Below are 48,335 nucleotides of genomic sequence, written 5' to 3'. Positions count from 1 at the left end.
CTGGCGAAATGCGGCGACATGGTGTCCGGTTGGGGTGGTGGAGTTCGTTAAGGAGCACCTGACCTTCACCGGCGAGGACTCGCCGATGGCCACCCTGCTGCTGTCGGTCATGGGCGCGTTCGCCGAGTTCGAGCGTGCCCTGATCCTCGAACGGCAGCGTGAGGGCATGGCCGCGGCCAAGGCCCGCGGTGCCTACACCGGCCGCAAACCCGCGGTCACCGCCGAGCAGGCCCGCGAGCTGCGGGAGCGGGCCGCCACCGGGGAGAAGAAATCCTTGCTGGCCACCGAGTTCGGCATCAGCCGCGAAACCGTGTACAGCTACCTGCGCACCCCGAGCTGCGGGGCGGGCGGCGCGGAGGGCGGTGCGCCGGGGCCAGCCTGCTGGTGCCCGGGTTCACCGCGGCGAGGTTTCGTGCTGAGCTGGAGCGCGACGATGATCGCGGCGAGGACTGCGAGACCGGTCGCGATGAGGAACGACAGGCGGTAGCCATCCACCAGGGAGCCGCCGTGGCCGTCGGTGGCCGCCGCGGCCGCGGTGGCGAGGATCGCGAGGCCGACCGCGGCGCCGGTCTGCTGGCTGGTGGTGAACAGCGCCCCGGCCAGTCCCTGGTCGCTGGCCCGGACCCCGCTGGTGATCGCGATCGACGCGGTCGGCAGCGCCAGCCCGACCCCGGCCGCGGTCAGCACCAGCCCCGGCAGCACCGCCGCCGGGTAGCTGGCCCCGGCGGTGATCTGAGCGAGCCACAGCTGCCCGGCGCCGATGCCGGCCAGTCCGGCCAGCAGGACGGCCTTGGTGCTGAACCGGGCCAGCAGCCGGCGGGTACCGAGGGTGGAGACAAGCACCACGGTCACGGTCGACGGGCCCAGCGCCAGGCCGGTCGCCACTGGGCTGAACCCCAGCACCTTCTGCATGTACAGCGACGCGAAGTACACGTAGCCGGCCAGAATGGCACCGATCAGCAGCATCGCCGCGATCGCGGCCCGCCGGGCCGGCTCCGCCAGGATCGACAGAGGCAACATCGGGGCCGCCGACCGCTTTTCGGCGAACACGAAGCCCGTGCTCAGCAGCACCGCCAGGACGAGAGCGATGATGGTCACGGGCGCGGTGAAGCCGTGCTGCTGCCCGCTGCTGAGCCCGAAGATCAGCGCCGCGACGCCGGCGGTCACCAGCAGCGCCCCGCGCACATCGACGCTGCCGCCATCGGACCGTTTCCCGGCCGGTAGCCGCGGGACCAGCGCGAGCATGATGGCGATGATCGGCGGGTTGATCAGGAACACCGCCCGCCAGCCGAAGTACTGGGTGAGCAGCCCGCCGGCCACCACCGCGGCGGTTGCGCCCGCGGCGGTGGTGGCCTGCCAGATCGCCAGTGCCCGGTTGCGCGCGGCCCCTTCTGCGTTGGTCGTCGTTAGCAGCGACAGCGCGGCCGGGGAGACCATCGCCCCGGCCGCGCCTTGCACGATCCGGGCGATGATCAGCATGATCGGCCACTGCGCGAGCCCGCAGGCCAGCGACGCGATCCCGAACAAGGCCAGGCCGGCGGCCAGCACCGTCCGCCGGCCGAGCAGGTCCGCCAGGCGACCGCCCGCCAGCAGCAGCGACCCGAACGCCAGCGCGTACCCGGTGACGATCCATTGCAACTCCGCCGCGGGCATGCCTAGCTCCCGCTGGATCGACGGCAGTGCCACGTTCACGATGCTGAAGTCCAGCTGCAGCACGAACTGGGCGGCGCAGATCAGCGAAATGACGAACACGGCTCGCCGCGAGCCGCCCGCAGCGGGCAGTGGCGCGGCGCGATTCGTCGAGTGGTCTGCCATGGGCGGATCTCCTGTCCTGACTGTGTTCCTTACTGGCTCGTCGGCGTCAACCACGCCCGTCAGAACTTCGATGCCGGTCCGGCGGCAGTGCGCACAGATACATTGCATCTGCCTGACAGATGACACTGTCCAGATATGCTGCGATTCAGGCCAAGAGGCGGTGTCCGATGGAACTCAGACAGCTACGTCATTTCTTGGCGTTGGTCGAGGAACGCAGCATCACCCGCGCCGCCAAGCGGGAGCTCATCGTGCAGTCAGGCCTGTCGAACTCACTCCAGGCCCTCGAACGCGAACTCGGTACGTCCCTCTACGTCCGCGGAACCAGGCCCGTCCGGCTCACCGCGGCCGGCGAGGCTTTGGTGGGCCCGGCTCGCCGGACCTTGGCCAGCGCTGCGCAGGCGGAAGAGGCCGTACACCACACCCGTGACGTGCTCATCGGCACACTGCGCATCGGCGTCTCTCACTCCACTCAGCATCTGGTGCCGTTTATTTCCTATCTCGGCGAGTTCACCCAGGAACATCCCGGTATGGACCTGCGCCTGCAGTACGCGCCCGCGTTGACGATGATCTCGATGGTCGAGACGGGAGAACTGGATTGCGTGATCGGCCCCGCGGTCAGCCAGGTCCCGGGCCTGCGGATGACTCGCCTGGCGCGAGAACCGCTGCACCTCGTCTGCCGTGCTGATCACCGCCTGGCGGAGCAGGCTGAGGTCCAGATCAGACAACTCGCCAACGAGCGGTTCGTCGAGGTACCCACAGGGTGGACAGGTCGCCTGTTGAGCGACGCCGCGTTCGCCGGCGAAGGCATACCGCGCCGGATCGTCTGTGAGGTCGGCGACTGGGAGCTATTTCTCGAGCTCGTCAGCGCAGGCGTCGGTATCGGCTTCGCTCCAGCCGGCCTGCAGTACCCGGTGCTGACCGCACCCGACAGCGTTCTGCGGCTCATCGCGGTTGAGGGCGTGCGCCTGGAAAGGCACATCTACCTGATCCTGCCCTCGGTGGGCGAGACCAGTCCGGCCGCACGGCGCTTCGCCGACCAGCTGCTGCGCATCCACACCGCGGGCAGCTAACCGGCGCCTGTAATCCAACCCAGTCCTGCCACCTCGGAAATGGCGGCCGCCGGTGCGCCCACGGCGCAACCATCTGATCGTCAGATGCACTCCATCTGTGACAGGTGCGCCGCAGGCGACATCGGCAGGAACGAAGGCGCCGTTATACCGAATGACACTTCCATGCCGACCGTGGACGCCGACCCAACGGCCGCCGCGGCCGCTCTGAAAGATCCACCACCCGGTCGGCGCCTACCCGGTCGACGAGAAGAAGGAGTTCGCCGAGATGAACCTCACCGATCACGCCGGAGTCCAGCTCACACACGGCAAGCCCAAGGTCAACGGCGTGGAGATCCACTACGCGATCGGCGGGGCCGGCGAGCCGGTGTTCTTGGTGCACGGCGTGCCGAAGACCATGTCGTACTGGCGCCACGTCGTGCCGCTGCTGACCCCGCACTACACCGTCATCGCGGTCGACAACCGCGGCGCCGGCGGCTCCCAGCGCCCCCTGACCGGCTACGACACCGCCACGATGGCCGCTGACGTCGCCGACCTGGCCACCCACCTGGGCTTCGAGCAGTTCCGCGTCGCCGGCGAGGACTGGGGCGCGGCCATCGCCTACGCCGTCGCGGCCTTCCACCGGCCCCGGGTGCGGCAGCTGGTGTTCCAGGAAACGCTTCTGCCGGGATTGCCGGCCGGTCCGGGATTGCCGGGCGGCGGACCCGACCCTTCGCTCGCCGCCGACGACGTCCGCACCGGCTGGCACTTCAGCTTCTTCAGCCTGCCGCACGTGCCCGAGCTGCTGCTGGCCGGGCGGGAACGGCCGTTCTGGACCTGGTACGCCCGACGCCAGATGTGGGACCCCACCGCGCTGGCCGAGTAGGACGTCGACGAAATAGTGCACTCGGCCGAGCAGCCGGGCGGCACCCGGGCCATCTTGGAGATGTATCGCGCCCGCCAGACCGACACCGAACAGAACCGCCCGCATTACGCCGACCCGATCAGTTGCCCGGTCCTGGCCGTCGGCGCGCAGGCCTACCTCGGGGACGCGGTGTCCCAGCAGCTCGTGCAGGTGGCCCGCGACGTTCGCAGCATCGTCATTCCCGCGTCCGGTCACAACATCGCGTGGGAAAATCCGGCCGCGCTGGCCCAGGCCTACCTCGACTTCTTCGCAGCCGGTTAAGCCGCGGGCTCAGCCATGTGACCCAGCGGCATACAGTTCATCCATTCGATTGCTCGGGCAACGGCGCGGTGGTGGCGAATAGAGGCCGGAGAAGGTCGCCAACCTCGTCGACGCGATCGAGAACCTCGTCGGCGGTGAACACGAGCTGGCCTGCTTGGGTGCAGGCTGTGACTTCTTCCCAGGTGATGGGGGTGGACACGGTCGGCTGGTCGCGAACGTGCAACGAGCACGCGGCGATGGCGGTTTTGGTAGGACTGTTCTGCCTTCTGAACGAAGTGGCTGTTCAAGCAACATGTCATTAGCGGCGTTGACACGGAGCGGGGAGGCGTCTGCACGAGTGAGGAGCACCGCTGGGTCTCGCCCGGCCGGACAGGTCACCCGCGTTCTCCGTGTTCGACGGCGGCAAGCTCGGCCTCGACGTCTGCAACCACGCGCTCGATCAGGGTGGTGTGTTCGACCTTGTCGACGCGCGGACAACGCGGTGCGTCCACCCGGTTGTAGCGCTGGATCACCGGAGCAAAGAAGATCGCCGCGCTCGCAGAGGCGCAGCACGTCGGAGTGGTCCCGCGCAATCCGCTCGGCCCGGTCCTTACGGCCGCGTCGCTGCAGATCGCCGCCGCGATCTCCAACTTCGCCCTGGTCGGGTACCCGGGCCGCACCTGGCACTCGCTGCTGGCCGATCGCCCGGACGGCGACCAGTCACGGGCCAGCCCGGGTACGACGGCCATGGGTTCCTCCTTGTCGACGCGAGCCCGGGCATCGGGGTGAAACTGCATCCGAACGTGACCGAGCGCGTGCCCTACGTACCGCGGCCGATCAAGGCGAGGCTCAGTGTCGACGGATCCGTGATCGACCAGTAGGTACCGTCTTGCCGGGAGGAGGACCGGATGCCACCGTCGGAAGGGCGGATCGAGCCCACCCGCCTCACGCGGGTGCTCGGCGATGGCCGAGCAACGACCGCGGCCTGTCTCGCGCGCCGACAGCCACCTGACCGACCGGGTGCTGCTGCCCTCGCAGCGCAAGCTGGCCGAGGCGCTCGGCGTCTCCCGAAGCACAGTCACCGAGGCCTATGAAGCACTGGTGGCCGCGGACGTCGTCGAGTTCTTCCAGAGTTCAGGGTGCCGGGTGCGCCGGAAAGGCTTCGCGGCGATCGGTGCGGACTCGAGCGTCGCGACGGTCCTCGGCCCGGACTCCCTGGCGTCCTACGACATCGCCCGCGGAGCGCTGCCGGGGCTGCCGATCGTCGCGGAGGCGATCGCGGGCCTCGATCGACGCCGGCTGATGGGCCATGTCGCGGCCGGCGGGTTCCTCCCGCCGGGCTGCCGACGCTTCGCGACGCGGTTGCTGGGTATTACGCGGCATTGGGCATGGCGACGACGCGGGAGAACATCCTCATCACGGGCGGCGTGCAGCAGGCTACGTGGCTTATCGCGCAGCTGCTGATCGGGCCCGTTGACGAGGTGGTGGTCGAGGATCCCACGAGCCGCCGAACCCTAGATGTGCTGCGGCGGGCGGGAACTCGGCTGCTACCGGTGCCGTCGCCGGCTCCTCGCTGCGGCTAGTCGTGGCCGGACGTCGGCTTCGCGCCAGGAACGGCCGGCGGACAGCAAGGCCCGGCGCACGACGAGAGGGCCGCACAGCCACGCGGTTCCGAAGGCGATGCTGCCGATCACGTCGGTGGGCCAGTGGACGCCGAGGTACACCCGGGTCCACGCGATCGCCACCACGTAGGTGCCCGCGATGATCCACAACGTGGAGCGCAGGACCGGCCGGTCGCGCAGCCGTTGCGCCGCTAGCCACGCGAGCACGCCCGCGGCCAGGATCGCATCCGAGGTGTGGCCCGAGGGGAACGACTGGCCCGACGCGCTCACCGCCCAGTCGGCCTCGGGAGGACGCGGCCGCGCGATCAGCGCGGAGAGCCCGAACCGGCACAACATGCCCAGCCCGACCACCCCGGTGACCAAAGCGGCTCGCGTCAGTCGCGTCCAGAGCGAGCCTTGCGTCAGCGCGATCGCGGCGAGGAACACTGCCGGCACGGCGAACGCCGAAGACGCGCTGCTCGTCAGGGCCGCGGCGAACGAGACTACCGTTGAGGAGCGGTGTGCGACGAGCCACGAGTGCACGTCGAGGTCGAATCCCTTCGCCCAGGGCAGAATCCCGGTCGCCGAGACCGCCAGCAGCAGGAAAACCAGCGTCGCGACCTCGGCGACGGCCGGGGCGAGCGCCCGGCCGCCGGTCTCCGGTTCCGCCGTCGGCTGCACGGCTCGACTGTAGGTTGCCGACGATCAACGGGAGGTTCGAGTGAGGTCAACGACTTCGCAAGCGGATTTAACCGGCCACTAATCAACAGCTGGCGGTCCGCTCAGCCACGCGTCGGTAGTTGCGGGGGAAGAGACCCGGAGGCGCGAGTGCACGTCGTGATCGTCGATGACGAAGCCGCGCTGCGGGACTCGCTGTCGCGCACCCTGCGGTTCGAGGGCTACACGGTGTCGGTCGCGTCGGATGGGGCGCGTGGGCTGGAGCTGGTCAGGTCGCAGCGGCCGGACGGGGTGATCCTCGACGTGACGATGCCGGTCCTGGGCGGCATCGACAGCTGCCGGCTGCTGCGGGCCGAAGGAAACCACGTCCCGATCCTGATGCTCACGGCCCGCACCGGCATCGACGACCGGGTGGCTGGCCTCGATGCCGGGGCCGACGACTACCTGGTCAAGCCGTTCGCGTTGCAGGAGCTGCTCGCCCGGGTCCGCGCGCTGCTGCGCCGCACGGACTACGCCTCCGCCGCGACGGAGCTGCCGCCACCGCTGTCGTTCGCCGATCTGGTGCTGGATTCCTCGACCCGGGAGGTCACTCGTGGGTCGATGCCGCTTCGCCTCACCCGCACCGAGTTCTCGTTGCTGGAGACCTTCCTGCGCAATCCGCGCCACGTGCTGACCCGCGCGGTGATGTTCGAACAGGTCTGGGGATACGACTTCGGCGCGGCGTCCAACGGCCTCGACGTCTACGTCGGCTCGCTGCGCCGCAAGCTCGAGGCCGGGGGAGAGCCACGGCTGCTGTACACGGTGCGCGGTGTCGGCTACGTGTTGCGTGAGGACCCTTTGTGAGACGGCGGCTCCCGGACCTGACGTTGCGGGCCCGGCTGACCGTGCTGGCGGTGGCGGCAGTGGCCGTGGCGGTGGTCGCCGTGTCGCTCACCTCGTGGCTGGTGACGCAGGCGAGCCTGTACCGGCAGTTCGACGCCCAGCTGCAGGCCTACGCTCAGGTGGCTGCGAAATCCGCGTCGCCGGCCGACGCGCTGGCCACGTTGCGCTCGGCCGACCACGACGGGCGCAGCGCGGACCCGGGCCACGGCATCGGCCTCACCGTCCAGTTCGTCGATGCCTCCGGCGCGCCCACCGCGGCCGCCGGGGAAGTGAGCGCCTTTCCGGTCGGCGCGCAGGCGCGCCAAGTCGCCGCCGGGACGATCTCGGTCGGCTCCGAGGTCGACAAGATCGGGTCGGACCGCTACCGCGTCTGGATCGCCGCGCGTCCGGCCGGCGGCGCCGTGCAGGTCGCCCGCGATTCGGAGGGCGTCGAGCACACCCTGGCCGACCTCGGGCTCTGGGAACTGCCTGTCCGCCGACGCTGCCGTGGTCCGGGGCCGGCCGGCCGCGCTCGAGCGCGCCGTGCTGAACATCCTGGGCAACGCCGCCAAGTGGACCCCTCCCGGCGGCACCGTGACCGTCACCCTCACCGGCGGGTCAGGTGAGGCGCATCTGGTGGTGACCGACGAGGGCCCAGGCATCCCCGACGCCGACCTGCCGCACGTGTTCGAACGCTTCTACCGGGCCGCGTCCGCTCGTTCACAACCCGGCTCAGGGCTCGGGCTGGCCATCGTGCACCAGGTCGTCGCCCAGCACCACGGTCGGGTGAGCGCGTCGAACGGTGAGCGCGGCGGGGCTCGTTTCGAGCTGGCTCTGCCGTGCGCGGCGCCCGTGCGGGATTCTTAGCCAAACCGGGCTCGATCTTCATCATTTCCTCATCCGGGCTCACGATCGTGGGCGCAGTGACGACCACTTCGCCCCGGTCCGCTCGGATCAGCCCGATCGCGTGGACCGCGATCGGGCTGTGGACGGCCGCGTTGACCCTGGTTGGCGGGTTGAGCATCGGGTTCGCGCACCGGGTCGACCCGTTCCGCGACCCGGTCAGCGACTACGCGCTGCACCGCTCGGGCCGGGCCCTGTTCACGATCGCGGTGCTGCTCGTGCTTGCCGGCGGGATCGCCCTCGTCGTGGCGGCCCATCTGGCGGGGCTGCCACGGGACCGCGCCGTGTCCGTCCTCTTCGGACTGTGGGTCGCCGGGTTGTTTCTCGTGCTGCTGTTCCAGGAAAACCCCAGCACCACCGTCGTCACCGTGCACGGCGAAATCCACCGCTTCGGCGGCGCCGTGCTCTTCGCGTGTCTCCCGCTGGCCTGCCGTGCGCTGGTTCGGCTCCTGCGCGCGGACCACCGATGGTCGCGCCACGCGCAGCGGGTCCGCTCGTGTGGCCGGCTCGCCTTCACCACGGCGGCGGCCTTCGGGATCGCGCAGTTCGTCTCCGAGCTGCCCCAGGGACTGCTCGAACGAATCGCGCTCGCCGCGGAGCTCGGCACGCTGGTGACCATTGCGCTCGTGGTGCGGACGGCGGCCCGATGACCCTCCTCGCCGTCGCCTTCGCCCTGCTCGGTGCCTGCTTCTTCGCGGGATCCGTTGCCCTGCAGCACGACGCCGTCCAGACCCGCAGCGGCGCGGGCCGGGTGAGGCTCACGCGGCTGGCCCGGTCGCGGACGTGGCAGGCCGGGGTCCTCCTCGGAGTCACCGGCACCGCGTTGCACCTGACCGCGTTGTCGCTCGCGCCCCTGGCCATCGTGCAGCCGCTCGGCGTACTCAGCCTCGTGCTGACCGTGCTCGCCGGGCAAGGCGCGGTGACCTCACGTCGGATCCGCGTGGCCGCCGCGATCGTGTGCGTCGCCGTCGCCTGGTTCGTGCTCACCTCGGCGTCCGCGCCGGCCCCGCACGCGCACATCACCACGAGCGCCGTCGTGCTCGCCGTGCTGGCCGGCCCGGCCGTCGCCGCGGCGGGGCTCGCCTGCCGGGGCCGCGCGCGCTGCCTCGGGCGCGCAGCCGCCGCGGCGGTGCTGTTCGGCCTCGGCGCCGCGGTGATGCGGGCGGCCGCGCTCAGCCTGCCCCACCTGCCGGCCGCGGCGGGATTCGCGCTCGCGGGCGGTGCGCTGATCGCCGGTGGCGGCTGGCTGCTCCAGCAAGCCCACGCCGCCGGGCCCACCGCCGTCGTGGTCGCCGCCACGACGGTGCTCGACCCGCTCACCGCCGTCGCCGCTGACCAGCTGCTCTACGGCGAAGCACCTCACCTCGGGCCGGCGCTCGCCGTCGCCCGCCTGGTCCTGGCACTGGCCGCCGTGCTCGGTGTGCTCGTGCTGGCCGGCTCTCTCAGTGGTCCCTCCGAACCCGATAAGGAACCTTCCATGCCCGACCCGCTCCCCACCTCCGGACTCCGGATCCTGCTCGGCGCCGACACGTTTCCGCCCGACATCAACGGCGCCGTCCACTTCACCGCCCGGCTCGCCCACGGCCTGGCCTGCCTCGGGCACGACGTGCACGTGCTGCGCCCCCGGCCCGCAGCGACGACACGGACCACGGCCGCCTCACCGTCCACGACGCGCGAGCCTTCGGGACGCCCTTCCACCCGACGTTCCGGATCAGCACCCCCGGCGGTGCCCGCCGGGCCGCGGAGGACGTGCTGGACCGGGTGCGGCCCGACGTCGTCCACGTCCAGTCCCACTTCTCCGTCGGGCGCGCCCTGCTGGCCGCCGCGCGCCGCCGGGGCATCCCGACCGTCGCGACGAACCACTTCATGCCCGAGAACCTCCTCGGCTACGTCCGGCTGCCGCAGGCGGTCCGGCGCGCGCTGATCCGTGTCGGCTGGCGCGACCTGGTCCGCGTGTACCGCGTCGTCGGGACCGTCACGACACCCACGCCCCGGGCCGCCGAGCTGCTGGCCCGCAACGGGCTGGAACGTCCCGTCAGCGTCATCTCGTGCGGAATCGACCTTGCCCACTACGCCGAGCGCGCCACGCCCGCCACGGGTGACGTGGCGGTGCTGTTCGTCGGCCGCCTCGGCGCCGAGAAGAACGTCGACGAACTCATCCGCGCCGTCGCCCGCCTGCCGCTGCTTCGCCGAGATCGTCGGCGACGGCTCGTGCCGTCCCGCGCTCGAGAGCCTCGCCGCCGAGCTCGGTGTGGCCGACCGCGTCTGCTTCCACGGCTTCGTCCCGGACGCCGACCTGGTCCGCATCTACGCCTGCTGCCAGATCTTCTGCATGCCCGGCACCGCCGAGCTGCAGAGCATCGCCACCATGGAAGCGATGGCGGCCGGCCTGCCGGTGGTCGCGGCCGACGCCATGGCCCTGCCGCACCTCGTGCATCCCGGCGTCAACGGCCACCTCTACCCACCCGGCGACGTCGACGCCCTCGCCATCCGCCTCGACGAGCTGGCCTGCGACGCCGGCGCCCGCGCGTCGATGGGCGCAGCCGGCCGGGCGCTGGTGGCCCGCCACGACCTCGCCGGCACGCTCGAAAGCTTCGTCTCCGTGTACCGCCACGCCTGCGGCGAGGCGCGGCCGGTGGAAACCGAGCGGTGCCAACCGTCTGTCGCGTGACGTTCGTGGGCGGGCCGGGGCGACGGGCTCGGCCGGGACATCGCCGCGACCGAGCATCGGATTCGGCCAGGGCGCAGCAAAATCGCGGCCAATTTGGCGGACACCGGTTGCGGGCCCAGGCACTCTCGGATCATGGCAGTTCCCGATTCGACCCGTTCGGCCCTCGCCCCGGTGTCCCGCTTCCTCCGGCTGGTGCGCCCGGCCGTGCGGCGGCGGCCCTCGGTGCGGATCTGGGACCGGATCGAGGCGGTGCTGATCCTGGTGCTGAGCGCGGCGTTTTTCGGGTCGGTGCCGATCTGCTTCGGGCTCGCTTCGTCGGTCTTCGCCGCGGATCGGGCGGCGGATTCGCGGGCCGGGGTGCGCTACCAGGTGACGGCGAAGGTGTTCCCCGGCCCGCCGGCCGCGCAGACGGCCGGCAGCGGGGGCTCGCTCGGCACGCGCCGCGTCCGTGGCACGTGGACCGTGTACGGCGTCGCGGTCGAGTTCTGCCTGGTCGTGGCGGTCGCGTTCGTCTACGTGACGGCGCGATGGTGGCTCGACCACCTCCGTGCCCGGGGTTGGGACCGCGAGTGGCGGCGGCTCACCGGCGTCGGGACCGACGCCTGAGCCCGGTGCGTCCAGAGGGCTCGGGCTGATCACTTCGTAAAACGACAATGGTGTAGAAATACTACATGCCTGTCGAAGATCTGGACTACCGCGGAAGGCGGTCTCCCGCATGAACCCGTTGAGCGCGACGTCGTGGCTCTCGAGCCTCGGCACGGCGGGGGTGTTCCTCGTCCTGTTCGCCGAAACCGGCCTGCTGATCGGGTTTTTCCTGCCCGGTGACTCGCTGCTGTTCACCGCCGGGCTGTTCTGTACCACCAGCGCCACGGCCACCGTCCACCTTTCCCTGCCGCTCGTGCTGGTGGCCGCGGTCGCCGGTGCGCTGCTCGGGGCGCAGACCGGGTTCGTGCTGGGTCGCCGCGGGGGCCGGGCGCTGTTGGCGCGCACGAGCAACGCGCACTTGCACCGCGGGATGACCAGAGCCGAAGAGCTCTTCACCCGCTACGGCCACGCGAAGGCGATCGTGCTGGCCCGGCTCATCCCGGTCGTGCGCACGGTGCTGAACCCGCTCGCGGGCATCCTCGACGTGCCCGCGCGGACGTTCACCCTGTGGCAGGTCCTCGGCGGGCTACTGTGGTCGGTCGGCGTCACGGTCGCCGGGTATCTTCTCGGGGCGAGCATTCCGGGGATCGATCAGTACCTGCTCCCCATCATCGCGCTCGTGGTGATCGTCTCGCTGATCCCGCTGGTGCTCGAAGTGCTCAAGAGCCGCAAGGAGCGTCGGGGAGCCGGCTCCTGATGTTCCCGTCCCTCAGTACCCTCGGCACCGTCAGCACTGTCAGCAAAGGAAAAACGCGTTGAGCGCGATCGACCTCGGCCAGTCCGTGATCCTCGGGATCGTGGAAGGGCTGACCGAATTCCTGCCCGTGTCCTCCACCGGGCACCTGAAGATCGCTGAAGGGCTGCTCGGCATCCCGGTCGACGATCAGTCGGTGGTCGGGTTCACCGCGGTGATCCAGGTCGGTGCCATCGCCGCGGTCTTGGTGTACTTCTTCCGCGACATCGTGCGGTTCGCCGCGGCGTGGGGGCGCGGGCTCGTCAACGTGCGGGCGCGCCAGGAACACGACTACAAGTTCGCGTGGTGGGTCATCTTCGCCACGATCCCGATCGTCGTCGTCGGCCTGCTGTTCCAGTCGCTGGTCAAGGGACCGCTCGCGTCGTTGTGGGTCGTCGCGATCTCGCTCCTGGCCGGCAGCGCGATCATGTGGGTGGCGGACCGGTTCGGAACGGGCAAACGCGGGGAGGTCGAGTCCACGTTCACCGACGCGATGCTGGTCGGCTCGTCGCAGATCCTCGCCCTGCTGTTCCCCGGTTTTTCCCGCTCCGGCGCCACGATCTCGACCGGCCTGCTCCGCGGCCTGGACCGGGTCACCGCCACGCGGCTGTCGTTTTTCCTGTCGATCCCGGCCCTGACCGGCGCCGGCTTCTACGAACTGAAGGACGCGCTCGGCGGCGGTGTCGAGGTGCTGCCGCTCGTGGTCGGGACGGTCGTGTCGTTCGTCGTGGCGTACGCCACGATCGCGTGGCTGCTGAAGTTCGTCGCGGGGCACACGTTCACGGCGTTCGTGATCTACCGGGTCGTCGTGGGGGTCGCGCTGCTGGCCGCGCTGGCCTCGGGCGTGCTGTCCGCCTGACCGTCTCCGGGTCGCGCGAAGCCTTCCGCAGCCAGGGCTTCCGTCGCGGCGGCGATGATGCCCTGGCCGCGGGCGAGCAGATCGTTCAGGCTCCGCTCACGCAGGATCGGCGCATCGCGAAGATCCCCGTCGGGGAGCAGTTCGGCCACGCGCTGCAGGGCTTTCGCGTGCCAGGCGGCCAGCGTCAACGGGTCGGGTTCGGGCGCGTCCTCGGCCAGCATCGAAGCTCCGAGCTGCGCGGCGAGCCAGTCGGCCAGATCGCCCAGCCGGGCCGCGCGCAGCAGGTGAGGTTCGGGCATGGGCAGCCGTCCGGTGTCTGCTGACGGCACGGCGGCAGTCTGGCACGGAGCCGGCAAACTTCCGGCACAACGCTTTGCCGTTCGCTTACCTGCGCGGGCCGCGTTTCGCGGCGCGCAACCGTTCCTGGCGCAGGGCCCCGATTTCGGGCAGGGGCAGCGCCGAGGGCGGCGAACCGAGCGCCCAGCCCAGCAGCAGGTCCGCGAGAGCGGGATTGCGGGCCAGGACCGGGCCGTGGAGGTAGGTTCCCAGCACGCGGCCTGTGAGGGCGCCCTCGGTGCCGTCCCCGTTGCCGGTGCCCGCGCGCACGGATCCGAGGACACGGCTGCCGGTACCGGCCCGCGTGCGGCCGAGGTGGTTCTCGAAGCCGGTGAGCGGTTCGGTGCCGAGCTCGGCCGCGACGTCGACGACGACCTCGCCCACCGCGCGCCGCTTGCCCGGGGTCGTGACGGCGTCGAGGAGCCCCAACCCGGTGCGGGTCACTCCGTCGGAGGTGGTGAACTCCGTGCCGAGGATCTGGAAGCCGGCGCAGACGCCGAACACCACCGCGCCGCGGGCGACCGCCTGCCGCAGGCCGGGGTGGGTTCGGAGGTGGTCGACCGCGAGGGCCTGGGCGTCGTCTTCGCCGCCGCCCAGCAGGTACAGGTCGAGCGACGACGGCACAATTTCGCCGTGGCGGATCTCCGTGACGGTGGCGGCGATGCCGCGCCACTCGGTCCGGCGCTGCAGGACCTGCGCGTTGCCGGCGTCGCTGTAGGTGCCGAGGATGTCGGGCAGCACCAGGCCGATGCGCAGCGCCGAGTCAGGCATGGCCGAGGTGCTGTTGTGCCTCGCGGAAGGCGGTGTAGTTCGCGACGAACTCGACGGGCCCCGGCGGCAGCGACGTGAGGGCCGCGAAAGGCTGCCGGCACAGCGGTGTGCCGCACTTCGGCGTAGGTGAGGCGGACGGCCACGTCGGTCGCGCGCTCACCGGCGGCGACCACCGATCGCGCGCAACTGGGCGACGGCGACGTGGGGTGACACCCCGAGGTGCTCGGCCGTGGCGACCGCGACGGCGGCGTTGGCGGCGTTCGCCCGGCCCGGCAGCCGCAAGTCGAGCGTGACCGTGGTGCCGTCCGCGGTTTCCACCGTGTCGTCCCGCAGGGTCCACAGTGGATCCGGGCGGGTGAGGCCGCACACGCAGTGCCAGCCGGCGTCGTCACGGTGGATGGCCTGTCCGCACCGGGCGCACGCCACGGCGTCGGCGTGCCATCCCGGCCCCGCGCTGATCCACAACGGCCGCGCTGAGGCGAGCGCGGCGGAGGTGACGAGCGGGTCGTCGCAGTTGGCGACCACCGTGGTGTCCGGCAGCGCCGCGGAGATCGCCCGGAACTCCCGCTCGATCGTGCGGACCTCGCCCACCCGGTCCAGCTGATCGCGGCTGAGGTTGAGCAGCACCAGGCACGAAGGCCGCACCTGCGCCGCGACGCCGGACAGGTAGGTCTCGTCGACCTCGAGCACCGCCACGGGCGCCTCCGGTTTGGCGACCAGCGCGGCGACGACTCCGTCGGGCATGTTCGCGCCGTCGCCGTTGCCCGCGACTTCGCCCAGCGTCTCCAGCACTCGGCTGAGCATCAGCGCCGTCGTGGTCTTGCCGTTGGTGCCCGTCACGAGCACCACGGTGCGATTCCGGCTCAGCCGCCGCAGCACGCCGGGGTCCAGCCGGAGCGCGATCCGCCCGCCGATCACGCCACCGGCGCCCAGCCCCAGCCTGCGGGAAACCGCCGCGGCGAACCGGGCCACTGCGACGGCCAACCGGGTCCGCGCCGGCAGGTGCCGCGGACCCGGCGCGATCGGGGTTCGCGCGTCGAGGACGGCCGGGGGACTGGGGCTCACCACGGGATCTCCTTTGCCTGCCTTCGGGGTTCGCGGTCACCCTCGTTGGCACCTCCTGTGGGGACGCTGAGGACGTGGCGAACCCCGCATGCACCGAGGTTAGGCCGGTGCGGCTCAGGAGCCGGTTCGAGCAGGGTTAACCGAACGCTGTCTCGTTACTCCACAGTGGATGACGTCAGCGGCGGGCAAGATTTCGTTGGCGCACGGCTTGCCTCGATGTCGGCGGCCGATCCGGAAGCGGGGGCGGGCGAACCGCTCCTTCACCCCGCCCGGTGTGCGCGGCGAACGGCGCCGGTCCGGCAGCGGCCGGCCGAGCTGAGTGTCTCGGTGTAGAGTGCCAGCAGGTGTTCCGTGGCGGTGTCCCACCCGGATCCGGCGGCGTGGCGGCGCGCCTCGGCGCGGTGGTCGCCGCTGAGCAGGGCGCGGGCGTGGGCGGGCAGGTCGGCGGTCCGGTCGATGGGGAAGAACTCGGCGGCTGTGGTGCCGGCGAGCGTCGAGCGCGCCGCCGGGCTTTCGACGGCGAGGACGGGCAGGCCGCTGGCGAGCGCTTCCAGCAGCACAAGCCCGAGCGTGTCCGTTGTGGACGGGAAGACGAACAGGTCGGCCGTGCGGTAGGCCTCGGCGAGGGCGTCGCCGTGGAGCATGCCGGTGAAGACCGTGCGGAACTTCGCGCCGGCCGCCCGGACCGTGCGCACCCGCGCGCCGGCCAGCGCGCTCGGGCCGCCGGCTTCCGGGGCGATCACCAGGACGTCGTGGCCGCGCGCGTGCAGTTCGCGCACGGTGGCGACGAGCCGGGTCACGATCCCGTCGGTCGAGGGCAGCCAGGTCTCGGTGACGAACGCGATGCGCATGGCCTTACCGGGCCCGTCGGCCGGACGCCTGCGTCACGCCCAGGAAGGCGACCAATGCCGCGATCACCAGCAGCAGGGTGACACTCACGGGACCGGTGCCCAGCCCGACGCCGCCACGGTCGGGCCCGACGCCCAGCCAGTCGGCGAACGAGGCCCCCAGCGGCCGGGTCACGACGTACGCGGCCCAGAACGTCGCGACGGAGCCGAGCCCGGCGAGGCGCCGGGCCAGCGGCGGCACCGCGATGACGACCGCGAACACCACCCCGGAACCGAGGTAACCCAGGTGCAGGGTCGTGGCGGTGAGGTCGCCGAGCGCGGTGCCGAGCGCGAAGGTCGTGCCGACGGTGAGCCAGTAGAACACCTCGCGCCGCGGCGTGGTGATGTCGTGAATGGACAGGGTCCGCTCGAGCCGGTGCCACAGCAGGAAAACCGCGGCGAGCACGATCGCGAACACCGTCGTCGAGACCGCGTACGGCACACCGAAGCCGACGTGGGCGGCGTCGGCGGCCATCGTGCCGAACACGCTCACCAGCACCACGGTCGTCCAGTACAGCCACGGGCGGTAGGCGCGGGAGACGAATTGCGCGACGAGGGAACCGGCGAGCACGAATCCCGCCACGGCCACCGCGATCACGGGATCCACGTTGTGCGCGAAGAAATCGCTCGTCGTCTCGCCGACGCCCGTCGTGAGCACCTTGATCACCCAGAACAGCGCGGTGACCTCCGGGACCTTGCTCGCGGTGCGGCGGCCGGTGCGCGGACCGCCGCCGCTCAGTTCCGCTGTCGTCATGGGGAAATCCTCCCATGTGCTGACGTGCTCGGGGACGTCGGAATGATTGTTCCGCCGGTGTTCCCGATGCTCATTTTGCCGGTTTTCCGCTTGCGGAAAAATTGCCGCGGGTAAACCTTCGGCTAACCTTCGAAGCGGTACCTTGTCGCCGATTTTCCTGCTGTGGCGGGAAAGCCAGTTCACGCGTTGTTCTTTCGCGTGTTCCCCGGAGTCCTCTTCGAGGGCCTGGAATACCCCGGGCGCCGCAGTCGGCGGATGCCGGACAACAGGAGGAAGATCCGTGTCGAGAACCCGCACACCCTTGTTCGCCCTTCTCGCCGCCGCGGGATTGTTCGCGACCGTCGCCCCGGCCGCCACCGCGCAGCCCGAGCAGCAGCACGTGCTGCTCGTCTCGGTCGACGGCATGCACCAGTCGGACCTCGCCTGGTACACCGCGGCCCATCCGCACTCGGCGCTCGCGAGCCTGGTGGCGCACGGCACGCAGTACACGCACGCGAACACGCCCGTGCCCTCGGACTCGTTCCCCGGCCTCGTCGCCCAGGTCACCGGCGGCAACCCGGCGACGACCGGCGTGTACTACGACGCCACCTACAACCACGCGCTGCTGCCCGCGGGCACCACGAACTGCGCCGGCGTGAAGCCGGGCACCGGAGTGGACTACACCGAGGATCTGGACCTCGACAAGAACTCCGTCGACGCCGGGCAGGGCCTCGCCGGGCTGCCCGGCAGCGTGCTGAAGATGACCGGGAACCCGCGCACGCTCATCGACCCGGCGAAGCTGCCGGTCGACCCCCGCACGTGCAAACCCGTTTACCCGCACCAGTACCTTCAGGTGAACACGGTCTTCGAGGTGGCTCGCCAGGCCGGGTTGCGCACCGCGTGGTCGGACAAGCACCCCGCCTACGAGCTGCTGAACGGCCCATCCGGCACCGGCGTGCAGGACCTGTTCACGCCGGAGATCAACAGCCAGGTGCCCGGAGGACCGGCCGGCGGGGACTGGACCACGGACAACGCCGCGACCCAGCAGTACGACTCGTACAAGGCCCGCGCGGTGCTCAACGAGATCGACGGCTACGACCACAGCGGCACCACGAAGGTCGACACACCGGCGGTGTTCGGGCTGAACTTCCAGTCGGTGTCGACCGCGCAGAAGCTGCCCGTCTCCGGCGGTCAGGCCGGCGGGTACACCGCCGGCGGCGCACCCGGCCCGGTCGTGCGCTCGGCGCTGGACTTCGTGGACCGGCAGCTCGGTGCGTTCACCGCGGAGCTCCAGCGCCGCCGCCTCGACCAGAGCACCACCATCGTGCTGTCCGCCAAGCACGGCCAGTCGCCGATCGACCCGAACGCGCTGACCCGCATCGACGACGGCGCGCTGCTCGACGGTCTCAACGCGGCCTGGCGCGAGGCCCACCCGGGCGCGGCCGACCTCGTGGCCCAGTCGACCGACGACGACGCGCTGCTGCTGTGGCTCACCGACCGCTCGGCCGCGGCCACGACGTTCGCGAAGAACTACCTCCTCGCGCAGTCGGGCACCGGCAACGGGGTCACCGGCGCGCCGAAGCCGTTCGTCCACTCCGGACTGACGACCGTCCACGCGGGAGCGGACGCCGCGCGTTACTTCGGCGTGCGCCCCGGCGACGACCGCGTGCCCGACCTCGTCGGCCTCACCGTGCCCGGAGTCGTGTTCACCGGCGGGCAGTCGAAGATCGCCGAACACGGCGGGGCCGCCGCCGACGACCGGTCCGTCCCCCTGGTCGTCAGCGGCACCGGCCGCGGGCGGAGCGTCGGAGGCGCGGTGGAGACCACGCAGATCGCGCCGACGATCCTGCGGCTGCTGCACCTCGACCCGCGCTCGCTCGCCGCGGTGCGCGTTGAAGGCACCCGCGTGCTGCCGGAACTCGACCGGTAGCGGGGCCGGCGCCCGCACCGCTCGTGCGGGCGCCGGAGACCGGACGAAACAGGCGCGGGCGCACCCGGAGGCCTCGACTGACTACATGAATGTAGATTTACTACATGCCTGTAGAAATTTACGAAGGCGATCGAGTGGTGATCGTGTCCGCGCGGGTCGGCGCCGGGCACGACGGTGCGGCGCGGGAGCTCGCCCGATGGCTGGCCGAGCGCGGGGTGTGCGCCGACCGCGTCGACTTCCTCGACCTGCTGCCGGGCCGGCTCGGGCAGACGCTGTGCGGCGCCTACCACCGGCAGCTGCAGGTCGCCCCGCGCAGCTGGGACTGGCTGCTGGGAGCACTCGGCTCACCGGCGCTCGCGGCGCTCGCTCAGCGGCTCGCGGCGCTCGCGTCCGCCGGGCTGTCCGAGGTGGTGGGCGACGACGCCCGGCTGGTCGTGTCGACCTACCCCCTCGCGACCCACGCGGCGGCGCACCTGCGGGCGCGCGGGCGGCTCGCGCCGGGGCTGGTGGCGTACCTGACGGATCCGTCGGTGCATCGCCTGTGCGTCAGCGCGCAGGCCGATCTGACCGTGGCACCCAACGAGACCGCGGCACAGCAGGCGCGAGCCTGGGGCGCGGCGCGGGTGCTGGTCGCGCCGCCACTGGTCGCGCCCGCGTTCCGGCCCGTGGCCGGAGCGGCCGAACGGACGCGGCTGAGGTTCGCGCACGGGCTGCCCGCGGATCGCGCGCTGGCCTTGGTCGTCTCGGGGTCCTGGGGCGTCGGCGAGGTCGAACGGACGGTGGCCGACCTGCGCGCCGACGGTTCGGCCGAGCCCGTGGTCGTCTGCGGCCGCAACGACGCGTTGCGCGAACGCCTGCGCAACGCGGGCCTCCGGCACGTGTTCGGCTGGGTGGACCCGATGGCGGACCTGATGCGCGCGTGCGACCTCGTGGTCCAGAACGCGGGCGGGCTCACGACGTCCGAAGCCCTCGCGACGGGGCTGCCGGTGCTGACGTATCGCTGCCTGCCCGGTCACGGCCGCGCCAACGCCGCCGTGCTGGATCAGGAGGGCACCGTGCCGTGGGTCCGGACGCCCGACGCGCTCGGCCCGGCATTGCGTGCCGCGCTCGCTCGTGAAGCCGGGCCGGCCGTGCCGGCCCTGCCGATCGAGGTGGCCGGGTGATCCGCGTCGCGGCGGCGGGCGCGCTCGTGGCGCACGCCGCCCCGGCCGCGTTGTTCCTGCCGCCCCTGCGTCCCGACGCGTTCGCCGGGGTGGGCGACCCCGGCCACGTGGCGCTCACCTTCGACGACGGCCCGCACCGGCGCTCGACCCCGCATTTCCTGGCCCTGCTGGCGAAAACCGGGACGCGGGCGACGTTTTTCGTGCTCGGGTGGGAGCTCGCCCGGTGCCCAGAGCTCGGGCGCGAGATCGTCGCCGCCGGGCACGAGCTCGCGGTGCACGGCTGGGACCACCGCTGTTTCCTGCGCCGTTCCCCGTCGGCTCTGCACGACGACCTCGCGCGGACGGTCGAGCTGATCACCGACGTCGCCGGCGTCGGGCCACGGTGGCTGCGCGCGCCCTACGGGGTGTTCTCCGCCGGTTCGCTGGTCGCGGCGCGGAAGCTGGGTTTGCGGCCCGTGCTGTGGACGGCCTGGGGGTTCGACTGGGCCGCCCGCGCGACTCCGGCGTCGGTGGTCACGACAGTCCACAAGGGACTTCGCCCCGGTGGCACGATCCTGTTACACGACTCGGACGTCGCCGCGTCCACTGTCGGTTCGTGGCGCTCAGCGCTCGGCGCACTCCCGGCGATCCTGGCTGGCTGCGCGGAACGCGGTCTTGTGGTGGGACCGCTGCGCGAGCACGGAGTGGGACGCGCACGAGGCCTGCTGGGCGGCTTCGATGTCGGTGTGCAACGCGATCGCGGCCTGCGCCCCGGCGCCGACGGACCAGCCGCAGCAGCCGAGTACCACGGCGACCGCGATCCCGGTCAGCACGCCGCGGCGGCGCGGAGGTGACGCGGGGGTGTCGAGCAGCGCGCGCACCCGCTGCGGCACCGGCCCGCCCCCGGCGGCGAGCGCGTACGAGCCGCGGCCGCGGTCGGCCAGCGCGGCCTTGGCCACCGCCGTCGCGACCACGCGCCGGTCACCGACCCCGGACGCGGCGGTTTCGTCGGCCCAGCGCTCCATCGCGAACCTCGTGGCCGTCGTCAGGGGGCGCACGAGTGGGTTGAGCGCCGTGGCGAGAACGCCGACCGCGGCGTAGGCCGGGTGGCGCAGCCGCAGGTGCGCTCGCTCGTGCTGCAGGAGTGCGGCCCGTTCGCCGGGTTCGAGCGCGGCGAGCATCCCGGCGGACACGGCGATGCGGCCGCCCCGGCCGGCGATGGCGAAGGCCACGGGCTCCGCGCCCGGCAGGACCACCACCCCGCCTTCGCGGGAATGCTCGTCCAGCTCGGCGTGCACCCGCCGGTACCACCGCCAGTGGCGGTGGATCGCGCGCACGGCCGCGAAGGCCGCGGCGATCAGCAGCGCGCAGCAGGCGATGGCCACCGGCGTCGGCACGGTGGCGGTGAACGTCGCGGGGGAGAAGTCGCCGAGTTCGGCGACCACCGGCACCAGCGACAGACCGGCGAGCGCACCCACGGCCAACGCGCCGGCGCTGCCCACGGCGAACACCAGCGCGAGAAACGTCAGCAGCTGTGTCGCACGACGAGGGGACAAGCGCGGCGCGAGCCAGCGCCCCACCGGCCACGACGCCACCGGCAGGACGAGCGGAACGAGCAGGCCGGTGCCCACGGTCTCAGTCGCCTCTGCGGTCGTGCTGGAGCAGCTGCAACAGCGCCTGCTCGTCGTCGGCCGACAGGTTCGACACGAACCGGGCCAGCACGCCCTCACGGTTGGCCTCCCCGTCGAGCACCGCGCGCATCCGCCGCGCCGCCAGGCCCGGGGCGTCTTCCGCCGGGCTGTAGACGAACATCCGGCCGCGCTTCTCCCGCGTGACAACGTCCTTCTCGTAGAGCCGGGACAGGATCGTCACCACGGTGGTGTAGGCGAGCGTGTCGTCGCCGAGCCGTTGCCGCACGTCCGCCGCGGAGGCCGCCCCGTGCCGCCAGAGCACGGCCAGCACCTCGGCCTCGAGCTCACCAGGTCCCCTGCGCATGACGCGAATCTACACCGGTGTCGTAGTTCACGGTGCCGTCGGCGGACGGGACCGGAGCGATGTGGCGAAGAAGTCACGCTGGTCGGCCTGCAGGTAGCGGGTGAGGTTGGCGGGCATGGTGGGCAGGAGCTTGTCCGGCCCGACGCCCGGCGCGTCGGGCCGGTAGCTGTTGAACATGACCATCGGCGAGTGGATGTCGAGCTCCATGCCCTGTCGGATGCCGGCTTGGACCATGGCGTCGGCGAGGGTGTGGAGGGTGAGCCCGGTGCCGCCGACGTAGACGAGGTTGCCGGCGCGGTCGGTGCCGAGACCCGAGCGCCAGGTGAACTGGAACTGGTTCGACGCGCTGCCCCAGTGGCCCGCCGGGTTGAGGTCGAGGCCGGGGACTGGGGCGCCGTGGTCGATCACGAGGTCGAGGTTCTGGCGCACGGCGGTGATGTGCGGGTTCATCGTGGCGTCGCGGCCCCACTGGGCCACGGAGACGCGCCCGGTGTCGTCGATCACGACGGACGCCATGCCGTTGTGCAGGGGTGCGACGGTGGTTCCGTCGAGGTAGTAGCCGCCGTTGCAGTCCTTCAGCTTGAAACCGGAGTTGAACGCGGCCACGAGAGAGCTGCGCATTTCGTCGGGAATCGCGGCCGGGCCGGGACCGCCAGGGTCTTTCGTGCCGGAGAACAATTGCGTGCGCACCAGCGACTGGTTCAGCCACGCTACTCCGGCCACGACACTCGCGTGCGCGGGATCGGGCTGGATGAACGTCGTGTATTCGGCGACCTGGCCGCCGCCGCTGTGCGCGCCCGGAAGCCATTCGCCCGCACCGGCCGCCGCGGACGGGCCGACGGCCAGGTTCCGCGGGCGCGGCCCGGGCCCGTTGACGGCCAGCCCTCCCAGCGCTGGCAGATCCCTGGCCGGCGGCGGCGCGCTCGACGGCGGGTGCCGGGTGAACCACCAGTTCTCGACGGCGTTCACCACACCGCCGAGACCGATGTCCCGCAGCCAATCCACGGTCCGGACGGGCACGCTCGCGTCGCCGGGATAGGTCAGCGCGTAGCCGTAGCTGGCGGCCGGGTAGGCCAGGACAGCCGCGATCACCAGCAGCACGATCCGGCGCCGGCGGCGCTTCGACCTCGGCGGCGCGGGTGGCTGCCGGGTCGCCGATTGCGGTGGAAGACGGTGCGGCGGAACCGGATGCGGAAAGAGCTGATCGGCGGACATGTCCGCAAGCTATTCCGGGCCCGGTGCACGCCCGGAAAGCCGCAGGTTAGGGAGAGGAAAAAACGCATTCACCGCTCAACGCGAACCGATTTCACCGGGGCTGGAGGTAAGAATACATTCGGCTCAGGTTAGCGGGAGGCAAAATGATCGTGGTGCGCACCGGAACCCGGGAATGTGGATATTCTCGGGGCGTGGCCCGAGTTCTCCTCGTCGAAGACGACCGCACCATCGGTGAGGTCCTGCGCACGAGCCTGACCCAGCACGGGCACGAGGTCGCGTGGCACACGCAGGGCCGCACCGCCCTGCACGATGCCGCGAAGCAGCCGTGCGACCTGGTGCTGCTCGACCTCGGCCTGCCCGATCTCGACGGCACCGAGGTGTGCCGCGAACTGCGCGGCGCGTTGCCCGCGTGCGTGATCGTGATGCTGACCGCGCGCGCCGACGAGATGGACGTGGTGGTGGGCCTCGAAGCGGGGGCGGACGACTACCTCGTCAAGCCGGTGCCGCTCGGTGAGCTGCATGCACGCCTGCGGGCGCACCTGCGGCGCCATTTGAGCGACCGGAGCCTGGGTGAGATCACCCTCGGCCGGCTGAAGATCGATCCGGCGGCGCGACGGGTCACTGTGGACGGTGCCGAGCTGGCCTTGCGCGCCAAGGAGTTCGAGCTCCTGCTGCGGCTGGCGCAGGAGCCGGGCAACGCCGTGAGCCGAGAGACGCTGATGGCCGACGTCTGGGACGCGCACTGGTTCGGCTCGACCAAAACGCTCGACGTCCACATCGCCACGCTGCGGCGCAAGCTGGCCGACACCGGCACGCCGGGTCCGATGCCCGAGATCGCCACCCTGCGCCGGCACGGTTACCGGCTCGAGGAACCGGAAGGGTGAGCGCGTGCGCCGCCGCATCGTCCTAACCACGGTGCTCGCCGCGTTGGTCGCGATCGGGTTGTTCGGGGTCCCGCTCGCCGTCGCCGTGGCGCGGTACTTCGTCACGGCAGAGCGCGCCGAGCTGGAACGCGCCGCCGACTCCTACGCGCTCGACGTCTCGGGTGACATTCTGCGCCACCGCACCCCGGACCGGACGCCGAGTACCGAAGATCCCACCTCGGTCGCGGTCTACAGCCCGCAGGGCGCGTTGCTCGCCGGCTCCGGCCCGGCCACGCTCGCCCAGGCCGGGGAAGCGGCGCGCGCGGACGGCGTCGTCACCGCGGACACCCCCGACGACCTCGTGGTGATCGTGCCCATCGACGACGATGGCAGGGTCGTCGCGCTCGTCCGCGCCGCCACCGCGCGGACCGAGGTCTACTGGCACACCGGCCTGACCTGGCTCGGCATGGCGGGCCTGGCCGTCGTCGCGCTGCTGTCGGCCTACCTGGTGGCCCGCCGCCAGGCTCGCCGGCTGGCCCGTCCGCTCGAGAAGCTGTCGGCGACCGCGCGGAATCTGGGCGACGGCGACTTCAGCATCCGCGCGGACCGGGCCGGGATCCCCGAGATCGACTCCGTCGGGGAGTCCCTCGACTCCACCGCCGTCCGGCTCGACGACCTGCTCGCCCGGGAACGCGCCTTTTCCGCCGATGCCTCCCATCAGCTGCGCACGCCGCTCGCCGGACTTCGCCTGCAGCTGGAGGCCGCGCTGGAGAATCCGAAAGCCGACCTGCGTGACGTGGTCAAGGCGGGCGTCGCGGCCACCGGCCGGCTCGATCGGACCGTCACCGACCTGCTCGCCCTGGCCCGCGACACCCCACCGGTCCGCTACGCCACCGCTGCGGCCGACGAACTCGCCGCCATCGAACTGGAATGGGCGCCGGCACTGGCCGGCCACGGGCGCGGGCTCGTGCTGCGGGTGGAACCCGTCGTCGCGGGCGCGCAACTGTCCGGCCCGGTGGTGCGGCAGATCATGACCGTCCTGCTGGACAACGCACTGCGCCACGGCGCCGGCACGGTCACGGTCACCGCCCGCGACGCCGGCGACGTGCTCGCCGTCGACGTCGCCGACGAAGGCGAGGGGATCGCCCCGGGCACCGACGTGTTCCACCGCCGCTCTCCGGGTGCCCGGGGAACGGGGATCGGCCTCGCGCTCGCGCGCCGCCTGGCCGAAGCCGAAGGCGGACGGCTGCGTGTGACCCGCCCGCGGCCCGCCGTCTTCACGCTGCTGCTGCCGCTCGAGCCCTGACCCTGGCTACTACGTTCGTGTAGAATTTCGGCGAGAGTTCCGGACACCACCTCGGCCGGGAGGGACCATGACCGCAGACGAGCCCCGCGTAGAGCACGCGCCCGAGGGCATCCGCTGTTCCGACACCGAGCGCGAAACCGCCGCCACGGCGCTGCACGCGGCCGTCGGCGAAGGCCGGCTGTCGCTGGCCGAAGTGGAGGAACGGACCGCGACGATCTACTCCGCGCGCTTCCGGCACGAGCTCGACGCGGTCCTCGCCGACCTTCCGCGATCTGCCGCGCCCGCGCCGGCCTCCGGATGGCGGCCCGTGCTCACGCTGGCCGCCCAGCAGCTGGCTACTGACTTCACGACACTCACCGGCCGTGGTCCCGCCGCCGGCGCCCGCCGTCGGGCGTTCCTCATCGCGGCCACCGCCCTCGTGTTCGTGGCGATGCTGTTGCTCGCCGTCCACGGCATCGCCGACGACGGCCCGCACCACGGCTTCGGCCACGACTGACCGGAACGAGGTCAGCCGGCCGCCTGCTCGTTGTCCTTTTGGACGCTCGGGCGAGCAGGAGCGCGACGACCGCGACGGACACCAAGGGAGCGGCTCCGGCGACCGCGATGGCCAGGAGCACCGGTAACCCGGCGTGCGGGGCCGGACCACCGGGAGGCGCCGGAGGCGGAGTGAACCGCAGGCGTGAATCCATGTGGTGCCAGCGGGTCACTTCCAGATGGACGATGCGCCAGCTGCCAGCCCAGGCGGCGACGCCTGCCGCGAGCAGCCACCACAGGCCCCGGCGGCTCACGGCGTACGTTCCAGAAGCGCTGCCCGCAGGGTCGGTGCGGAGATGCCGAGGGCGGCCAGGATCGGTGGCACCAGGCCGCCACTCGTGCCGACCACCACGGCGCCGAGGTGGTTCGCGCCCGCGGGGGACACGCCGCGGCGCCCGGCCTCGCTGACCGCCGCCTGCAGGCAGGACCGGGCCCGGCCGGTGATCGGCAGGTGCCCGGGCAGTTGCGGACGCTGGCGCCTCCGCGGCAGAGGCGCCGGGACGGGGCCAAAATGGGCCGCGACTGCTTCGCGGACCGCATCCAGGTCGATGCCGATCGCGGCGAGCGCGTCGGCGTCCACATTGTCAAACGCCCGGCGCGGCCTGGTCAGGAGCCGCGCGGTTTGGGCGGCGACGCCGTCGGGGGTCAGGCCGTACTCGCGCGCCACCTCGCCCACTTGGGTCGGTGCGTCCGCGACCGCGAACAACAGATGCTCGGAACCGATCCCGGGATGCCCGAGCGCGCGGGCGCGTTCCTGCGCCGTCCGCACCAAAGCGCGCGCGTCTTCGCCGAACTGCCGGTTCCTCATTCGGCCCCCGGGTTCTGCGGCCGTGCTTGCGGTGCACCGTCTGCTTGCTCACGCCCAGCCGGGCCGCGATGTCCTGCCACGACCACCCCGACAACCGCGCCCGATCCACCTGCAGCGTCTCCAGTTCCTCCGTCAGCGCCCGCAACGCCGCCACCGCCCGCAACCCGACGTCAGGGTCGGAACTGGCCGCACTCTCGGCGATCTCCGCTCGTGCCTTCATCTCGTCAACATAAGCTGACGGTGTTCCAATGTCAACATAAGCTGACGATTGACCATCAAGCGGGGCCGGCCGAACGGATCCGGCCAGCCCCCCGGGGGTCAGGCGCCGATTCGGCCCGAAGTCGCGTGGTGGCGGCTGATGTTGCGTTCCAGCAACTCGAGCGACTGGGCCACCCCGACGCCATCGGCGCCGAGCACGGGGAGCCGCCCGTCGTCGTGGCGCAAGCGGATGAGCGCGTTGTCCATGGCCTCCTGCGCGGCGAACAGGCAGGGCGTGCTGTAGATCGCCACGTCGACCCCGAGCGCCGACAGCTCGGGCAGGGACAGGCGCGGTGACTTCCCACCCGCGATCTGGTTAAACAGCAACGGTTTGTCGCCGATCACCGTCCGGATCTGCGTGATGGCCTCGGCGGAGCGGACGCCGTCGATGAGGACCACGTCGGCGTCGGTCTGGGCCAGCGCTTCGGCGCGGCGGAGGATTTCGTCGTGCTCGGTGGCGTCCGTGCGGGCGACGACGACGAGATCCCGGCGGGCGGACAACACCAGGTCGAGCTTCTCCAGGTATTCCTCGAGGGGCAGGACCTGTTTGCCGTCGACGTGGCCGCAGCGTCGGGGCCGCTTCTGGTCTTCGAGGATGACGCCGGACGCGCCGAGCTGCTCCAGCTGCTGCACGACGTGGCCCGCGACCTCGGGGTCGACGTACCCGTCGTCGATGTCGACGAGCAGGTGGTGCCGCGGCAGCGCCAGGCGCAGCCGCTGCACGAAGGCGACCATGTCGGGCCACGCGATGAACCCGATGTCGGGCAGCCCGTAGTGGGACGCGGCGAAGCCGAATCCGGAGATGAACAGCCCGTCGTAGTGCTGAGCCGCGACCGAGGCGGAAAACATGTCGAAGACGCCGATGAGCGGGGTGATCGAGTCCGAGCGGATGGCCGAACGGAGGCTTTCGCCGTGACGCACCTTGATCTCCTTGTTGCGGGTGTCGGTGATCTCGGTGCCGATGGTGGCGGTGGCGGGGTTAACGGCTCCCTATCGTGCGGAAGGCTTGCGGCAAGACGGTTTCCTCGATCGGGTGGTGTTCGGTCCGGCCCTTCGGTCAGGCGGGGTGCCGTTGCGTTTTCACCTGAGGCAATTCGGTGTTGCCTGTCTGGAGAAGCGGTTCCGCGCGTGCGTGGACGGTGTGGTCGAGGAACGCGGTCACGTAGGCACCCGTGATCGTCAGGACTTCGGTGCCGTCCAGGTCGCCGAGGGCGAGCTGGGCTCGCAGGGGTGCGGCGAGGTAGTAGGCGTCGTACTCGCTGAAGTCGAAGTGGCGGGCGCCGTCGATCTGGTAGCACCACGCCGGCCCGCCTGTCGCCAGCAGTTCGTGGACGGCCGGGTCGGCGGGCGCCGACGGGCAGGTCGCGGCGAGGCACAAGTCGCCGGAGGCGAGAAGCAGGTGTGGTTTGGCGAGTCCGGTGTGGACGACGGCGCCGTAGGGCGTGCCGTCGAGATCGACGGCGCCGGCGCAGCGCGTGTCGGTGCGGCAGGCTTCGAGCGAGGCGGCGCCGTCGAAGGAGTGGCCGACGTAGGACACGAGGTCGTGCTCCACATGTCCGGCGAAGAGACGGGTGCTGTCGAGCGCGATCGTCTTGTCGGCCGCGAACCGGGCGTCGGTGGCCCACACGGCGACGAGCCGGTCGCCGTCGGCCTGGGCCGCGCCGGCGTGCAGGTCCGGGCCGTTGAACGAGGACGGGTTTCCGGCAGCGGTGGCGTGGACGAGCCGGCCGTGCAGCACGGTCAGATTGGCGCTGTAGGTGGGCGTGACGCCGGCGACGAGGTAACCGTGGCTCGCCAGATCTTCGGCCAGCGTGGTGTACTGCGGCGCTGCGAATCCGAGGCCGGGCTCGAGAATCACGACGGGGAACTGGCCGGGCGCCACCGGCGCGTCGGCGAGCGCGTGGTCGTGTACGTCGGCGAAGTCCGTTTCGGCGAGGCCGACCGGGCCGGGCAGGTGCAGCTGGGCCCAGGCTCCCGGCGTGTAGTCCGCGGGGCGGGCGCGGCCGGCGGGCGCCGCGGGATACCAGAGCGAGACGGCGAGCTCACGACGTCCGGCCGGGGCGGGGGCGAGCGGGTCGGTGCGGGTCGCGTCCGTCCACTCGAAACCGGTCCGGCCGACGGGGTACGAGCCGGTCGGTGCCGGCAGCGTCACCGGCCGGCCGGCGTGGACCACGACGTATCCGGCGTACCCTCCGGCGCCCAGTACCACGACGGCGATCAGGACGAGGGCCGTTCTGAGGATCCGGTGTCCGCGCCGGCCGCTTTCCTCGTTTCGCACCACGCGATCGTGGCAGCGGCTTCCTGAGAGCTCACTCAGTGAGCGTGGCTAGTGGGCGACGACCTCCGCGACCTTGCTCAGCGGCTCGGACAAGGCGTCCACCGCGGCCGCGAACTTCTTGATCTGGCTTTGGGTCAGGTCGGTGTAGAGCTTGAACGTGTCCCCGGTGCGCTGGGCGTCCAGCAGGGTCTGCACGGCCGCGAACCGGGCGTCGAGTGTGGACACCAGCGCGGGGTTGCGCTGCGCCAGGACCGGGCGCAGTGCCTGGATGGCGCCCTTGGAACCGTCCACATTGGCTTGGAAGTCGGACAGGTCGGTGTGGGAGAAGGCTTCTTCCTCGCCGGTGATCTTGCCTCTCGCGACTTCGTCGAGCAGGCTTTCGGCCCCGTTGGCCAGATCCAACGCGCTCAGCTGCAATGCGGACGCCTTCTGACCGAGGGTGGTGACGTCGGCGACGAGCCGGTCGGCGATCGCGGCGGAGTCCGGCTGCAGGCCGGTGACCCACAGGTCCTTCTCCAGGCGGTGGAAGCCCGTGAACTTCTGCCCCGGCTGAACGTCGGCCTCGCGCACGTCGATGGCCGGGTCGAGATCGCCGAACTTGGCCGCGACCGGTTCGATCCGCTCGTAGTAGATGCGGGTCCGGGCGTACTGCGACTTCGCGGCGGCGACGTCCTTCGCCTTGATCGCCGTGGCGAACTTGCGGGTTTCGTCGGCGAACGCGCCGGTTTGCGAGGAGACGTAGCGGGCGTAGCCGCGCGCGGCCTCGGCGAGCTGGGCGTTGGCGTCGGTGCCCTTGGCCGCTCCGCCGGTGACGGTGAACGGGCTCCGGATGCCGGCGCCGGCCATCTCGGGCTTGCAGGCCGTCTGGTACGTGCCGCCGTCGGCGACCTCCACGATCAGGCGCCGGGTCAGGCCGGGCGCAATGTTCTCCACTTCGCCCATGATCCGGTCGCCGTCGCCGTCGCCGTAGAGGTAGAACTCGGTGACCTTGGTTCCGTGGTTGGCGATCTGGAACGTCAGGTTCCCCGCCGGCGCGGTCGTCGCCGACACCTGGCACGCGGAGTCCGAGGCGGTGACCGTGATCGGCCCGGCGGGCATGCCGTTCGCCGCGGAGGGCGGTGCGCCGCCGCACGCCGAGACGAGCGCGGCCAGGGTCGCGCCCGCGCTCACCGCCAGACCGGTTCGGGCGGTCTTGGCCATCGTCACTCCTTCAGGTCGGGGGCCGCGGCCGGCTGCGCGGTTGTCGTGGTGGCGGACTTGTCGCGCGCGGGGCGCAGGAACAACGGCAGGACGATCGCGACGTAGGCCACCCACGCGATCGCCTGCAGAACCGTGGTCTGCTGGGAGTAGTTGAAGATGCCCTTGAGCAACGCGCCGTACCACGAGGTCTCCGGCACCACGGCCGAGGCGTCGAACGCCAGCGTGGTCAGCCCGGGAAGGAAAGCCCCCTCCTGCAGGTCGTGCAGCCCGTATCCCAGGACCCCGGCGGCCACGAACACCAGCAGGACCCCGGTGACCTTGAAGAACTTGCCCAGGTCGAACCGCAGCGCGCCGCGATAGAGCAGCCAGGCCAGCGCCACCGCGATCACGATCCCGGCCGTGAAACCCAGCAGCGGCAAGGCGGTGTCGCCGCGCGCGGTCTGCACCGACGCGTAGAAGAAGACCGAAGTCTCCAGGCCCTCGCGCCCGACCGACAGGAACGAGACGAGCACGATCGCCGCCGGTCCCAGCTTCAGCGCGTTCTCCATCTTCCCGCGCAGCTCGGCCGAGATGTGCCGGGCGGCCGTGCGCATCCAGAAGATCATCACCGTGACGAACGCCACCGCCACGACCGACAGCACGCCACCGACCAGTTCCTGGTGCTCGAACGTCAGGTTCGCCGTGGTGTAGGTGAGAACCGCGCCCACGGCGACCGACAGCAGCACCGCCGCGGCGACGCCGGGCCACACCCAGCGCAGCGCCGCACGCCGGTCGGTCTTGACCAGGAACGCCACCAGGATGCTCACGACGAGTGCCGCCTCGAGCCCCTCGCGCATCCCGATCAAGAGGCTGGAGAACAACACTTCGTGGCTCCCTGGGGGTCACTCGACGATCGGACCCCGCCAGTCTTTAGGTAAGCCTCACCTGAAATCCAGACCGCAGCCGCCGATTTGTCCAGTTTTTTAATCTTGACAAATCGGGCACTCTTAGCGGCGACCGGTGGGTGTTCAGCCGAGGACGTGAGCAGAGCGGTGAGTGCCGGCTTTTCGGTGGCGGGGTTCGGGCTCGTCGCGCGCAACTGGCGAAGGACGGTGTCGATTCTGCCGTCGATCGCCGTCCACGCGGCCTCGTCCTTGGGCTTCAGACGTGCTTCGGCGTTGTCCCAGCCTGTTTCCAGGTCGTCGACGCGGCTGGTCGCGCCGGACTGGTCGCCGGCGTCGAGGTTGTTCAGGGTGTCCTGGGTGATGGTGCGAAACGGCGACAGGTCACCGAGCGGCGACACCGGGCTGCCGTCGGAACCAGGCTGGGCGGTGGCGGGGGCGGAAGAATCGTTCTGGAGTGCGGACTTCCGCAGGGCGTACCCCGTTCCCGCGGCGATGAGCACGATGACGACCACGACAGCCGTCTGCCACAGCCTGCCCTGTGCGGCGAGCGCCTCGGCCTGGGCCTGACTCGACGTCACCTCGGTTTTGGTGAGGGAGAGGTAGGTGACGACCACGAGGATCCCAACGACGAAGATCAGGCTCGTCATGGTCGTGTCGAGGCCGAGCCCGCCCTGGCTCGGTGACTGCGCGAGGTAGTCGCCGATCGACGCGCCCAGCGGCCGCGTGAGGACGTAGATGAACCAGAACGCCAATACCGGGTGCAGACCGACTCGCCACCCGATCGCGAGAAGGGCGATCAGCGCCGCCACGATCGCGCCCGTCGTCAGGTAACCCAGGCCGAGCACCTCGGCCATGAGGTCGCCGGTCGCCGTGCCGAGCGCGAAGGTGAAGAGGATCGTGAGCCAGTAGAACGCCTCGCGTCGCCTGGTGACGATGGAATGGATGGACAGCGTCTTCTCCGTCGCGTACCAGGCGACGAAGGTGGCGGCGAGCAGAACGCTGAACACGAGGGTGCTCGTCTCGAGCGGCACGCCGAGGCTGTCGGTGAGGTTGTCGGTCACCAGCGTGCCGAAGACGCTGACGAATGCAACGGCCAGCCAGTACCCGGCCGGGACGTAGCGTCGCGCCGTGAACTGCAGGACCAGCGCGATGATCAGCACGACGCCGGTGACGAGGGAAACCCCGGTCAGGCCGAAGTTCAGGTTCACGTTCAGGAAGTCGGCCGCGGATTCACCGACCGTCGTGCAGAGGACCTTGACGATCCAGAAGTAGACGGTGACCTCCGGAACCTTGTTGAGGAACCGACTGTCTTGGACACGTTCGCGTTGCGAAGTCATTTGCTTTTCTCTGGTCCGTTCGCTGCGTAGCCAAGGGATCACGACCGGGATTCCATGCCAGGGAATGGATTTCGGTCACGGAGCGGAGCGTCGCGTCACGACCTGGCAGACGGTAGGAGAGATCAGATTAGGCGTCGGCAGGGTGCAGGTTAGTGCTTGGAAAAAATCACGAATCTGTCGCCGGCAGGTGCATCCATTGTGGAGCCGCGATATTTGTTGGTGAGCCGTGCGTGGTCGCGGGGGGCGTGGCGGATCGCGGTGACCGACCGCACGACGACACGCATAGGGAACCTCCGAGAACTGTCCCCGGACCGGGTCGCCGAGGGCTGTGACCATCGCACCTAGCCAGTCACCGGGACGAAAAGAACCACCGGTGTGGACACCGTGTGTCAGCATCGGCTCACGGACACGAACTTTCCCGATGTCAACAGCCGGATGGCCCACAACTACCGGAGTGGACCACCCAGCACAAAACAAGCGGGCGCGCCCAGCGCGCCCGGCTGGGTGGACTCACCTGAAGTCCCGGGACGTCAGTCGCCAGCGATTTCAGGTCCGGGGGCGTGACCTTGTCGGCCACGATCGAGACGGCGCCTTGCCCGCCTTGAGCAATACCGTGCACCAGCAGCGCCGGGCTGCCGAGCCAGATCTGCAGCGCTTTGGCCAGGCCGAGCATTGTCGAGGAAGGAAACACCGGCTCTCCGCCGAACGGGATCATGGGCAACCCAGGCAGTTCGCTCACCGCGGCAGCGCGGCCAACGCGCCGTTGTCGAGGTGGATCGTGCGGATGGCCAGCCGCGTCAGGGCCGGCTGGTGCGTGGTCATGATGACGGTGCGGTCGCGAACGAGGCGGGTGAGGGCTTCTACGACGAGTTGTTCGGCTTCGACGTCGAGGCCGGCCGTTGGTTCGTCCAGGAGCACGATGGGGGCATCGACCAGCAGCGCGCGAGCGATGCCGACCCGCTGGCGTTGGCCGCCGGAAAGGCCGGTGCCGCCGTCGGCGAGCCGGGTGTCCAGGCCGTCGGGAAGGGCGTCCGTGAACCGCGTGACCAGCGCGGCGTCCGCCGCCTGTGCGACCTGGTCGTGGGTGGCGTCGGGCCGGGCATAGCGGATGTTGTCAGCGAGGGTGCCCGAGAACAGAAAAGTGTCCTGCAGGACGACGGCGACCTGGCGGTGCACCCACTCCACCGGGAGGTCTGCCAGTGGTTGGCCGTCGAGGAAGAGCCGCCCGGCGGTGGGTCGGTATAACCCTGCGATGAGCGCGAGCACGCTGGATTTGCCGGCTCCGTTGGGACCGAGAAGCGCGACGCGTTCGCCACGGCGGATGGTGAGGTCGAGGTGGTGCAGGACGCTCCCGCGCCCGTAGTCCAAGTCCACCGCCCGCAGTTCGACGTGGCCAGTGGCACGGGCAGGCAGCGGTCGCGCCGGAGTCGGCGACCGCGGCGCCTGGTCGAGGATGCCGGAGACCCGCTCGGCTGACGCCGCGCCCTGGCTGAAGGTGATCGAGAGCTTCGACAGCCCTCGCATGGGTTTGACCATGTCGTTGAGGTAGCTCGTGACCACGACCAGGAGGCCGACGGTCCACCAGTGGTTGAGCACGCCGAGCCCACCGACCCAGAGCAACACCGCGGCGCCGGCCGCGGTGACCACCTCTAGCATCGGGGTGAACCGGGCTCGCAACTCCACGGCACGGAGGCCGGCTTGCAATGTTTCGCCGTTTGAGGTGGCGAACCGCTCGTCGTGCAAGTCGTGTCGCCCGAACGCGTGGATCGTGCGGATACCGTGCAGCGATTCGGACACGAACCCGGCGAGGGCGCCTTCGGCGGCTCGGCGGCGACGAGCGGCGGCGCGGGTGAGCCGGGTGTAGCGGGCAGCGGTGATGAACACCAGTGGGGTGCAGGCGATCGCGATCAGCCCGAGGCGCCAATCGACCGACAGGAGTACCGCGGCGAAGCCGGCGATGGACAACAATCCCGGCAACAGCGTGGAGAACATGTCGACCAGGCTGTCCTCGATCCGATCGGTGTCGATCGAGATGCGGCTGGTCAACTCGCCCACGGCCTGCCGGTCGTGGAAGGTCATGGGCAGGCGCTGCAGGTGCCCGAAGACGTCCGTCCGGATCTCGGCGGTGATGCGCTCTCCTGCACCGTTCATCACCCGGTCGCCGAGGTAGTCGAAGGCCCCTGACGCCAGCGTGATGACCACGACCGCGGCGGCCGCCGCGGTCAGCTGCGCCACGGCGGACCCGCCGAACACCGTCGCGAGCGGGGCCAGCGGGCCGCGCGGCCGGCCGCCCTTGAATACACCGTCGATGACGAGAGCCAGTGGCCACGGGCGCGCCAGGTCCGCGAGCAGCTCACCCATCCGCAGGCCGACACCGAGGGACAAGGCACGCAGGTGCGGGCGGCCGTACGAGCGGAATCGCCACAGCTGCGGCAGTAGGCCGCGATCGAGTACATGACCGCTCATGCGCCCACCGCCTTGGCGGGTTCGGCGCGAGCCCTCTTGCGCAGTTCCGAATTGCTCACACCGGGCCGGATGCCGTGTGCGGCCATCGCGGCAAGCACACCGGGCGCGAGCTGGGGATCCGCGTGCGTCATCGTAGCCAACAGCCGGGAGAAGTGCCGGCGGCCCAGCAGCGCGGGGGTGGCCCGAGTGGCCGCATCGTCGTCTCCGGCGAGTTCCATGCTGCGCAGCAGCAGGGCGTCGAACCTGCCGGGGCCGGCGCCACTGGCCGTCACCCGCTGCCGTGCCGACCAGCAAGCCGAGGCCCAGACCGTGCCGTCGGCGTGCGGATCCTGATGCCGTCCACCGTGGAAGTGGGCCATCGTCCAGCGCGGGTCAAGCTTGCGGCGTCGCTGGTCCCAGACAGGGATGTGCTGTCGATGCCACCCATAAATGTCGTCAGTACGCAGAAGGATCGCGGTCATCACGTCCGCGGTACCTTCGTCCAAAGCGATCTTCGTGTTCGTCTGCCGCTGTGCCGGGCGCAGCTGGTTCAGACGGAAGTCCGCGGTGTGCCGGCAGAGGTGGTGGCCGACCTCGTGGTAAATGATCGCGGCGTTGTGTGCCGGTGCGTGAAAGTACCTGCGGCGGTCCGGCGCAGCGAGAAACGCGCGGCCACGGCCGAGATGTACCTCGCCGGCCGGCCGAATCGGCGTCGCCTCGCCGTTGCCGGGGTTGGGCAATCGGTAGTGGCCGCCGCCCCAGTGCGGCCGATCGTGCATCCCGATCCGGACCAACAGGTGCGGAAGCGGATGGTGCAGCGGCCCGGCGACGAACCGCAGCGCCCGCTGCACGTGAAAAGCGGTGTTGACCACGCCGAATGCCCTGGCCTGGTGGTCGGCCGCCGCTGAGACCAACGGGCCGCCACCCGAGGCCGGGTCGAACACCAGGACGTCGTCGTCGAACAGAGTGCCACCACGCTCATCGCGAATCGTCGCCTCGGGTAGAACGAGCTCCGCCGGCCTGACCTCGAGCACGTCGAGGTCGACCTCGCCAAGCTGCCCGGGACCTGGGCGACCGTCCGGTGTGTATGCGGCCGCCAAGGTCATGCCAATACCGCCTCACCGGGGCTGAGAAGCTCAACTGCCGCTCCGTTGGCGAGGGCGGCGGGCGACAACACGTCCAGTCCGGTGGCCGCGACGGCTTCCCGCGACGCCAGCGGGCTGGCGGTGACCAGGCCGCTGATGGCCCGGACGGGGGCCCCGAGATCGTGGAGGATCCTGACCCCGGCGACGGCGCTCAGCGCGTCACGCACGGCCAGCACCACCGCGTCCGCGAACCCGGGGAGAAACGCCAGGAGTGCGGCCGTGTCAGCCTGCAGCAGCCCATCGGCGAGCTCCAGCACCACGGCGTCCGATCCGCGGCGCGCCAGCTCGTCCCTGATGCCGATCATGGTGGCGTGCAACCGTTCGATCGGGTAGCCGAAGGTCGACGGCATGCCGAAATCGAGAAAGTCGACCACTGCGGACGCGCCCGCATCCTCGTACATCCACCGGTCCTTGCCGCTGCCCGAGCCGGTGACCTTGCCGGCCGCGGCGGTCAGCCCGGCGCGCGTCCAGCCATTGACCAGGGACGCCGCCGTGGTGGTCTTGCCCGCGCTCATGGACGAACCCACCACCACGACGGTCGCCGGGGGAGACCGCGTCGGCGGCGGCGCGCGCAAGGACAAGTTCTCGAGGGAAAGCGCAGCACCTGCCGGATCTGTCAGCGGACCGATCACCGACAGCTCCGTGGGTGGGCCATGGCGAGCGTGCGCCGAAGCGACGACACCGACCACCCCGCCCGCGGTCAACAGGTGCGCCGCGGTGCCGCGGGGCAGATAACCCTCATAGAACTCTGTGGCGTACCGGTTGCCGCACGCGCCCACCACGATATCCCTCGGATACAGGCGCGCACGCCGACCATGAGCGTTCTCCAGGCTCTCGTGCTCCCCGACACGCTTCACACTGGACACCACCAGATCCCCCAGCTGCGGCTCAGCCGCGAAACCTCCCAGCCGCGTGCGCTCCCGATCGGTGACCCTCCGTGTTACATAACTCCACTTGGCATCAGACAACCCCTGCATCACGCGATCCCCTCGAATTTGATCTACACCACTTAGTCGACACATCTAATTGCGGTTCAAAATCATCCTCAAGGATTGCATTCCATCGGCAACGCCCGCAACAGCCGACCTGCTGTGAAATGTCTGAAACATCCGGATTTGATGTCGATATTGAGCGATTGGCGACAGCTCGCACCGTCGCCATTTTCAGCGCTCCCAATTTGGATTCGTCACCAGGATGACCGGCCTCGTCCCAGAGCGTCACGTCTAATATGAAAACAATTCGGAGAGTGGGAAGCTGAAGACCTACTCCGGCGAACACTTCGAACGCTGGTGGCTTGTGGGTTAGCGCGGGACCGCACGTGCCGGCAGGTGTAGACCTGCTGCGGGGCCGAGAGCGTGGCCGACGAGCGGCCGATGGCTGCACTGCGTAGAGCAACTGCCACGATTGCGAGGAGGATGGTGTCTGTGTCGGGTGAGCTGAACGCTCACCCCGGGGTGGACCCTAATTTGGCCATCCCGGATCTACGGCTACCTGCTCGGCGGGAAAGACCACTACGACGTAGAAGAAGCCAGGCGAATCATGGAAAAGATGCCTGAGCTCGCCGACGCAGCGCGGGAGAACCGTGCCTTCCTGATTCGGGTGTGCCGGTTCCTCGCGACGAACGTCGGCATCACCCAGTTCCTCGACTGTGGGTCGGGGCTCCCGACCGCGGAGAATGTGCACCAGGTGGCGCGGCGGATCAACGCCGACTCAAAGGTGGTCTACACCGACTACGACCCGATTGTCGCCGCGCACGGGCGCGCCCTCCTGGAAGAAAACGACCGCACGCGCTACGTCCAGGCCGACATCTACGAGCGGAAAGCATCCTCGTCGACGACGTCGTACGATCGCACCTGGACTGGGGCCAGCCGATCGCAGTTCTGTTCGTCGCGACCCTGCACCACTACAAGGCGGACCGCTGCCGGCCTGCTGAAGTCACGGCGGAGTTCCTGAAGCAGTTGCCCTCAGGCTCGTACGTCGTCATCTCCCACCTCGTCGACCCGAGCGACGGGGCTGGCGATGATCAGGCCATCGCGCAACTCCGAGACATCGTCAGCTCGGGATCACTGAAGGGCGTGATCGGCCTCGGACGCGCCGCGGAGATCGTCCCCCTGACCGACAGGTGGCCGGACGGCCCCATGCTCCAACCCCCGAACGTCGCGCAGCGGATCATGGTCGGCGGAGTTGCCCGCAAGCCCTGATCAGGCGACCAACATCGAAACCTGAACGACCACGTCGTCGAGTGCTGCATCGTGAAGGACGGATCGTCGTCGCACGAGATCTCATCGAGGTGCCCATCAGCAGCAACAGCGGATCGTCGTGAGAGTGGCGCGCTGGGTGGTAGACCGTGGCGCGGAGGGCCGAGCGCCGGTGGCCGCTGGGATTCGCACCGGCCGCAATCGGGATCGGCTGCGCGGAACAGCCGAGCACGCCGCAGTGGCCGCGCTGGCCCGGAGGCGCTGCGCGGGTCGGCGTTCGGTCTGCTGGCCACCCGTCCAGGCGCTGGGTAACGTGGCGGGAGCGTGATCGCCGGAGCACACCGGGGCGTCCTTGACGCGGAGCTGGAGCAGCCTGTTCGGTCGGGCCCGAGGCGGGTGAAGGTGCCGGCGGTGGCGAGGGCTTCGACGACGGGCCGGTCGAGCTGCACCCGCTCGGTCACCTGCCCGATTGACGCGTAAGTCGCGCCGCGCTCTGGGCCGCCGGCGCCGCCTCGGCCACCCGCGCCGAGCACATCCCGGGCCTGGCCATCGGCCACGACGCCCCCGCCCTGCCCGGCATGACCACCTTCGAACTCGCCGCTGCGGACCTGTGGGCCACCGGCATCACCCCCGACCGCCACCCCATCGAATTCCTCCGCACCCACCTCAACCAGCTCGGCGCCACCCCCCGCCGGCCAGCTCCTCGACGTCCACGATTCGCGCTGCTACCAGAGGCCACGCGGCCGGGTCGCGGCCGTCGCTTCACTCGGCGCTGATGGCGCTGGGACGTACACCTCGGCTGCAGGCTGGGCGTGGTTTCGTCGCGTTGGCTGACTGTTCACGATCATGTCATCGAGGCCTGGGTCGGCTGTTGCTTGGGTCGCAGAGTCTGGGCATCGGACCGAACACCGATGCCGGGCCAGGGCCGGCGGGTCCAGGACCCGCGCGCGATTCTCTGGAGCGCGTCGATGCCCACGCCCGAAAAGCTCGACCGTCGGACCTTGCTGCGTCGTTCCGCGCTACTGTCCGTCAGCCTGGTGGCGGCCCCGACGGCGCTCAGCCGGCTCAGCGTGGCGGAAGCGGCCGAGGCGACGGCCGGCGCGGAGTCCTTTGTTGACTCCTACCGGACCAACGTGATGGCCAACCTCACGGCGGAAACCAACGCCGCTGTCCGCGTTCTGGCCGGCATGGAAGAGCTCTGGCGCACCGGAACGACCTGGGACAACGGGACCGTCCTGAGCGAGGACGTACTGCACGCGAGCATGCGTCACGTTGCGTGGGTGACCCAGCAGCGGACCCCCGAGCAGGCCAAGCGCGCGTTCATCTACGACCGCCGGCACCAGAGTTACGCGGCCATCGACGGCCTCGGGCCACTCGCGGGGATCTACAAAACCGGCGCCAAGGCGGTCACCGGCATTACGGCGGCGCCCGACGGCACTCCACCCTCGACAGTGGATGACTCGGTGCCCCCGGACGCGCCGCCCGGCTTCGCGCTCGGCGCCGGCTCCCCGGACTCGGCCCTCGGGCAGGTCGTTCAGCTCGTCAACACCCTGCGCGGGCCCTTCGCCTCGGGCAACCCGGCGAAGTACGTCTACCAGTACCCCAGGCCATGGCGGATGACCGCGGACAGCCGGGTCGTCCCGACCGGTGCCACCGACGAACTCGGCTACCCGATCTACCGTTCGGACGTGATCGTCGCTCCGCAGCTGCTGCGCCAGCGAAGCGTCAGTCCCCCCGATGACGGTGGCTTCCCCAGCGGGCACACCAACGCTTTCCACCTGGCCTGCCTCGCGCTGGCGTATGCGATCCCGGAGCGATTCCAGGAGTTGGTGACCCGAGCGTTCGACCTGAGTGACACGCGGATCGTCGCCGGTATGCATTCGCCTGTCGACGTTCTCGGAGGCCGCGTGCTGGCCACCGCACTGGCCGCCGCCACCTTGGCTGACCCGCAGAACGCTGGGCTCAAGACGGCAGCGCGGGCCCAGGCCAGCCAGTACCTTCAAGCCCAGACCGGCACGACGCCGAACACCCTGTTCGCCTACGCGCACTCCGCTGCCACCGCGACCGATCCCTATGCCGACCATGAGGTCAACAGGAAGCTCGTCGCTGATCGGCTGACCTACGGGTTGCCGCGGCACGGGCGCCACGTCGAGATGACGGTCCCGAAGGGCGCCGAGGTACTGCTGGAAACCCGCCAGCCGTACCTGACCGCGGCCCAGCGGCGAGAGGTGTTGCGGACCACCGCAGTGGCATCCGGTTATCCGGTGCTGACCGGGCCCGAGCAGTGGGGCCGGCTCAACCTGTTCGCGGCGGCCGACGGTTACGGGGCGTTCGACACCGATGTCCGGGTAGAAATGGATGCCAGTCGCGGCGGCTTCTTCGCGGCCGACAGCTGGCGCAATCCGATCGGCGGGCGTGGTGCTTTCGTCAAGGCGGGTACGGGTGAACTGACGTTGGGCGGCGACAATCGCTACACCGGCGGCACTCGTATCGAGGGCGGCAGGCTCGCCGCGGGCACGCCGTCTGCCCTGGGTTTCGGCGAGGTGGAGGTCCGCGCCGGGCGACTGCGGCTCACTGCGCAGGATGTCCGGCTGATGCGCGGCTACCGGCAGCGATCCGGTTCCACCCTGGCGGTCTCGTTGCGCCGGCGGAACCGGGCGGCCCTCACCGTAGCGGGACCGGTCACTCTCGACCGGGGCGCTGTTCTGGAGATCGCACTGGAGGACGTGCGCGCGGGGGACGTAGTGCCCGTGCTGGCCGCAGGCGCATTGCACGGTCGGTTCACCACGCTCACCGTGGTCACTCGCGGGTACCGGGTGTCGCCGAATTACACGACGGCCGGACTCTCGGTGCGGATCCTGGCGGCCGCCTAGCATCATTGCTCGCCACCGGGCACGGTGGACATGGCCTGTCAAGTGTGGTGTTGATCGTCATGGGTGTGTCCTCCGTGGACGGTTCGTCGTCAGTGTGGGCTGGGGCTTGCGACCGAGCGGCGGAACCTCGGCGTGCTCAAGCCCGACCCCGAGCGCGGGTGTGCCGGGTGCGGCCGGGGCGCGTGCTGCACGTCGTCGGCGACAGTGAGCTCGCCGAGCAGCGGCGCGAGATCTACCGCTCCGGGGAAGTGCAGGGATGGTCGCTGCAGCCGATGGCGCCCACCCAGACCCCGCCGGCGGAGGTCCGCGACCGGTTGGCCGCGGCCAATGCCGGGCCGAACCGGTGGCACTTGAAGCTGCAGCGCTACGACTGGGTGACGGTGTACTCGGCTGGCCGAAGAACGCGTCCGCCAGCGGGTGGACGCCCGTGGAGGCTGTGCAGTTCCGGGGGAAGCTCGCGGACCGCGTCGCTGAGCCGGCCCCGGATGGACCCTCCGTCTCTTCGAACAGATTGGACACTGGACCGAAGAGCAGATGGGCGACGTCGTCGACGGGGTCATCAATGCGCTCACCGTGCTGCGCACCGAACTGACCTCACACACTCAGCGCGCGTGACCGGCGCCGTAACGCAGGGGCGCAGCTGCGGCGACCGACCTGCCCGTGTCGGTGCAGGGGTTTCCGGTCTGATGGTCAGCCGGGCATCCGCTGCCTGAAGACTTCATCGGCTGGCTCCCGGTCTCCACCGTCGCCGGTGACTTCGTCGAGCAGGACACGGGCGGTGGGGAGGCGCGGAAGCCCGTAGCGTTCGCGTCCTCGTCGCCCTGCGCGCGAGCTTGCAACGGTGCCCAGGTATGGCGGGAAATCGGCCGCCCCTGGTCTGCGAGACCCATGTTCATCCCGCCTTCAGGAGATGCCTGCCCAGACAAACCGCGATTCACGTCACGGGCAAACCCGCCTCGCAATGATCATCGAATGGGTACTCGCGCGGTGAACGACTGGCGAGATCACCTATCCGCGGTGCGTTTGCCCAGGCCGTAGGAGCCGAGGAACACCACGTACCAGAGTGTTCCAGAGGATCGCCCAGTCAATGAAACCCAACGCGTCCCCGTGGAGCGTCCCCGCGGAGGCCGGCTCGTGGAGTACGTGCGGCGCCAGCACGAAGTAGTAGAGCAGGTAGGTCCCGCAGGCCAGGGCGCCGGTGATCGCGATGCGGAGAAGCACGTTTACTCCGGTGGTGAAGCGGGTCGGCCGGTTCTCGAAGATGTTGGCCCAGGCGATCATCCAGAACGTCCAGCATACCCCGAGCTCGGCCGCGTGCACGGTCACCCCGCCGCCGAGCGCGGTGACGTTCGCCGGGCCCATCAGGAACTTCGCCACGTGCAGGAGGACGAAGTCCGTCGAGTACATCGACTGGGTGTTGCCCTGCCCGACCAGGGTGACCGAGTGCAACGCGGAACCGTTCACCTTGCCCGACGACACGATCGGGGCGACGGTACCGGTCCAGAACTGGCCGTAGAGCTTGCCGTCGGTGCCGATGTAGAGCACCGGCATGGCCCCGAGGCTGGGTTCGCCGAGTCGATCGCGCTGTGCCCGGTGGACATCAGCACCCCCGCCGCGCCGTTCGGGAAGGTCTGGAACCACAGCTGCACACTCAGATAGCTCGCCGAAGCCACAAGGTTGTTCGGCAGCTGCATCGACCCGGCGCCGTTGAAATAGCTCGACGTGCTCGGCGAACCCGGGTGCGGTGTCGAGTCACTCGGCGACACCGTGGTGAACGCGCCGTTGTCCGCACCGAGGTTCGCGGTGACCTCATCGACCGCCGTCGTCCCCGCGCTCTGGTTGAGCCGCCAGTAGGCATACGGCTGCCCGTCCAGCACCGTGGAGCGATAGTGCTACCGAGTGTTCAACCTTGGAACACGAAGTGCTCTCCCGTCATCATTTCAAAACCCGGAAAGAAGCACAACAGACTATTGTTGAATGGGTCGTCGAATTCTACAACCGACGACGTCGCCACAGTTCCTGTGAAGCAGTGCCCGATCGACTACGAGACCACTGCGGCCAATCGAGCCGCATAGAGGAGCCCTCCACGGTTCGGGGGGAAGCTCAATCCGCTGGGTGTTGTACCAGCCGTCTATGTAGGCAAACCGGGCGTTCTCGGCTTCTTCCCTTGTCCGCCAACTATTCCGATGAACCAACTCGGTCTTGAGCGTCGAGAAGAAGTTCTCTATCAACGCGTTGTCGTAACTGTCGCTGACCGAGCCCATCGACTGAGCGATCCCGTTGTCAGCCAACCTGGTCGATAACCGGAACGCCGTGTAGGCGAGCCCCTGCCCGAATGGTGGACCACTGGCCCTCCCAGACCTGCCGTGACCACACCGCGTCCTCCAGCGCGCCGAGCACCAGCTCGGTGTCGCAGCGACCCGAGCATTTCCAGCCCACGATCCGGTTGCAAAACGCACCGCGCACGGGGTGCATTCGTTCGCCGGCCAGGGACTGAACCTGGGGATCCAGGACGCGGTGGTGCTCGGCGCGCTTTTGGTGGAAGGGCGGTCCTGCGGTGTTCGCCGAGTACGAGCGGGTGCGTAGACCGTTCGTCGAGCGGTTCCAGCGGCACCCACCTCCCTGCCTCAGCTGACTTCCCAGCCGGACGGCGGAGACGTTCACCGAGGTTTGTACGGGGAGATCGCGGACCTTATGGCCTGCGACCAGCCTGAGGTCGAAGCCTTCGGCAGGCGGCTGACGGCCGACGTTTCGACTTAATGTGATCAGCGTCACGCTGTATGCGGTTGACCTTGACCCATACGTGCAGGTTTTACGTCCGCACGGTCGACGCGTGGGCCGACAACCCGCTGCAAGATCTGCTCTGAAGGGTACGGCTGGCCGGCGTCGACCAGCCAAGGCGGCCATCGTCAAGCCCGAGGACTCGACTCGTGCGGCTCTCACCGAAATCTGTGCGGTGTGCTGCCGAACGGTCTGCTCAAAAGTACCGCACGCCGCTGAACGCTCAGCGTCTGTTGAGATGGACAAGATCAGCGGCGATTGGTCGGTGCATACTGGTGTCGTGCAGTCTGTGATCGTCATTGGGGCCGGCCAGTCCGGCATCGCGGCAGCGCTAGCCCTGCGTCGGGAAGGTCTTCAGCCACTCGTACTGGAGGCTGCCGAACAGCCCGGAGGTTCATGGCCGCAGTACTACGACAGTCTCTCATTGTTCACGCCGGCGCGGTTCAACGGACTTCCCGGATTTCCGTTTCCGGGCGACCCCTCCCACTTCCCCACACGCGACGAGACAGCCGACTACCTGCGCGACTGCGCCGCGGCGCTGGACTGTGAACTCTGGACCCGCACCCGAGTCACAGCCGTCACACGAGCCGACGGGTTCTACCTGGTGCGAGCTGAAACCAGCGCTGGTCACATCGTTGAGATTCCCGCCTCCATGATCGTCGCGGCTACCGGCACCTTCTCCCACCCGCACCGCCCCCACCTGCCGGTGCTCGACCACTACACCGGGCGCGTACTGCATTCGGCTGAGTACCGCAATCCCGCGCCATTCGCCGGACAACGGGTCGTCGTGGTCGGCGCTGGCAACTCGGCCGTCCAGATCGCCGCCGACCTCGCCGCGCATGCCCGCGTCACCGTGGTGTCCCGTTCGCGGATTCGATACGCGACTCGTAAACCACTGCCGGGCGCCTCACCTGTCTGGGCAGGGCTGGCGCTCGCGGCACGGCTACCTGTCGGCCCCTTGCTTGCCCGGGGTTCCAGTTCTCCTCTCGTCTTCGCCGACCGCGCGGTGCAAGCCTTGGGGAACCCCGACTACCGCGAAATGTTCAGCACTGCACGGGACACAGAACTCCGGTGGCCGGGCGGGGGCACCGAACACGTCGACACCGTGATACTCGCCACCGGCTATCGTCCGGCCCTGTCCTACCTGAACTGCATCGGCGCCCCCATTGCTAGCGACTCGCCGTTGCAGCGTCACGGTCTCTCCCTTACTGAGCCCGGACTCGGCTTCGTGGGCCTGCGCCACCAACGCACGCTTTTCTCCGACACCCTGCATGGAGTCGGACGTGATGCCCGGTACGTATCTCGCCGTCTCGTCGTGTCGCATTCCGGGAGTCCGCCGGCCGGTGGCCTGCCGACGACGGCGAGGTCCGGTGAGCACCACGCCCAACATCGGCAACGATGACCTCGCGCCCAAGCGGTCGGCCAAGGACCCGCTGACGCGCTACGAGCAGCTGCCGCAGGCCGAGCTGGCCGCGATCGACGTCGACCTCACCGTTGCCGCGGCCTGGGCGACCACTTCCGTCCCCACCCCAGCCGCGCCTCACCGCCCCGCAGATCGAGCTCACCTCGGACCGGCCCCTGACCAAGGCCTACATCCGGCCGCGGCCCTTTTCAGCCATCAACGCGTTCGCCATCACCTCGGTGACCGCTGGCCGGGAGCCGAACCCTACGAATCTCCGGAAACACCGATCACGGGATAGACCCAAGTGTCGAATCTTGGGACAGCTTCGGCTGGGGTATGCCCGACCGGTCAATCGGGTTTGTCCTTTTGATGGCTGTCGTGAGTGCTGAAGGCCACGTACAGGGCTGGGACTGGTGTCCGAGCGCGAAGTTGCCGGAGGAACTTGGCGACGGCAGTGATCTTGGCAGCAGTTGACCCTGCTGAGCGCTTCAGCTGAGGATGGTTCGGGCAGACACCGTCGGCATCGCGTTCGGTTCAGCCCTGCTCGTCGTGTCAGCACGGAACCGCGTAGCTGCTGCTGAAGTCATGAGTCGGCGCGCCCTCCCCGCCGGCCAGCTCCCCGACGCACCCGGATCAAAGTCGGCGGCGCCGTCACCCACAAGCAGCGGCCGGCGACTGCGGGCGGTCACGTTCCTCAACCTGGAGGAGGCCGTCATGACGAACGTGATCGTGTCGACCGGGCTCCTTCGCCGGAGTAGGCGTCGTCTGCGCACTACGGGGCGTTCGTGGCGCGGGATCGTGCAAGTGGGCAACCCGTCGGGCAATGCGGATCCGATGCCGGTAGCTCGGTCGCACTGAGAGGTGCAGACCACTCAGGTCCTCAGCCTCTACTTGACACTCACCGGATTCACTCATCAATTGTCTGCTTGACCGAGAAAGGCTCGGTACCTCCCACCAGGCGCCGCTCTTGTCAGGCACGGCCCAGTCGACCGGGACCGAGTGCGTCCAAAGTGGCACCGTAAGCCGCGGTTCTCGCGGACAGTTCGCCTTCGAGCACCGCGTCCGCAGCGATGGCGGCCAGCGCGGGCGCCATCTGGATGCCGTAACCGCCCTGGCCGGCGACGAAATGGAATCCTTCATGGCCGGCCCAGGAGCCGACCACCGGTGCGCGGTCGGCGACGAATGACCGCAGACCTGCCCAAGCACGCCGTACGCTGCGCAGACCGAGTGTGGTTATGTCGTTGATCGACTCCAGCGCGCGGGCCACCGCCAGCTCGTCCGGACGTGCGTCACCCGGTGCGGTGTCCGTCTCATCGGCCGGAGAACCCAGTATCAATGTGGCTTCCGGCTTGAAGTACCAGCGTTCCAGGATGTCGAAGATCATGGGCCAGTCGCTGATTTCACCGCTGAACGCGGTGGGACTGACGAACGCGGACCGCACCTTCGGCTGCAGGCCCAGCGTCGGCACTCCGGCCAGCTTCGCCACTTCGTCAGCCCAGGCGCCGGCCGCATTGACCACCTGCCCGCAGCTGATCACCTGAGTGCCTGCGGTGACCCGCCACTCTCGTCCAGTCCGCTCGACGTGGCGAACCGGGGCGTCGAGCAGCAGATTTCCGTTACGCCGCTTGAACTCGCCCAGGTAAGTTCCGTGCAAGCCCGCGACGTCGATATCCATTGCGGCAGAGTCGAGCGCGCCTTCGATGATCCGGTCCGCGCGTAGGGCCGGGCACCAGGCGACCGTCTCCGCAGAGGTCAGCTGGACCAGCTCCCGATCTGCCTTCGCTGCGTGGGCGAGCGCGCGCAGACTTTCCGGGTCCGTTGCCACCCAGATCAGCGGCCGAGACCGGAGTAACTCCGTCCCGTACTCGACCGACCTGGCGTCGTACAGTGATCGGCTGGCCGCGGTCAACGCGCGAACGACAGCGCCACCATAACTCGGTAGGAAAGCCGCTGCGGAACGACCGGTGCTGTGTACGGCCGGCGAGTACTCAGCCTCGACGAGAACCACCGACACTCGAGATGCCAGTTCAGCGGCGACCGACGCACCGGCCATCCCGGCACCCACGACAACGACATCAGAAACCAGATCGGACACGAGCCCCTCCTTCATCCGTCACCAACCTTAGGCTTCGCGGCGCGCCGAGTTGTCAGTCGGACTACGTCATATGTGGTGCGGACAAACGGATTTTCCGACTCAGAAATGGTCGACCACCGACCCGAGCAGACATCACCGGACTGCCACCAAAGGGCGGTAAGCCGAGGTCAGCCACCGTTCGAGTAGTGACAGAAGCCGGTTCAACCATCCCCTCCGTCCCGGTGTGGCGAGCCGGCGCACGACAACCACCAGATCCGTGACGATGTGCCCGGGATCACGATCGCGTGTGCCTAAAAGGCCATAACAGATTGAGTGTTTCGTGAGTCGGCACCGGTAGATGACGCTGCTGGTGATGCCCAGGAAGGCGTCATGAATGAACCGCCACGGGTAAGGGACCGGCTTCGGTGTTACACCAGCGCCGGTCGGCGTGGCGGGTGTTGAGCGTAGTAGGCGCTCTCGTATTCGACCGGGGTGAGGTACTCCGGGCGGGAATGTAGGCGGGCGTTGTTGTACCAGTCGACCCACTCCATCGCTGCGTACTCGACCTCGGACAGGTTCGTGAACGGGCCGTGCCGGTTGATCAGTTCGGTCTTGAACAGCCCGATGATCGACTCTGCCAGTGGATTGTCATAGGCGTCGCCGACCGAACCGATGGACGCCGATAATCCTTGGTGCAAGGGGAATCTGTGAAGGCAACCGACGTATATTGGGCGGATTCAACTGGTGGACGCAACATTGGTGTCTTGGATTGATCGTAGATGATCGTCGAGGGCTTCGGCGGGTGATGCGCCCCGGGTCTGGTGCAGGCTCTGATCCCATGGAGGATGCGGAGCATGGCGGCACCGAAGAAGTACAGCGACGAGCTGCGTGAGCGGGC

Annotated in this window: 47 protein-coding genes and 8 pseudogenes; 27 read left to right on the top strand and 28 right to left on the bottom strand. The window is 69.8% G+C overall.

From position 1 onward, the window contains the following. Positions 1-331: pseudogene (locus tag AB0F91_RS42535) on the top strand (recombinase family protein); the annotation flags it as partial. On the opposite strand, the gene AB0F91_RS42530 reads toward AB0F91_RS42535, so the two are convergent. After that, positions 319-1,815 (bottom strand): MFS transporter, encoded by a 1,497-nt coding sequence (locus AB0F91_RS42530; RefSeq protein WP_360607425.1) that lies wholly within the window; start codon positions 1,813-1,815, stop codon positions 319-321. The pseudogene AB0F91_RS42535 and the gene AB0F91_RS42530 overlap by 13 nt on opposite strands. Before the next feature lie 167 nt (positions 1,816-1,982). On the opposite strand from AB0F91_RS42530, the gene AB0F91_RS42525 reads away from it, so the two are divergent. From AB0F91_RS42525 to AB0F91_RS42515, 3 genes are all read left to right on the top strand, one after another. Continuing rightward, complete coding sequence (locus tag AB0F91_RS42525) at positions 1,983-2,885, top strand: LysR family transcriptional regulator (protein WP_360607423.1); 903 nt, start codon at positions 1,983-1,985, stop codon at positions 2,883-2,885. 265 nt (positions 2,886-3,150) lie between these two features. After that, the gene (locus tag AB0F91_RS42520) at positions 3,151-3,747 is read left to right on the top strand and encodes an alpha/beta hydrolase (RefSeq protein WP_360607421.1); all 597 of its coding nucleotides are present in this window, start codon (positions 3,151-3,153) and stop codon (positions 3,745-3,747) included. A gap of 60 nt (positions 3,748-3,807) precedes the next feature. Beyond that, positions 3,808-4,047 (top strand): hypothetical protein, encoded by a 240-nt coding sequence (locus AB0F91_RS42515; protein WP_360607419.1) that lies wholly within the window; start codon positions 3,808-3,810, stop codon positions 4,045-4,047. 37 nt (positions 4,048-4,084) lie between these two features. Here the strand turns inward: AB0F91_RS42515 and AB0F91_RS42510 are convergent. Both AB0F91_RS42510 and AB0F91_RS42505 read right to left on the bottom strand, forming a co-directional pair. After that, positions 4,085-4,297 (bottom strand): annotated as a pseudogene (locus AB0F91_RS42510) (ATP-dependent DNA ligase); the annotation flags it as partial. Between the two features lie 124 nt (positions 4,298-4,421). Continuing rightward, a complete protein-coding gene (locus AB0F91_RS42505) occupies positions 4,422-4,559 on the bottom strand; it encodes a hypothetical protein (protein ID WP_360607417.1) in 138 nt (45 codons plus the stop codon). A 46-nt stretch (positions 4,560-4,605) separates the two neighbouring features. On the opposite strand from AB0F91_RS42505, the gene AB0F91_RS42500 reads away from it, so the two are divergent. From AB0F91_RS42500 to AB0F91_RS42490, 3 genes are all read left to right on the top strand, one after another. After that, positions 4,606-4,815 carry a hypothetical protein gene (locus tag AB0F91_RS42500; RefSeq protein WP_360607415.1) on the top strand — a complete coding sequence of 70 codons (210 nt, stop codon included), beginning with the start codon at positions 4,606-4,608 and terminating at the stop codon, positions 4,813-4,815. A 174-nt stretch (positions 4,816-4,989) separates the two neighbouring features. Next, positions 4,990-5,490, top strand: coding sequence for a GntR family transcriptional regulator (locus tag AB0F91_RS42495; RefSeq protein WP_360607413.1), 501 nt, complete (start codon positions 4,990-4,992; stop codon positions 5,488-5,490). Further along, a complete protein-coding gene (locus AB0F91_RS42490; protein WP_360607412.1) occupies positions 5,409-5,609 on the top strand; it encodes a hypothetical protein in 201 nt (66 codons plus the stop codon). The genes AB0F91_RS42495 and AB0F91_RS42490 overlap by 82 nt, the downstream gene beginning before the upstream one ends. Here AB0F91_RS42490 and AB0F91_RS42485 read toward each other — a convergent pair. Continuing rightward, positions 5,574-6,308 (bottom strand): phosphatase PAP2 family protein, encoded by a 735-nt coding sequence (locus tag AB0F91_RS42485; protein WP_360607410.1) that lies wholly within the window; start codon positions 6,306-6,308, stop codon positions 5,574-5,576. The two genes, AB0F91_RS42490 and AB0F91_RS42485, sit on opposite strands and share 36 nt — an antisense overlap. Before the next feature lie 147 nt (positions 6,309-6,455). Between AB0F91_RS42485 and AB0F91_RS42480 the strand changes: the two genes are divergently transcribed. The 9 genes and pseudogenes from AB0F91_RS42480 to AB0F91_RS42440 all read left to right on the top strand — a co-directional run bounded on the left by AB0F91_RS42480 (position 6,456) and on the right by AB0F91_RS42440 (position 12,977). Next, positions 6,456-7,148, top strand: a complete 693-nt coding sequence (locus AB0F91_RS42480; RefSeq protein WP_360607408.1) for a response regulator transcription factor — start codon at positions 6,456-6,458, stop codon at positions 7,146-7,148. Beyond that, positions 7,145-7,792 (top strand): hypothetical protein, encoded by a 648-nt coding sequence (locus AB0F91_RS42475; protein ID WP_360607406.1) that lies wholly within the window; start codon positions 7,145-7,147, stop codon positions 7,790-7,792. Before AB0F91_RS42480 ends, AB0F91_RS42475 begins: the two co-directional genes overlap by 4 nt. Then, positions 7,674-8,033, top strand: a complete 360-nt coding sequence (locus AB0F91_RS42470; protein WP_360607404.1) for a sensor histidine kinase — start codon at positions 7,674-7,676, stop codon at positions 8,031-8,033. The genes AB0F91_RS42475 and AB0F91_RS42470 overlap by 119 nt, the downstream gene beginning before the upstream one ends. 56 nt (positions 8,034-8,089) lie before the next feature. Next, positions 8,090-8,719, top strand: coding sequence for a DUF998 domain-containing protein (locus AB0F91_RS42465; protein WP_360607402.1), 630 nt, complete (start codon positions 8,090-8,092; stop codon positions 8,717-8,719). Between the two features lie 940 nt (positions 8,720-9,659). Next, positions 9,660-10,076 (top strand): annotated as a pseudogene (locus AB0F91_RS42460) (glycosyltransferase); the annotation flags it as partial. A gap of 91 nt (positions 10,077-10,167) precedes the next feature. After that, complete coding sequence (locus AB0F91_RS42455; protein ID WP_360607400.1) at positions 10,168-10,740, top strand: glycosyltransferase; 573 nt, start codon at positions 10,168-10,170, stop codon at positions 10,738-10,740. Between the two features lie 132 nt (positions 10,741-10,872). Next, entirely contained in the window at positions 10,873-11,346 is a 474-nt protein-coding gene (locus AB0F91_RS42450; RefSeq protein WP_360607398.1) for a hypothetical protein, read from the top strand. A gap of 109 nt (positions 11,347-11,455) precedes the next feature. After that, complete coding sequence (locus tag AB0F91_RS42445) at positions 11,456-12,082, top strand: DedA family protein (protein ID WP_360607396.1); 627 nt, start codon at positions 11,456-11,458, stop codon at positions 12,080-12,082. Positions 12,083-12,140: 58 nt separating this feature from the next. After that, the gene (locus AB0F91_RS42440) at positions 12,141-12,977 is read left to right on the top strand and encodes an undecaprenyl-diphosphate phosphatase (RefSeq protein ID WP_360607394.1); all 837 of its coding nucleotides are present in this window, start codon (positions 12,141-12,143) and stop codon (positions 12,975-12,977) included. Here AB0F91_RS42440 and AB0F91_RS42435 read toward each other — a convergent pair. From AB0F91_RS42435 to AB0F91_RS42415, 5 genes are all read right to left on the bottom strand, one after another. Then, complete coding sequence (locus AB0F91_RS42435; protein WP_360607392.1) at positions 12,914-13,306, bottom strand: hypothetical protein; 393 nt, start codon at positions 13,304-13,306, stop codon at positions 12,914-12,916. The genes AB0F91_RS42440 and AB0F91_RS42435 overlap by 64 nt on opposite strands. 55 nt (positions 13,307-13,361) lie before the next feature. Next, positions 13,362-14,084: a glutamine amidotransferase gene (locus AB0F91_RS42430; RefSeq protein WP_360607390.1), complete on the bottom strand. Its 723-nt coding sequence runs from the start codon at positions 14,082-14,084 to the stop codon at positions 13,362-13,364. Positions 14,085-14,240: 156 nt separating this feature from the next. Continuing rightward, entirely contained in the window at positions 14,241-15,149 is a 909-nt protein-coding gene (locus tag AB0F91_RS42425) for a Mur ligase family protein (RefSeq protein ID WP_360607388.1), read from the bottom strand. A 260-nt stretch (positions 15,150-15,409) separates the two neighbouring features. Then, positions 15,410-16,000 (bottom strand): glycosyltransferase, encoded by a 591-nt coding sequence (locus AB0F91_RS42420; protein WP_360607386.1) that lies wholly within the window; start codon positions 15,998-16,000, stop codon positions 15,410-15,412. A 4-nt stretch (positions 16,001-16,004) separates the two neighbouring features. Further along, complete coding sequence (locus tag AB0F91_RS42415; protein WP_360607384.1) at positions 16,005-16,790, bottom strand: hypothetical protein; 786 nt, start codon at positions 16,788-16,790, stop codon at positions 16,005-16,007. A gap of 280 nt (positions 16,791-17,070) precedes the next feature. On the opposite strand from AB0F91_RS42415, the gene AB0F91_RS42410 reads away from it, so the two are divergent. The 3 genes and pseudogenes from AB0F91_RS42410 to AB0F91_RS42400 form a co-directional block, all read left to right on the top strand. Next, positions 17,071-18,699, top strand: a complete 1,629-nt coding sequence (locus tag AB0F91_RS42410; protein ID WP_360607382.1) for an alkaline phosphatase family protein — start codon at positions 17,071-17,073, stop codon at positions 18,697-18,699. A 104-nt stretch (positions 18,700-18,803) separates the two neighbouring features. Further along, the gene (locus AB0F91_RS42405) at positions 18,804-19,862 is read left to right on the top strand and encodes a hypothetical protein (RefSeq protein WP_360607380.1); all 1,059 of its coding nucleotides are present in this window, start codon (positions 18,804-18,806) and stop codon (positions 19,860-19,862) included. Then, positions 19,859-20,305, top strand: a pseudogene (locus AB0F91_RS42400) (polysaccharide deacetylase family protein); the annotation flags it as partial. The gene AB0F91_RS42405 and the pseudogene AB0F91_RS42400, both read left to right, overlap by 4 nt. A gap of 159 nt (positions 20,306-20,464) precedes the next feature. Here the strand turns inward: AB0F91_RS42400 and AB0F91_RS42395 are convergent. Genes AB0F91_RS42395 through AB0F91_RS42385 form a run of 3 tightly spaced genes read right to left on the bottom strand, consistent with a single transcriptional unit; the run spans position 20,465 to position 22,928 of the window. After that, a complete protein-coding gene (locus AB0F91_RS42395; protein WP_360607378.1) occupies positions 20,465-21,472 on the bottom strand; it encodes a M56 family metallopeptidase in 1,008 nt (335 codons plus the stop codon). 4 nt (positions 21,473-21,476) lie between these two features. After that, positions 21,477-21,836, bottom strand: a complete 360-nt coding sequence (locus tag AB0F91_RS42390) for a BlaI/MecI/CopY family transcriptional regulator (RefSeq protein WP_360607376.1) — start codon at positions 21,834-21,836, stop codon at positions 21,477-21,479. Between the two features lie 27 nt (positions 21,837-21,863). After that, positions 21,864-22,928 carry a hypothetical protein gene (locus AB0F91_RS42385; protein ID WP_360607374.1) on the bottom strand — a complete coding sequence of 355 codons (1,065 nt, stop codon included), beginning with the start codon at positions 22,926-22,928 and terminating at the stop codon, positions 21,864-21,866. 314 nt (positions 22,929-23,242) lie between these two features. On the opposite strand from AB0F91_RS42385, the gene AB0F91_RS42380 reads away from it, so the two are divergent. From AB0F91_RS42380 to AB0F91_RS42370, 3 genes are all read left to right on the top strand, one after another. Then, a complete protein-coding gene (locus AB0F91_RS42380) occupies positions 23,243-23,935 on the top strand; it encodes a response regulator transcription factor (protein WP_360607372.1) in 693 nt (230 codons plus the stop codon). A 4-nt stretch (positions 23,936-23,939) separates the two neighbouring features. Further along, positions 23,940-25,220, top strand: coding sequence for a HAMP domain-containing sensor histidine kinase (locus AB0F91_RS42375; RefSeq protein ID WP_360607370.1), 1,281 nt, complete (start codon positions 23,940-23,942; stop codon positions 25,218-25,220). Between the two features lie 67 nt (positions 25,221-25,287). After that, positions 25,288-25,716 (top strand): DUF1707 domain-containing protein, encoded by a 429-nt coding sequence (locus AB0F91_RS42370; protein WP_360607368.1) that lies wholly within the window; start codon positions 25,288-25,290, stop codon positions 25,714-25,716. Between the two features lie 288 nt (positions 25,717-26,004). Here AB0F91_RS42370 and AB0F91_RS42365 read toward each other — a convergent pair whose 3' ends face one another. The 11 genes and pseudogenes from AB0F91_RS42365 to AB0F91_RS42315 form a co-directional block, all read right to left on the bottom strand. Beyond that, positions 26,005-26,562 carry a Clp protease N-terminal domain-containing protein gene (locus AB0F91_RS42365; RefSeq protein WP_360607366.1) on the bottom strand — a complete coding sequence of 186 codons (558 nt, stop codon included), beginning with the start codon at positions 26,560-26,562 and terminating at the stop codon, positions 26,005-26,007. Between the two features lie 16 nt (positions 26,563-26,578). Further along, a pseudogene (locus tag AB0F91_RS42360) lies at positions 26,579-26,782 on the bottom strand (helix-turn-helix domain-containing protein); the annotation flags it as partial. A 98-nt stretch (positions 26,783-26,880) separates the two neighbouring features. Continuing rightward, positions 26,881-27,741 (bottom strand): isocitrate lyase/PEP mutase family protein, encoded by an 861-nt coding sequence (locus AB0F91_RS42355; protein ID WP_360607364.1) that lies wholly within the window; start codon positions 27,739-27,741, stop codon positions 26,881-26,883. Positions 27,742-27,877: 136 nt separating this feature from the next. Next, a complete protein-coding gene (locus AB0F91_RS42350; protein ID WP_360607362.1) occupies positions 27,878-29,098 on the bottom strand; it encodes an alpha/beta hydrolase in 1,221 nt (406 codons plus the stop codon). A gap of 48 nt (positions 29,099-29,146) precedes the next feature. Then, positions 29,147-30,298, bottom strand: coding sequence for an iron uptake system protein EfeO (gene efeO, locus AB0F91_RS42345; protein ID WP_360607360.1), 1,152 nt, complete (start codon positions 30,296-30,298; stop codon positions 29,147-29,149). A gap of 2 nt (positions 30,299-30,300) precedes the next feature. Beyond that, complete coding sequence (gene efeU, locus AB0F91_RS42340; RefSeq protein WP_360607358.1) at positions 30,301-31,161, bottom strand: iron uptake transporter permease EfeU; 861 nt, start codon at positions 31,159-31,161, stop codon at positions 30,301-30,303. Further along, positions 31,140-32,519, bottom strand: a complete 1,380-nt coding sequence (locus tag AB0F91_RS42335; protein ID WP_360607356.1) for a hypothetical protein — start codon at positions 32,517-32,519, stop codon at positions 31,140-31,142. The genes efeU and AB0F91_RS42335 overlap by 22 nt, the downstream gene beginning before the upstream one ends. A 424-nt stretch (positions 32,520-32,943) precedes the next feature. Next, positions 32,944-33,258, bottom strand: coding sequence for a hypothetical protein (locus AB0F91_RS42330; protein ID WP_360607354.1), 315 nt, complete (start codon positions 33,256-33,258; stop codon positions 32,944-32,946). Then, positions 33,255-34,985 (bottom strand): ABC transporter ATP-binding protein, encoded by a 1,731-nt coding sequence (locus AB0F91_RS42325; RefSeq protein WP_360607352.1) that lies wholly within the window; start codon positions 34,983-34,985, stop codon positions 33,255-33,257. Before AB0F91_RS42325 ends, AB0F91_RS42330 begins: the two co-directional genes overlap by 4 nt. After that, entirely contained in the window at positions 34,982-35,908 is a 927-nt protein-coding gene (locus AB0F91_RS42320) for a hypothetical protein (RefSeq protein ID WP_360607350.1), read from the bottom strand. The genes AB0F91_RS42325 and AB0F91_RS42320 overlap by 4 nt, the downstream gene beginning before the upstream one ends. A gap of 158 nt (positions 35,909-36,066) precedes the next feature. Next, entirely contained in the window at positions 36,067-36,975 is a 909-nt protein-coding gene (locus AB0F91_RS42315; protein WP_360607348.1) for a DUF1611 domain-containing protein, read from the bottom strand. A gap of 598 nt (positions 36,976-37,573) precedes the next feature. Between AB0F91_RS42315 and AB0F91_RS42310 the strand changes: the two are divergent. From AB0F91_RS42310 to AB0F91_RS42300, 3 genes and pseudogenes are all read left to right on the top strand, one after another. Further along, a pseudogene (locus tag AB0F91_RS42310) lies at positions 37,574-38,310 on the top strand (SAM-dependent methyltransferase). Between the two features lie 575 nt (positions 38,311-38,885). Then, positions 38,886-39,083, top strand: coding sequence for a hypothetical protein (locus AB0F91_RS42305; protein WP_360607346.1), 198 nt, complete (start codon positions 38,886-38,888; stop codon positions 39,081-39,083). A 192-nt stretch (positions 39,084-39,275) separates the two neighbouring features. Next, positions 39,276-41,180: a phosphatase PAP2 family protein gene (locus tag AB0F91_RS42300; RefSeq protein ID WP_360607344.1), complete on the top strand. Its 1,905-nt coding sequence runs from the start codon at positions 39,276-39,278 to the stop codon at positions 41,178-41,180. A gap of 1,008 nt (positions 41,181-42,188) precedes the next feature. Here the strand turns inward: AB0F91_RS42300 and AB0F91_RS42295 are convergent. After that, entirely contained in the window at positions 42,189-42,731 is a 543-nt protein-coding gene (locus AB0F91_RS42295) for a hypothetical protein (protein ID WP_360607342.1), read from the bottom strand. Positions 42,732-43,089: 358 nt separating this feature from the next. Between AB0F91_RS42295 and AB0F91_RS42290 the strand changes: the two are divergent. Further along, a pseudogene (locus AB0F91_RS42290) lies at positions 43,090-43,197 on the top strand (IS3 family transposase); the annotation flags it as partial. Between the two features lie 88 nt (positions 43,198-43,285). On the opposite strand, the pseudogene AB0F91_RS42285 reads toward AB0F91_RS42290, so the two are convergent. Both AB0F91_RS42285 and AB0F91_RS42280 read right to left on the bottom strand, forming a co-directional pair. Next, positions 43,286-43,450, bottom strand: a pseudogene (locus AB0F91_RS42285) (IS3 family transposase); the annotation flags it as partial. A gap of 13 nt (positions 43,451-43,463) precedes the next feature. Next, positions 43,464-43,955, bottom strand: coding sequence for a hypothetical protein (locus tag AB0F91_RS42280; RefSeq protein ID WP_360607340.1), 492 nt, complete (start codon positions 43,953-43,955; stop codon positions 43,464-43,466). A gap of 244 nt (positions 43,956-44,199) precedes the next feature. Here AB0F91_RS42280 and AB0F91_RS42275 point away from each other — a divergent pair, with 244 nt between their 5' ends. Then, a complete protein-coding gene (locus AB0F91_RS42275; protein WP_360607338.1) occupies positions 44,200-45,363 on the top strand; it encodes an NAD(P)/FAD-dependent oxidoreductase in 1,164 nt (387 codons plus the stop codon). Between the two features lie 970 nt (positions 45,364-46,333). On the opposite strand, the gene AB0F91_RS42270 is transcribed toward AB0F91_RS42275, so the two are convergent. Further along, on the bottom strand, positions 46,334-47,458 hold the full coding sequence (locus tag AB0F91_RS42270; RefSeq protein WP_360607336.1) for an FAD-binding oxidoreductase: 1,125 nt from the start codon (positions 47,456-47,458) through the stop codon (positions 46,334-46,336). A gap of 407 nt (positions 47,459-47,865) precedes the next feature. Then, the gene (locus AB0F91_RS42265) at positions 47,866-48,135 is read right to left on the bottom strand and encodes an integrase core domain-containing protein (protein ID WP_360607334.1); all 270 of its coding nucleotides are present in this window, start codon (positions 48,133-48,135) and stop codon (positions 47,866-47,868) included. Positions 48,136-48,335: the final 200 nt, after the last annotated feature.

The sequence above is a fragment of the Amycolatopsis sp. NPDC023774 genome (genome assembly GCF_040639695.1).
Classification (GTDB): Bacteria; Actinomycetota; Actinomycetes; order Mycobacteriales; family Pseudonocardiaceae; genus Amycolatopsis.
This window is presented reverse-complemented; position numbering and strand designations above follow the sequence as displayed.

Excerpts from the sequence above, each read along its gene's own strand:
- AB0F91_RS42445 (WP_360607396.1), top strand. The coding sequence starts at position 11,456 with ATGAACCCGTTGAGCGCGACGTCGTGGCTCTCGAGCCTCGGCACGGCG.
- AB0F91_RS42365 (WP_360607366.1), bottom strand. The coding sequence starts at position 26,562 with ATGAGGAACCGGCAGTTCGGCGAAGACGCGCGCGCTTTGGTGCGGACG.
- AB0F91_RS42415 (WP_360607384.1), bottom strand. The coding sequence starts at position 16,790 with ATGACGACAGCGGAACTGAGCGGCGGCGGTCCGCGCACCGGCCGCCGC.
- AB0F91_RS42525 (WP_360607423.1), top strand. The coding sequence starts at position 1,983 with ATGGAACTCAGACAGCTACGTCATTTCTTGGCGTTGGTCGAGGAACGC.
- efeO (WP_360607360.1), bottom strand. The coding sequence starts at position 30,298 with ATGGCCAAGACCGCCCGAACCGGTCTGGCGGTGAGCGCGGGCGCGACC.
- AB0F91_RS42275 (WP_360607338.1), top strand. The coding sequence starts at position 44,200 with ATGGACAAGATCAGCGGCGATTGGTCGGTGCATACTGGTGTCGTGCAG.
- AB0F91_RS42405 (WP_360607380.1), top strand. The coding sequence starts at position 18,804 with ATGCCTGTAGAAATTTACGAAGGCGATCGAGTGGTGATCGTGTCCGCG.
- AB0F91_RS42530 (WP_360607425.1), bottom strand. The coding sequence starts at position 1,815 with ATGGCAGACCACTCGACGAATCGCGCCGCGCCACTGCCCGCTGCGGGC.
- AB0F91_RS42305 (WP_360607346.1), top strand. The coding sequence starts at position 38,886 with ATGACCACCTTCGAACTCGCCGCTGCGGACCTGTGGGCCACCGGCATC.
- AB0F91_RS42295 (WP_360607342.1), bottom strand. The coding sequence starts at position 42,731 with ATGCCGGTGCTCTACATCGGCACCGACGGCAAGCTCTACGGCCAGTTC.
- AB0F91_RS42325 (WP_360607352.1), bottom strand. The coding sequence starts at position 34,985 with ATGAGCGGTCATGTACTCGATCGCGGCCTACTGCCGCAGCTGTGGCGA.
- AB0F91_RS42420 (WP_360607386.1), bottom strand. The coding sequence starts at position 16,000 with ATGCGCATCGCGTTCGTCACCGAGACCTGGCTGCCCTCGACCGACGGG.
- AB0F91_RS42370 (WP_360607368.1), top strand. The coding sequence starts at position 25,288 with ATGACCGCAGACGAGCCCCGCGTAGAGCACGCGCCCGAGGGCATCCGC.
- AB0F91_RS42335 (WP_360607356.1), bottom strand. The coding sequence starts at position 32,519 with ATGACTTCGCAACGCGAACGTGTCCAAGACAGTCGGTTCCTCAACAAG.
- AB0F91_RS42390 (WP_360607376.1), bottom strand. The coding sequence starts at position 21,836 with ATGCGCAGGGGACCTGGTGAGCTCGAGGCCGAGGTGCTGGCCGTGCTC.
- AB0F91_RS42495 (WP_360607413.1), top strand. The coding sequence starts at position 4,990 with ATGGCCGAGCAACGACCGCGGCCTGTCTCGCGCGCCGACAGCCACCTG.
- AB0F91_RS42430 (WP_360607390.1), bottom strand. The coding sequence starts at position 14,084 with ATGCCTGACTCGGCGCTGCGCATCGGCCTGGTGCTGCCCGACATCCTC.
- AB0F91_RS42515 (WP_360607419.1), top strand. The coding sequence starts at position 3,808 with ATGTATCGCGCCCGCCAGACCGACACCGAACAGAACCGCCCGCATTAC.
- AB0F91_RS42450 (WP_360607398.1), top strand. The coding sequence starts at position 10,873 with ATGGCAGTTCCCGATTCGACCCGTTCGGCCCTCGCCCCGGTGTCCCGC.
- AB0F91_RS42300 (WP_360607344.1), top strand. The coding sequence starts at position 39,276 with ATGCCCACGCCCGAAAAGCTCGACCGTCGGACCTTGCTGCGTCGTTCC.
- AB0F91_RS42520 (WP_360607421.1), top strand. The coding sequence starts at position 3,151 with ATGAACCTCACCGATCACGCCGGAGTCCAGCTCACACACGGCAAGCCC.